At 71.6% G+C, this 55,529-nt stretch carries 53 protein-coding genes and 1 other RNA gene (1 of these 54 running past the window's edge); 24 read left to right on the forward strand and 30 right to left on the reverse strand.

Going from position 1 to position 55,529, the window contains the following annotated elements; translation table 11 throughout:
- From DEJ25_RS07120 to DEJ25_RS07135, 4 genes are all read right to left on the reverse strand, one after another.
- On the reverse strand, positions 1-660 hold the 5' portion of the coding sequence (locus tag DEJ25_RS07120; protein ID WP_111044240.1) for a MurT ligase domain-containing protein. The gene continues 603 nt to the left of window position 1, outside the view; the window shows 660 of its 1,263 coding nt (coding positions 1-660); the start codon lies at positions 658-660; its stop codon lies beyond the left edge, outside the window.
- 8 nt (positions 661-668) lie between these two features.
- Positions 669-1,982 carry an RNA polymerase sigma factor gene (locus DEJ25_RS07125; protein WP_110902444.1) on the reverse strand — a complete coding sequence of 438 codons (1,314 nt, stop codon included), beginning with the start codon at positions 1,980-1,982 and terminating at the stop codon, positions 669-671.
- A gap of 171 nt (positions 1,983-2,153) precedes the next feature.
- Complete coding sequence (locus DEJ25_RS07130; RefSeq protein ID WP_111044241.1) at positions 2,154-3,473, reverse strand: nitrate/nitrite transporter; 1,320 nt, start codon at positions 3,471-3,473, stop codon at positions 2,154-2,156.
- 54 nt (positions 3,474-3,527) lie between these two features.
- Positions 3,528-4,445, reverse strand: a complete 918-nt coding sequence (locus DEJ25_RS07135; protein WP_110902446.1) for a proteasome assembly chaperone family protein — start codon at positions 4,443-4,445, stop codon at positions 3,528-3,530.
- A 151-nt stretch (positions 4,446-4,596) separates the two neighbouring features.
- On the opposite strand from DEJ25_RS07135, the gene DEJ25_RS07140 reads away from it, so the two are divergent.
- The 3 genes from DEJ25_RS07140 (at position 4,597) to sucB (ending at position 9,199) form a co-directional block, all read left to right on the forward strand.
- Positions 4,597-6,102 (forward strand): leucyl aminopeptidase, encoded by a 1,506-nt coding sequence (locus tag DEJ25_RS07140; RefSeq protein WP_111044242.1) that lies wholly within the window; start codon positions 4,597-4,599, stop codon positions 6,100-6,102.
- Between the two features lie 171 nt (positions 6,103-6,273).
- A complete protein-coding gene (lpdA, locus tag DEJ25_RS07145; RefSeq protein WP_110902448.1) occupies positions 6,274-7,647 on the forward strand; it encodes a dihydrolipoyl dehydrogenase in 1,374 nt (457 codons plus the stop codon).
- A gap of 67 nt (positions 7,648-7,714) precedes the next feature.
- On the forward strand, positions 7,715-9,199 hold the full coding sequence (gene sucB / locus DEJ25_RS07150; RefSeq protein WP_111044243.1) for a 2-oxoglutarate dehydrogenase, E2 component, dihydrolipoamide succinyltransferase: 1,485 nt from the start codon (positions 7,715-7,717) through the stop codon (positions 9,197-9,199).
- Between the two features lie 130 nt (positions 9,200-9,329).
- Here the strand turns inward: sucB and DEJ25_RS07155 are convergent, their stop codons facing one another.
- Positions 9,330-10,118, reverse strand: a complete 789-nt coding sequence (locus DEJ25_RS07155; protein ID WP_111044244.1) for a hypothetical protein — start codon at positions 10,116-10,118, stop codon at positions 9,330-9,332.
- 127 nt (positions 10,119-10,245) lie between these two features.
- Here DEJ25_RS07155 and DEJ25_RS07160 point away from each other — a divergent pair, with 127 nt between their 5' ends.
- Positions 10,246-10,959, forward strand: a complete 714-nt coding sequence (locus DEJ25_RS07160) for a DUF4191 domain-containing protein (protein WP_110902451.1) — start codon at positions 10,246-10,248, stop codon at positions 10,957-10,959.
- 292 nt (positions 10,960-11,251) lie between these two features.
- On the opposite strand, the gene DEJ25_RS07170 is transcribed toward DEJ25_RS07160, so the two are convergent.
- Entirely contained in the window at positions 11,252-11,689 is a 438-nt protein-coding gene (locus DEJ25_RS07170) for an RDD family protein (RefSeq protein ID WP_110902452.1), read from the reverse strand.
- Positions 11,690-11,831: 142 nt separating this feature from the next.
- Between DEJ25_RS07170 and glnA (DEJ25_RS07175) the strand changes: the two genes are divergently transcribed.
- On the forward strand, positions 11,832-13,256 hold the full coding sequence (gene glnA / locus DEJ25_RS07175; RefSeq protein ID WP_110902453.1) for a type I glutamate--ammonia ligase: 1,425 nt from the start codon (positions 11,832-11,834) through the stop codon (positions 13,254-13,256).
- A gap of 317 nt (positions 13,257-13,573) precedes the next feature.
- On the opposite strand, the gene DEJ25_RS07180 is transcribed toward glnA (DEJ25_RS07175), so the two are convergent.
- The 5 genes from DEJ25_RS07180 to glnA (DEJ25_RS07200) form a co-directional block, all read right to left on the reverse strand.
- Entirely contained in the window at positions 13,574-14,992 is a 1,419-nt protein-coding gene (locus DEJ25_RS07180; protein ID WP_111044245.1) for a UDP-glucose/GDP-mannose dehydrogenase family protein, read from the reverse strand.
- Entirely contained in the window at positions 14,989-16,545 is a 1,557-nt protein-coding gene (locus DEJ25_RS07185; protein ID WP_111044246.1) for a glycoside hydrolase family 26 protein, read from the reverse strand. Before DEJ25_RS07185 ends, DEJ25_RS07180 begins: the two co-directional genes overlap by 4 nt.
- Positions 16,538-18,121, reverse strand: a complete 1,584-nt coding sequence (locus DEJ25_RS07190; RefSeq protein WP_111044247.1) for a glycosyltransferase family 2 protein — start codon at positions 18,119-18,121, stop codon at positions 16,538-16,540. The genes DEJ25_RS07185 and DEJ25_RS07190 overlap by 8 nt, the downstream gene beginning before the upstream one ends.
- Before the next feature lie 525 nt (positions 18,122-18,646).
- Positions 18,647-21,631, reverse strand: coding sequence for a bifunctional [glutamine synthetase] adenylyltransferase/[glutamine synthetase]-adenylyl-L-tyrosine phosphorylase (locus tag DEJ25_RS07195; protein ID WP_111044248.1), 2,985 nt, complete (start codon positions 21,629-21,631; stop codon positions 18,647-18,649).
- 36 nt (positions 21,632-21,667) lie between these two features.
- Positions 21,668-23,005, reverse strand: a complete 1,338-nt coding sequence (glnA, locus tag DEJ25_RS07200; RefSeq protein WP_110904548.1) for a type I glutamate--ammonia ligase — start codon at positions 23,003-23,005, stop codon at positions 21,668-21,670.
- A 274-nt stretch (positions 23,006-23,279) separates the two neighbouring features.
- Here glnA (DEJ25_RS07200) and DEJ25_RS07205 point away from each other — a divergent pair, with 274 nt between their 5' ends.
- Together DEJ25_RS07205 and DEJ25_RS07210 are read left to right on the forward strand one after the other, a co-directional pair.
- Positions 23,280-24,377 carry an iron-containing redox enzyme family protein gene (locus DEJ25_RS07205; protein WP_111044288.1) on the forward strand — a complete coding sequence of 366 codons (1,098 nt, stop codon included), beginning with the start codon at positions 23,280-23,282 and terminating at the stop codon, positions 24,375-24,377.
- Entirely contained in the window at positions 24,367-24,600 is a 234-nt protein-coding gene (locus DEJ25_RS07210; RefSeq protein WP_258366038.1) for a CDGSH iron-sulfur domain-containing protein, read from the forward strand. The genes DEJ25_RS07205 and DEJ25_RS07210 overlap by 11 nt, the downstream gene beginning before the upstream one ends.
- Positions 24,601-24,606: 6 nt before the next feature.
- On the opposite strand, the gene DEJ25_RS07215 is transcribed toward DEJ25_RS07210, so the two are convergent.
- The gene (locus tag DEJ25_RS07215; protein ID WP_110904550.1) at positions 24,607-24,792 is read right to left on the reverse strand and encodes an SPOR domain-containing protein; all 186 of its coding nucleotides are present in this window, start codon (positions 24,790-24,792) and stop codon (positions 24,607-24,609) included.
- A 201-nt stretch (positions 24,793-24,993) separates the two neighbouring features.
- Here DEJ25_RS07215 and map point away from each other — a divergent pair, with 201 nt between their 5' ends.
- The 3 genes from map to rnpB all read left to right on the forward strand — a co-directional run bounded on the left by map (position 24,994) and on the right by rnpB (position 27,114).
- Positions 24,994-25,857 carry a type I methionyl aminopeptidase gene (map, locus tag DEJ25_RS07220; protein ID WP_111044289.1) on the forward strand — a complete coding sequence of 288 codons (864 nt, stop codon included), beginning with the start codon at positions 24,994-24,996 and terminating at the stop codon, positions 25,855-25,857.
- Between the two features lie 70 nt (positions 25,858-25,927).
- Positions 25,928-26,680, forward strand: coding sequence for a polyphosphate--glucose phosphotransferase (ppgK, locus tag DEJ25_RS07225; RefSeq protein ID WP_110904552.1), 753 nt, complete (start codon positions 25,928-25,930; stop codon positions 26,678-26,680).
- 77 nt (positions 26,681-26,757) lie between these two features.
- An RNA gene (gene rnpB / locus DEJ25_RS07230) (RNase P RNA component class A) lies at positions 26,758-27,114 on the forward strand.
- A gap of 167 nt (positions 27,115-27,281) precedes the next feature.
- On the opposite strand, the gene DEJ25_RS07235 is transcribed toward rnpB, so the two are convergent.
- From DEJ25_RS07235 to DEJ25_RS07270, 8 genes are all read right to left on the reverse strand, one after another.
- Positions 27,282-28,016: a zinc ribbon domain-containing protein gene (locus DEJ25_RS07235; RefSeq protein ID WP_110904553.1), complete on the reverse strand. Its 735-nt coding sequence runs from the start codon at positions 28,014-28,016 to the stop codon at positions 27,282-27,284.
- Positions 28,017-28,018: 2 nt separating this feature from the next.
- Positions 28,019-28,852: a Nif3-like dinuclear metal center hexameric protein gene (locus DEJ25_RS07240; RefSeq protein ID WP_111044250.1), complete on the reverse strand. Its 834-nt coding sequence runs from the start codon at positions 28,850-28,852 to the stop codon at positions 28,019-28,021.
- A gap of 38 nt (positions 28,853-28,890) precedes the next feature.
- Complete coding sequence (locus DEJ25_RS07245) at positions 28,891-30,006, reverse strand: hypothetical protein (RefSeq protein WP_111044251.1); 1,116 nt, start codon at positions 30,004-30,006, stop codon at positions 28,891-28,893.
- A 131-nt stretch (positions 30,007-30,137) separates the two neighbouring features.
- Positions 30,138-31,097 carry a helix-turn-helix domain-containing protein gene (locus DEJ25_RS07250; protein ID WP_181427368.1) on the reverse strand — a complete coding sequence of 320 codons (960 nt, stop codon included), beginning with the start codon at positions 31,095-31,097 and terminating at the stop codon, positions 30,138-30,140.
- 66 nt (positions 31,098-31,163) lie between these two features.
- Entirely contained in the window at positions 31,164-31,592 is a 429-nt protein-coding gene (locus DEJ25_RS07255; RefSeq protein ID WP_110904557.1) for an ATP-binding protein, read from the reverse strand.
- Entirely contained in the window at positions 31,583-31,921 is a 339-nt protein-coding gene (locus tag DEJ25_RS07260; protein WP_110904558.1) for an STAS domain-containing protein, read from the reverse strand. Before DEJ25_RS07260 ends, DEJ25_RS07255 begins: the two co-directional genes overlap by 10 nt.
- A 108-nt stretch (positions 31,922-32,029) precedes the next feature.
- The gene (locus DEJ25_RS07265) at positions 32,030-34,687 is read right to left on the reverse strand and encodes a phosphoenolpyruvate carboxylase (RefSeq protein ID WP_110904559.1); all 2,658 of its coding nucleotides are present in this window, start codon (positions 34,685-34,687) and stop codon (positions 32,030-32,032) included.
- A gap of 110 nt (positions 34,688-34,797) precedes the next feature.
- Positions 34,798-35,466, reverse strand: coding sequence for a heme oxygenase (biliverdin-producing) (locus tag DEJ25_RS07270; RefSeq protein ID WP_110904560.1), 669 nt, complete (start codon positions 35,464-35,466; stop codon positions 34,798-34,800).
- Positions 35,467-35,542: 76 nt separating this feature from the next.
- On the opposite strand from DEJ25_RS07270, the gene DEJ25_RS07275 reads away from it, so the two are divergent.
- Positions 35,543-36,388, forward strand: a complete 846-nt coding sequence (locus DEJ25_RS07275) for a siderophore-interacting protein (RefSeq protein WP_111044253.1) — start codon at positions 35,543-35,545, stop codon at positions 36,386-36,388.
- A 37-nt stretch (positions 36,389-36,425) separates the two neighbouring features.
- Complete coding sequence (locus tag DEJ25_RS07280; protein WP_111044254.1) at positions 36,426-37,001, forward strand: GIY-YIG nuclease family protein; 576 nt, start codon at positions 36,426-36,428, stop codon at positions 36,999-37,001.
- A 33-nt stretch (positions 37,002-37,034) separates the two neighbouring features.
- On the opposite strand, the gene DEJ25_RS07285 is transcribed toward DEJ25_RS07280, so the two are convergent.
- The 3 genes from DEJ25_RS07285 to DEJ25_RS16980 all read right to left on the reverse strand — a co-directional run bounded on the left by DEJ25_RS07285 (position 37,035) and on the right by DEJ25_RS16980 (position 39,310).
- Positions 37,035-38,015, reverse strand: coding sequence for a hypothetical protein (locus DEJ25_RS07285; RefSeq protein WP_110904563.1), 981 nt, complete (start codon positions 38,013-38,015; stop codon positions 37,035-37,037).
- Positions 38,016-38,085: 70 nt separating this feature from the next.
- Entirely contained in the window at positions 38,086-38,766 is a 681-nt protein-coding gene (locus tag DEJ25_RS07290; RefSeq protein WP_111044255.1) for an RES family NAD+ phosphorylase, read from the reverse strand.
- The gene (locus DEJ25_RS16980) at positions 38,753-39,310 is read right to left on the reverse strand and encodes a hypothetical protein (RefSeq protein ID WP_111044256.1); all 558 of its coding nucleotides are present in this window, start codon (positions 39,308-39,310) and stop codon (positions 38,753-38,755) included. Before DEJ25_RS16980 ends, DEJ25_RS07290 begins: the two co-directional genes overlap by 14 nt.
- A gap of 129 nt (positions 39,311-39,439) precedes the next feature.
- Between DEJ25_RS16980 and DEJ25_RS16985 the strand changes: the two genes are divergently transcribed.
- Complete coding sequence (locus DEJ25_RS16985; protein ID WP_111044257.1) at positions 39,440-40,408, forward strand: acetylxylan esterase; 969 nt, start codon at positions 39,440-39,442, stop codon at positions 40,406-40,408.
- A 17-nt stretch (positions 40,409-40,425) separates the two neighbouring features.
- Here DEJ25_RS16985 and DEJ25_RS07305 read toward each other — a convergent pair whose 3' ends face one another.
- Positions 40,426-40,677 carry a DUF4287 domain-containing protein gene (locus DEJ25_RS07305; RefSeq protein WP_111044258.1) on the reverse strand — a complete coding sequence of 84 codons (252 nt, stop codon included), beginning with the start codon at positions 40,675-40,677 and terminating at the stop codon, positions 40,426-40,428.
- Positions 40,678-40,726: 49 nt separating this feature from the next.
- On the reverse strand, positions 40,727-42,211 hold the full coding sequence (locus DEJ25_RS07310; RefSeq protein ID WP_146240629.1) for a reverse transcriptase family protein: 1,485 nt from the start codon (positions 42,209-42,211) through the stop codon (positions 40,727-40,729).
- A gap of 64 nt (positions 42,212-42,275) precedes the next feature.
- On the opposite strand from DEJ25_RS07310, the gene DEJ25_RS07315 reads away from it, so the two are divergent.
- The 3 genes from DEJ25_RS07315 to DEJ25_RS07325 are packed head-to-tail and all read left to right on the forward strand — an operon-like array spanning position 42,276 to position 43,644.
- The gene (locus DEJ25_RS07315; RefSeq protein WP_220033184.1) at positions 42,276-42,788 is read left to right on the forward strand and encodes a heme-degrading domain-containing protein; all 513 of its coding nucleotides are present in this window, start codon (positions 42,276-42,278) and stop codon (positions 42,786-42,788) included.
- Entirely contained in the window at positions 42,785-43,222 is a 438-nt protein-coding gene (locus DEJ25_RS07320; RefSeq protein ID WP_111044260.1) for an HIT family protein, read from the forward strand. The genes DEJ25_RS07315 and DEJ25_RS07320 overlap by 4 nt, the downstream gene beginning before the upstream one ends.
- Positions 43,219-43,644 (forward strand): RidA family protein, encoded by a 426-nt coding sequence (locus DEJ25_RS07325; RefSeq protein WP_111044261.1) that lies wholly within the window; start codon positions 43,219-43,221, stop codon positions 43,642-43,644. The genes DEJ25_RS07320 and DEJ25_RS07325 overlap by 4 nt, the downstream gene beginning before the upstream one ends.
- A gap of 155 nt (positions 43,645-43,799) precedes the next feature.
- Here the strand turns inward: DEJ25_RS07325 and DEJ25_RS07330 are convergent, their stop codons facing one another.
- Together DEJ25_RS07330 and DEJ25_RS07335 are read right to left on the reverse strand one after the other, a co-directional pair.
- Positions 43,800-44,759, reverse strand: coding sequence for an SDR family NAD(P)-dependent oxidoreductase (locus DEJ25_RS07330; RefSeq protein ID WP_111044262.1), 960 nt, complete (start codon positions 44,757-44,759; stop codon positions 43,800-43,802).
- A gap of 59 nt (positions 44,760-44,818) precedes the next feature.
- A complete protein-coding gene (locus DEJ25_RS07335) occupies positions 44,819-46,885 on the reverse strand; it encodes an acyltransferase family protein (RefSeq protein ID WP_111044263.1) in 2,067 nt (688 codons plus the stop codon).
- Between the two features lie 117 nt (positions 46,886-47,002).
- Between DEJ25_RS07335 and DEJ25_RS07340 the strand changes: the two genes are divergently transcribed.
- Positions 47,003-47,464 carry a BLUF domain-containing protein gene (locus tag DEJ25_RS07340; protein WP_111044264.1) on the forward strand — a complete coding sequence of 154 codons (462 nt, stop codon included), beginning with the start codon at positions 47,003-47,005 and terminating at the stop codon, positions 47,462-47,464.
- A 72-nt stretch (positions 47,465-47,536) separates the two neighbouring features.
- Positions 47,537-48,796, forward strand: coding sequence for an APC family permease (locus tag DEJ25_RS07345; protein ID WP_111044265.1), 1,260 nt, complete (start codon positions 47,537-47,539; stop codon positions 48,794-48,796).
- Between the two features lie 7 nt (positions 48,797-48,803).
- Here DEJ25_RS07345 and DEJ25_RS16380 read toward each other — a convergent pair whose 3' ends face one another.
- Both DEJ25_RS16380 and DEJ25_RS07355 read right to left on the reverse strand, forming a co-directional pair.
- Positions 48,804-48,989, reverse strand: coding sequence for a hypothetical protein (locus tag DEJ25_RS16380; protein WP_146236801.1), 186 nt, complete (start codon positions 48,987-48,989; stop codon positions 48,804-48,806).
- 227 nt (positions 48,990-49,216) lie between these two features.
- Positions 49,217-49,978 carry an SDR family NAD(P)-dependent oxidoreductase gene (locus tag DEJ25_RS07355; RefSeq protein WP_111044266.1) on the reverse strand — a complete coding sequence of 254 codons (762 nt, stop codon included), beginning with the start codon at positions 49,976-49,978 and terminating at the stop codon, positions 49,217-49,219.
- Positions 49,979-50,216: 238 nt separating this feature from the next.
- Here DEJ25_RS07355 and DEJ25_RS07360 point away from each other — a divergent pair, with 238 nt between their 5' ends.
- Complete coding sequence (locus tag DEJ25_RS07360) at positions 50,217-50,600, forward strand: DUF2267 domain-containing protein (RefSeq protein ID WP_111044267.1); 384 nt, start codon at positions 50,217-50,219, stop codon at positions 50,598-50,600.
- Positions 50,601-50,717: 117 nt separating this feature from the next.
- Here the strand turns inward: DEJ25_RS07360 and DEJ25_RS07365 are convergent, their stop codons facing one another.
- Entirely contained in the window at positions 50,718-51,824 is a 1,107-nt protein-coding gene (locus DEJ25_RS07365) for a fatty acid desaturase family protein (RefSeq protein ID WP_375334543.1), read from the reverse strand.
- Positions 51,825-51,987: 163 nt separating this feature from the next.
- Here DEJ25_RS07365 and DEJ25_RS07370 point away from each other — a divergent pair, with 163 nt between their 5' ends.
- From DEJ25_RS07370 to DEJ25_RS07390, 5 genes are all read left to right on the forward strand, one after another.
- Positions 51,988-52,704 carry an alpha/beta fold hydrolase gene (locus DEJ25_RS07370; protein ID WP_111044268.1) on the forward strand — a complete coding sequence of 239 codons (717 nt, stop codon included), beginning with the start codon at positions 51,988-51,990 and terminating at the stop codon, positions 52,702-52,704.
- 49 nt (positions 52,705-52,753) lie between these two features.
- On the forward strand, positions 52,754-53,779 hold the full coding sequence (locus tag DEJ25_RS07375; protein ID WP_111044269.1) for an LLM class flavin-dependent oxidoreductase: 1,026 nt from the start codon (positions 52,754-52,756) through the stop codon (positions 53,777-53,779).
- A 131-nt stretch (positions 53,780-53,910) separates the two neighbouring features.
- On the forward strand, positions 53,911-54,588 hold the full coding sequence (locus DEJ25_RS07380) for a DUF402 domain-containing protein (protein ID WP_146240630.1): 678 nt from the start codon (positions 53,911-53,913) through the stop codon (positions 54,586-54,588).
- 41 nt (positions 54,589-54,629) lie between these two features.
- Complete coding sequence (locus DEJ25_RS07385) at positions 54,630-55,181, forward strand: GNAT family N-acetyltransferase (protein ID WP_181427369.1); 552 nt, start codon at positions 54,630-54,632, stop codon at positions 55,179-55,181.
- Positions 55,182-55,231: 50 nt separating this feature from the next.
- On the forward strand, positions 55,232-55,513 hold the full coding sequence (locus DEJ25_RS07390; RefSeq protein ID WP_111044272.1) for a hypothetical protein: 282 nt from the start codon (positions 55,232-55,234) through the stop codon (positions 55,511-55,513).
- Positions 55,514-55,529: the final 16 nt, after the last annotated feature.

Genomic DNA, 55,529 nt, shown 5'->3' on the forward strand with positions numbered 1-55,529 from the left:
GGCGTCGGCGGTCGTCCGTGCCCGGTCAGCAGCGGCGACGAAGTCGTCGGCGTTCTGCAGGCCGTTCGGGGCGGCAGCGACCACCTCGGTGCTCGCGCCGAACCGCAGGACCCGTTGCCCGTCGACGGCCAGGTAGGCGTCGAGGAACTGGTCGTCGTGGTTCGTGATGACGTTCGCGGTCGACAGCGCGGCCGTGTCGAGCATCATCGTCGCGACCCGCTCGGTCTCGAAGAACCGGTAGAGCTGGTCGACCTGGACGTTGAGCATCGTCACCGTGGACGGCGACAGGATGCCGGCGAGTTCGACGGCGAAGGCCTCGTCGACCTCGAGGATCCCGATGTCCGCCTTGAGCTTGCCGCCAAGCGAGACCTGGGAAAGCAGGGCCGACGCGATGCCCTGCGGCAGGTTGGCACCGGACGGGTTCGTGAAGACCCGCAGACCGTGCGCCCGCACGATCTCCGAGATCATGTGGGTCGTCGTCGACTTGCCGTTCGACCCCAGCACGAAGACGACACCGTTGGGGAACTGCCGCGTCACGTGCTGCAGGAAGTCCGGCACCAGCTTGAGGACGATGTAGCCCGGGTAGGCGGACCCGCCGCCCCGCGCTCGCGCGAGGGCACGGAGGATCCGCCCGACCAGGATCGGGACCACGAAACGCACCGGTCGGCCTACTCGAGGTAGTCGCGGAGCGACTGCGACCGGGACGGGTGGCGGAGCTTCGCCATCGTCTTCGACTCGATCTGGCGGATGCGCTCACGCGTGACGCCGAACGTGTCGCCGATCTGGTCGAGGGTCTTCGGCTGGCCGTCGCCCAGGCCGAAACGCATCCGGATCACGCCGGCCTCGCGCTCGGAGAGGGAGTCGAGCAGGCTCTCGAGCTGCTTCTGCAGCATCGTGAAGCCCACCGCGTCGGCCGGGACGACCGCTTCGGTGTCCTCGATGAGGTCACCGAACTCGGAGTCGCCGTCTTCACCGAGCGGGGTGTGCAGGGAGATCGGTTCGCGACCGTACTTCTGGACCTCGACGACCTTCTCGGGCGTCATGTCGAGTTCTCGGGCGAGCTCTTCGGGCGTGGGCTCGCGACCGAGGTCCTGCAGCATCTGCCGCTGGACACGGGCCAGCTTGTTGATGACCTCGACCATGTGCACCGGGATGCGGATGGTGCGGGCCTGGTCGGCCATCGCGCGGGTGATGGCCTGACGGATCCACCAGGTCGCGTAGGTCGAGAACTTGAAGCCCTTGGTGTAGTCGAACTTCTCGACGGCACGGATCAGGCCCAGGTTGCCCTCCTGGATGAGGTCGAGGAACTGCATCCCACGGCCCGTGTAGCGCTTCGCGAGCGAGACGACCAGTCGGAGGTTCGCACCGAGCAGGTGCGACTTCGCGCGCTGACCGTCGCGGGCGACCCAGCGCAGCTCGCGCTCGGCCGGCTTCGACAGCCCCGTCGAGTGCTGCAGCTTGTCCTCGGCGAACAGGCCGGCCTCGATGCGCATCGCGAGCTCGACCTCTTGCTCGGCGTTGAGCAGCGCGACCTTGCCGATCTGCTTGAGGTAGTCCTTCACCGGGTCGGCGGTGGCACCCGTGATGGTCGTCGAGTAGACCGGCGCTTCGTCGTCGTCGGTCTGTGAGATGACGAGCGCGCCGGCGGCGACCGCGGCGGTGTCCGTCGCGGGCTTCGCAGCCGAGTCGTCGTCCGAGTCCTCGGTCGCGTCGTCGGTCGTCTCGGTGGCGTCCTCGGCCACCTCGACCGGCGTCTCGTCCTCGGCGCCCTCTTCGTCGTCCTCCGAGGCGGCGGCCTTCTTGCCACTCGCCTTCTTCGGAGCCGCCTTCTTCGGGGCGGCCTTCTTGGCGGCGGCGGTGGTCCTGGTGGCGCGCTTCTTCGGCGCGGCCGTGCCCTCCGTCGTGTCCGTGGCGTCTTCCGCCACGACGCCGTCGGGCGTGGTGTCCTTCGTGGGATCGACCGTCGTGCTCCGGGCAGCCATGCGATCACCTTCCTCGTCGTGCCACGTTCCTGGGGTCGTGGCCTTCCCTCGCCGCCCAGGGCCACCGCCGCGGTACCCCGCGTCGTCTGGTCCTACCGTTCCGGGCAGCACTAGGACCCATGTCAAGTCCCCCGACGCTGAACGCGGGGAACCCGAAAGGGTCCGTGATCATTATTGCACGCGTCCTTTCCGGAACCGTGCAACGAGTGCAACCCACAGTGGAGCCACCCGTATTCCGTCCTCCGCGTGCAGCCGTGCCCGCGTCCGACGGCGTGCCAGGAGCAGCATCACCACACCGAACCCGACGACCACGTACTGGACGGTCATCGCGACGCGGAAGTTCTGCCAGGCGAACGTGTCGGTGCCGGACGCCGCCGCCAGCACGTCGAGCAGCGACCCGATCGCGAACATCATCACGAAGGCCGCGAGGAACCCGCCGACGTTCACCACGCCGTTCGCGGACCCGAGCGAGCCGACCGGGTTGAAGGACCGGGCGAAGTCGAACCCGATGAGTGAGCCCGGCCCGCCGACCCCCATCGCCACGACCAGCAGGACGAGGAGCCACGTCGGCGGCTGGCCCGGCCAGAGCAACACCGCCGTCCACACCACACCGAGCGCGGCGACGATCCCGAGCACCAGGTTGGAACGCCGCATCGGGAACCGCGCGCAGAGCAGGCCGAGGACCGGGCCGGCGACGAACCCGACGACGACGATCACGGTGAGGAAGGTGGCTGCCTCGGTCGCCGAGTAGCCCAGACCGCGGAGCATCGGGACGCCCCAGAGCAGGCTGAACACCGTCCCGGAGGACTGCGTCACGTAGTGCGACCAGAAGCCGAGCTGTGTACCTGGCCGGCGGAGGGCGTGGCCGAAGGTGTGGAACGCGGCACCCCACGAGTGCGGGAGCGGGATCGTGTCGGTGCGGACCGCGACCGGACCCGCGCGCACGAACACCACCGCCAGGACGAGCCCCACGGCACTGGCGATCGCCGCGACCCCGAACGCCGCGTCCCACCCGACGGTGTGCAGGAGCAGGGCGAACGGGAACGCCGAGACGATCTGTCCGACCTGCCCGAGGTTGCCCGTCCACTGCGAGATCTGCGGCAGGAGGGACCCGCTGAACCACATCGGCAGCAGACGCATCACCGAGATGAACGTCATGGCGTCGCCGGCACCGACGAGCACCCGCCCGACGATCGCTGGCCCGATCGTCGGCGACAGCGCGACGACGGCTTGGCCGATCGTCAGCAGCAGGGCACCGAGGAGCACCAGGCGACGTGGTCCCACCCGGTCGAGGGCGATGCCCACCGGGATCTGCAGCCCCGCGTACACCGCGATCTGCACGACCGCGAGTGTGGACAGGACGGCAGCGGACACGGCGAAGCGGTCCTGCGCGTCCACCCCGGAGACCCCCAGGGACGACCGCTGCATGACCGCCAGGACGTAGGCCAGGACGGCGACGCCCCAGACGACGAAGGCTCGGCGGGAGTTCACCCGACCAGGCTAGCGAGCGGCCGACGGGTACCCGCGCGGGTGGAGGCTCTGCGGTCAGTCGTCCTCAGCTGCGCTGCGGCGGTCCGCCAGGAACCGCTCGAGCTCCGCGGCGATCGAGTCCGCGGTCGGCACCTGCCCGTCCGCCCCGGTGAGCGGCGATGCGACCGGGTTGCCCTCCATGTACGTGTCGTGCCGCTGCTCGAGCGTGCTGACCAGGCGCTGCAGCTCGGCGTTGCCCGCGACCTGTTCGGCCACGCGCGCCAGGAACTCGCGCCCCTCTTCACGCAGCGCGTCCGTCGGGAAGATCAGACCCGTGGCGGCCGAGATGCCCGAGAGCGCCGCGACCGCGGCGTCCGGGAACTCCGTGTCGGAGAGGTAGTGCGGGACGAGCAGCACCAGGCCGGTGACCTGCTGTCCGAGCCCCGCCAGACGGTGCTCGACCAGGTGCAGGACGTTCGCCGGCGCCTGGGTCTCGGGCTTCCAGACGCTCATCGACTCGACGAGGTCAGCACGGGTGCCGGACACCGTGACGCCGATCGACCGCGTGTGCGGCACCGGCATCGGGATCGCCTGGACCCACGTCGTGTCGGCGACCTGCAGGTCCTCGGCCAGGTCGACGACCGCCTGGACGAACCGGTTCCACTGGAAGTCCGGCTCGTAGCCGGACAGGAAGAGGAAGGGCTGCCCGAGCTCGTCACGGACGAGGTGCAACGTCAGCCGCGGCGGCTCGACGGCCGTGATGTGGTCGTGCTCGAACGTGATCACCGGACGACGGGCGCGCCAGTCGAGCAGGATGTCCGGGTCGAACTCGGCCACGAGTTGGGTCTCGAGCGAGCCGGTGATCGACGCCGTGATCTGCGCCACCGCCGAGCCCGCGTCCGCGAAGCCCGTCAGGGCAGCGACGAGGTGCAGCCCGGCAGGCACCGTCGGGGCGGAGACGTCGAGCGTGTAGAGGTCCTCGGGGTGGTTCATCGGGTCAATGCTAGGCGGGGCCGCCGACGCCACATGGTCGGGCGGCGACGCCGACAGCGAACAGGTGCAGAGCCTCCCGTCATCCGGCCGACGGGAGGCCCGTCCACCGCCCGTCGGTGGGCCGTCAGTTGGCCGTCAGTAGGCTGATTGCATGGTCCGACCGACGCTCTCCACCTCTTCTTCGTCCCCCTCCTCCGTCGACGCCGACGTCCTCGTGCTGGGCGTACGCCCGGGCACCGACGGCGCCCCGGCCACCCTCGTGCCGTCCGCCACGGGCCCCGTCGACGGACTCGCCGATCTCGACCTCGCCGCGGTCGGAGCGACCGGTGCGAAGGACCAGCTCGTCCGGATCCCAGGCGGGGCGTCCGTCGGCGTCGCCGCCGCGGGCATCGCCCTCATCGGTCTCGGCAGTGCGACCGGACCGGCTGCCGTCCGCACCGCCGCCGGCAGCGCCGTGCGCCAGCTGCCGCACGTCGCCGCCATCGCCCTGGCCCTGCCCACGGAGGACGACTCCGCCGTCGCCGCGGCACTCGAGGGCGCCGCACTCGGCGCCTACTCGTTCACGCGACACAAGGGCGCCGGCACCACGGGCCCGACCCGTGGTGACCAGCGCATCACGGTCGTCGCTCCGGCCTCTGTCAGCGCCGACGCCACCGTGCGCCCGGCGATCGTCGCCGACGCCGCGGCCCTGGTCCGCGACATGGTGAACACCGCCGCCGGGGACCTCGGTCCGTCCGACGTCGCCGACGTCGCGGGATCGATCGCCGAGGGACTGCCCCTCACCGTCGAGGTCCTCGACGAGACCGCTCTCGCCGAACAGGGCTTCGGCGGGATCGCGGGCGTCGGCCAGGGGTCGGTCCGTCCGCCGCGACTCGTCGTCGTCCGGTACGAGCCGGTCGGCGCGACCAAGCACCTCGCGCTCGTCGGCAAGGGCATCACGTTCGACTCCGGCGGGCTGTCCCTCAAGCCGGCAGCGTCGATGCTCGGTATGAAGACCGACATGACCGGTGCGGCGACGGTCCTCGCAGCGACGGTCGCGGCTGCTCGCCTGGGCCTCGACACGAAGGTCACCGCCTGGCTCTGCCTCGCCGAGAACATGCCGTCCGGGTCGGCCATCCGCCCGGGTGACGTCCTGACGTTGAAGAACGGCAAGACCGTCGAGGTCACCAACACCGACGCCGAGGGCCGACTCGTCCTCGGTGACGGCATGGCCGCCGCGTCGCTCGAGCAGCCCGACGCGATCGTCGACATCGCCACCCTCACCGGAGCGCAGATGGTCGCCCTCGGAGACCGCACGACCGGCCTGATGGGCAGCGACGACCTGGTCACACAGGTCCGTGCGCTCGCCGACGCGGTCGCGGAGCCGATCTGGCCGATGCCGTTGCCGGAGGAGCTCGACGGCCGTCTCAGCAGCGACGTCGCCGACATGGTGAACGCCACCGTCGGACAGACCGCGGGCGGCATGCTGCTCGCCGCGAAGTTCCTGGAGCGCTTCGTCGGGCAGACCGCCGAGGGCACCACGATCCCGTGGGCGCACCTCGACATCGCCGGACCGTCGGAGAACCGCGGCGCGGGGTACGGCTGGCTCGGCAAGGGCGCGACCGGTGTGATGGTCCGCACCCTGGTCGCACTCGCAGAAGACCTGCAGTCCAAGTAGTAGGTTGGGTTCCGGCGGGGCCGCCGCGTCCGCGCGCGCTCCCCCGCCGGAACTGACGGGACGGGACCGGTACAGACGGTCCGACCGCCGGACGCCGCCGCGCGGTGTCCACCGGGACGGCGTCCAAGAGACACGAAGCCGCCCCCGACACGCACGAGGGAGTTGCACCAGGTGACGGAACAGACTTACGACGTCGTGGTCCTCGGTGGCGGCAGCGGCGGTTACGCCGCAGCGCTCCGAGCCGCTGAACTCGGGATGAGCGTCGCGCTCATCGAGGGCGACAAGCTCGGAGGGACGTGCCTGCACCGCGGCTGCATCCCGACGAAGGCCCTGCTGCACTCGGCCGAGGTCGCCGACGCCACCCGTGACGCCGAGAAGTACGGCGTCGTCGCCGAGTTCGCCGGCGTGGACGTGCCGAAGGTCATCGAGTACCAGCAGGGCGTCATCAACTCGAAGTACAAGGGCCTCCAGGGTCTCATCAAGGCGCGAGGGATCACCGTCGTCGAGGGCTGGGGCCGTCTGACCTCGCAGAACACCGTGCAGGTCGGTGACCAGACCGTCACCGGTCGCAACGTCGTGCTCGCCACCGGTTCGTACTCGAAGTCGCTGCCCGGTCTCGAGATCGGCGGCCGGGTCATCACCTCGGAGACCGCCCTCCGCATGGACTACGTCCCGAACAAGGTCGTCATCCTCGGTGGTGGCGTCATCGGCGTCGAGTTCGCCAGCGTGTGGAAGTCGTTCGGGGCCGAGGTCACGATCGTCGAGGGCCTGCCGCACCTGATCCCGGCCGAGGACGAGTCGATGTCCAAGCAGCTCGAGCGCGCGTTCCGCAAGCGCGGCATCGACTTCTCTCTGGGTGTCCGGTTCGACCACGTCGACCAGCACGAGAACGGCGTCGTCGTGACGCTCGAGAACGGCAAGACCTACGACGGCGACGTCCTCCTGGTCGCCGTCGGCCGTGGCCCGCTCACGCAGAACGTCGGCTACGACGAGGTCGGTGTGGCCATGGACCGCGGGTTCGTCACGACGAACGAGCGGCTCGCCACCAACCTGCCGAACGTCTACGCCGTCGGTGACATCGTCCCCGGTCTGCAGCTCGCCCACCGCGGCTTCCAGCAGGGCATCTTCGTCGCCGAGGAGATCGCCGGTCTCAACCCGGTCGTCATCTCGGACAACAACATCCCGAAGGTCACCTACTCCGACCCCGAGGTCGCCTCGGTCGGTCTCTCGCAGTCGAAGGCCGAAGAGCAGTACGGCGCCGACAAGGTCGACACGTACGAGTACAACCTCGCCGGCAACGGCAGGAGCCACATCATCGGGACGTCCGGCGCGGTCAAGGTCGTGCGGGTCATCGACGGCCCCGTCGTCGGCGTCAGCATGATCGGCGCCCGCGTCGGCGAGCTCATCGGAGAAGCACAGCTCGCCGTCAACTGGGAAGCACACCCGGAGGACGTCGCGCCGCTCGTGCACGCGCACCCGACGCAGAACGAAGCCCTCGGCGAAGCCTTCCTGCACCTCGCGGGCAAGCCGCTCCACGCGCTGTGAGCAGCACCGTCGTGCGCACCACGAACACCACAACCCAGAACCACGCCTGCGAGAAGGAGTCCACCCGATGAGCGAATCCGTCAACCTCCCGGCGCTCGGGGAGAGCGTCACCGAGGGTACGGTCACCCGATGGCTGAAGAACGTCGGTGACCGGATCGAGGTCGACGAGCCGCTGCTCGAGGTCTCCACCGACAAGGTCGACACCGAGATCCCGTCGCCGATCGCCGGCGTCATCGAGGAGATCCTCGTCCAGGAGGACGAGACCGTCGAGGTCGGCACCGCCCTCGTCAAGATCGGCGACGGAGCCGGCGGCGGCGACTCCTCCGACCAGGGTGGGTCCGAGTCGACCGACAGCCAGACCGAGGCGGTCGCCGAGGACACCGAGCCCGAGACCGCGCCGAGCACGGAGCAGGACACCGAGGCGAAGGCCCCGGAGCCCGCCGAGCCCGAGCCGACCCCGTCCGGCCAGACCCAGCCCGCGGCTCCGCAGGCACCGTCGGCGCCGCCGGCCGCCTCGCCGGTCCCGCAGGCTGCCCCGGTCCCGCCGCCCGCAGCTGCCCCGCCCGCAGCCGCTGCGCCGTCGTCGACCCCGTCCGCGGAGGTCCCGAACCCGACCGCCAACGGTGCGGCCTCGGGGTACGTCACCCCGCTGGTGCGCAAGCTCGCGAACGAGCAGGGTGTCGATCTGTCCACCGTGACCGGCACCGGCGTCGGTGGACGCATCCGCAAGGAGGACGTGCTCGCCTCGGCCTCCGCTGCTGCGGCCGCCCCGGCACCGTCCGCCTCGGGCTCGGCGGCTCCGGCACAGTCCGGGCCGTTCGTCGCAGAGGTCTCGCCGCTCCGCGGGACGCGCGAGAAGATGACCCGCCTGCGCAAGGTCGTCGCCGAGCGTGCCGTGCAGTCGATGACCTCGACCGCACAGCTCACCAGCGTCGTCGAGGTCGACGTGACCAAGGTCGCGCAGTTCCGTGACGCCCACAAGGCTGAGTTCCTCGAGAAGACGGGTGCGAAGCTCTCCTTCATGCCCTTCTTCGCCCTGGCGGCGTCCGAGGCGCTCAAGGCCCACCCGAAGATCAACTCGACGGTGGACGGCGACGAGATCGTCTACCCGGAGACCGAGAACGTCTCGATCGCGGTGGACACCGAGCGAGGTCTGCTCACCCCGGTGATCAAGGACGCGGCGTCGCTCGACCTCGCCCAGTTCTCGCAGTCGATCGCGGACCTGGCGGAGCGCACGCGCAACAACCAGCTCAAGCCCGACGAGCTCGCCGGTGGCACCTTCACGCTGACGAACACCGGTTCCCGCGGCGCGTTGTTCGACACCCCGGTGGTCTTCCTGCCGCAGTCGGCGATCCTCGGCACGGGCATCGTGACGAAGCGCCCGGCGGTCGTGCAGGTCGACGGGCAGGAAGCCATCGCCATCCGCTCGTTCGTCTACCTGGCGCTCTCCTACGACCACCGGATCATCGACGGCGCCGACGCCTCCCGGTACCTGGTGGCCGTGAAGAACCGTCTGGAAGAGGGCAACTTCGGCCCCAACCTGGGCTACTGAGTCCTGGGCTACTGAGTCCTGAGCTACTGAGTCCTCGGCTACTGGTCGCTCGGTAGCCGGCGAGTTCGACGGCGGCCCCGTCTCCCCCGGTGGGAGGCGGGGCCGCCGTCGTTCCCGCGCCAGGCGACGTTCATCTCGCACCCCACGCCCCGGCCACGACGACACCGACCACGACCACCAGTCCGGTGGCCAGCCGGCGCACGCCGAACCGGTGCGATCCGACGGGCAGCCCGGACGGCAGGAGTCCGCGCCCCGACTGCAGGAGTCGTCCGACGGCCGAGTGCGGTGCCGCAGGCCCTGGCACTCTCGGATCCACATCGAACGCGAAGGTCATCGGCGGTGGATCCCAGCGCACCGGCCTCGGCGGGGCAGCGGCACGGATCACGCGGTCGAGCGCGAGGAGCGCCGCTCCGCCGTCCCGGCGGGCAGCCGAGCACGCCTGGTCGACCTCGTCGTGGCAGACCTCACGCGGATCGACGCGTTCCCAGACGGCACGCACGGCGAGGACCAGCGCCTCGACACCCGAGACGACACCGGGCCCGGAGCGATCGGTGGTTCCGGGCGGTCGGTCGACCAGCACGACGGCACCGGCGTCGTCGACCAGGACGTCGTCGATGCCGGCACGACCGAGCAGGACCGCGCCGGCGTCGGCCAGGAGGGCGAGCTCGAGCAGTGGGAGCGTCAGCGTCACGGCGACACCAGCCGTCGGTGGCCCGATCCGGTCCAGTGCCGCGGGCAGTGCGAGCCCCACCGGCGCAGATGCCCGCGCGACCAGGGCGCCGGTCTCGTCGCGCCCGATCTCAGCGACTCCCACCAGGTGGTCGTGCGTCACGGTGCTGCGGTCGGCGAGCCACTCGGCGAAGTCGTCGGCGGGCTCCGGGGCTCGCCAACAGAGGTCGATCTGTTCCCACGGTTCCATGGCGACCATCGTGGCGGGGGCGGGGCAGGCCTCCCGGCCGGATCAGCGACCTGTGGACAACGCTGTTCGCCCACAGCCTGGCGTCGGACGGTCCACGATCGACGTGCCAGGCCGTATCCTTGTCGGCATGGCACGCAGCAGTTCCTCAAGCTCCCCGGCGAAGGAGCCCGGTCGTCTCAAGCAGATGTACCAGGTCTTCACCATGACCCGTCGGGCCGACCCCAGCTCCGTCTGGTGGTTCGCCCTCGCGTTCCTCGGACCGGTCGTGGTCGGCGTCCTGGCGGCGCTGCTCATCCCGGGTCAGAACTGGCTCGCGATGACGCTCTGGATCATCGCCGGCGTCCTGCTCGGCGTGCTGCTGTTCCTGATCGTGCTCGGCCGTCTCGCCGAACGGGCCGCTTACTCGCAGATCGAGGGCCAGCCCGGTGCCGTCGGCGCCGTCCTGTCGAACTCCCTGCGACGGCAGTGGCGCTCGAGCGAGATGCCCGTCGCCGTCCACGGTCGGTCGCAGGCGGCGGTCTACCGCGCCGTCGGGACGCCGGGTGTCGTCCTCATCACCGAGGGTCCGGTCACGAACCTGAATCGTCAGGTCGAGGAAGAGCGTCGCAAGGTGGCCCGTATCGTGCCGAACGTCCCGATCCACGTCGTCAACGTCGGTGACGCGGACGGCCAGGTCACGCTCCACAAGCTGCCGCGTGCGATGAACAGGTACAAGAAGGCGCTGAACCGCAACGAGGTCCTGGCGGTGTCGAACCGTCTCGACTCCCTCACGCACGGTCCGGCCGCGGCGATCCCGAAGGGCATCGACCCGACCCGGGTCCGTGCCGGGCGGCCGCGCTGACACGTCGCTCCCCCCGCGTGCCACGACGCCCTCGACCCTTCGGGGTCGGGGGCGTCGTGTCATTGCGGCGTGCTGGTCGGGTCGAGGTCGCACGAGGTGCTGATCTGCGGGCAATGAGGCGGCAGGTCGTGCGACCTCGGCGGACGAGCAGCGGCAGGTCGTAGGACCTCGGCGGACGAGCAGCAGGCTGCCCGGCAGCGGACCGCCATGCTCCGAGACGACCGGGCCCGACCGGGTCTGCCAGGCCGACCAGGCCGACCGGGCCGACCAGGCCGACCGGGCCGACCAGGCCTCAGCGGCGGACAAGCACCGTCCCGGCGACCGCGTCGTGCAACGCCCGGCCGTCCTTCGCGTGGATGAGCACCGGGACGACGATGCAGAGCAGGACCGTCCGGACGATCGGCCGCCACACGCCGACGTAGCCGCCGCGGACCGGGACGACCCGCAGCCCGACGCAGACGTGCCCGAAGGACCCGGACAGCAGCGCGATGAAGACGACCTGCAGTGCCGCGAAGATGCCGAGCGTCACGAAGTTGCCCGCCGCACCGTAGGTCCCGATCACCAGCGAGATCAGCGACGCGAGTGCCCAGTCGATGACGAGGCCCAGGAACCGACGTCCGAACGACCCCATGCTGCGTGGCCCCGACTCCGGCAGTCCGAGGATCTTGCCCGGCCATTCGGTGCGCCCGGGACCGGGAGCGGGCGAGGAGGGCAGAGTGGAGCGGGCCATGTGCTCAGCGTAGGCGTTCCCCCGGCACGTAACACGCTGGAAACAACCCAGTCACGTCCGGGAAACTCCAGGTCAATAGCCTCGTCGGAGGGTGCCTCCTGGTTCCCTCGACACCACCCAACCCCACAGGAGACCGACTCGTATGTTCAGCGATTCCTCCGAGGTGCTTGCCTTCATCAAGGACACGGACGTCAAGTTCCTCGACATCCGGTTCACGGACCTCCCCGGGGTCCAGCAGCACTTCAACATCCCCGCATCAACGGTCGACGAGGACTTCTTCGCCGTCGGTCAGCTCTTCGACGGCTCCTCGATCCGCGGCTTCGCGTCGATCCACGAGTCGGACATGCAGCTCATCCCCGACGTGACGACGGCGTACGTGGACCCGTTCCGTGCGGAGCGCACGCTGATCATGGTGTTCGACATCTACAACCCGCGCAACGGCGAGATCTACGGCCGTGACCCGCGCCAGGTCGCGAAGAAGGCCGAGAAGTACCTCGCCTCGACGGGCATCGCGGACACCGCGTTCTTCGCCCCCGAGGCCGAGTTCTACATCTTCGACGACGTCCGCTACTCCGTGACGCAGAACGAGGCGTTCTTCTCGGTCGACTCCGAAGAGGGCGCCTGGAACACCGGTCGCGAAGAAGAGGGCGGCAACCTCGCCAACAAGACCCCGTACAAGGGCGGCTACTTCCCGGTGTCGCCGGTCGACAAGACCGCCGACCTCCGCGACGACATCTCCCTCAAGCTGATCGACGCGGGCCTCGAGCTCGAGCGTGCGCACCACGAGGTGGGCACCGGTGGCCAGCAGGAGATCAACTACAAGTTCGACACGCTGGTCCACGCCGCGGACGACATCCTGAAGTTCAAGTACATCGTGAAGAACACGGCCGAGCAGTGGGGCAAGGTCGCGACCTTCATGCCGAAGCCGCTCTTCGGCGACAACGGCTCGGGCATGCACACACACCAGTCGCTGTGGTCCGACGGCACCCCGCTGTTCTACGACGAGAACGGCTACGGCGGCCTGTCCGACCTGGCCCGGTGGTACATTGGTGGCCTGCTCAAGCACGCCCCGGCCGTGCTGGCGTTCACGAACCCGACGATCAACTCGTACCACCGACTGATCCCGGGCTTCGAGGCCCCGGTGAACCTCGTCTACTCGGCGGGCAACCGATCGGCGTCCATCCGAATCCCGATCACCGGCACGAACCCGAAGGCCAAGCGCATCGAGTTCCGCGCGCCCGACGCCTCCGGCAACCCGTACCTGGCCTTCGCGGTGCAGCTGATGGCGGGCCTCGACGGCATCCAGAACCGCATCGAGCCGCACGAGCCGGTCGACAAGGACCTGTACGAGCTCCCCCCGGAGGAGGCGAAGAACATCCCGCAGGTGCCGGCATCGCTCGGCGCCGCGCTGGACGCGCTCGAGGCGGACCACGAGTTCCTCCTCAAGGGCAACGTCTTCACCGAGGACCTGATCCAGACCTGGATCGACTACAAGCGCGAGAAGGAGATCCTCCCGATGGCGCAGCGTCCGCACCCGTTCGAGTACGAGCTGTACTTCGGCGTCTGACGCTCCACGCTCCACCACGAAGGGCCCCGCACCGGTCAGGTGCGGGGCCCTTCGTGCGCCGTCCCCTCCGCGGGAGCGACAGATGGTGGCCGTACTCCGGCGGCGGCCCGGCGGACCGGCACCGGGCCTCCAGGCCGGTCAGGTCAGGTCAGCGGATCCGGAGCAGGTTCCGCAGGTTGGGACGCGAAGGCGACAGATCACCACCGGATTCCGGTGCAGATCTGTCGCCTTCGCGCACTGCACCGCGGCCCCGGCGCGGCGGCCGACGCACGAGAGCGGGGCCCGTGCCGACGGCACGGGCCCCGCTCCGGGGACGATCAGCGGCTGGTGGCCAGCGCGTCGACCGTGCCCGCGGCGACGCTCGCGGGAGCACCCGTGACGGGGGTGGGCCGTCCCAGGGAGCGGACGGTCCACCCCGCCGCGACCCAGCGGCCCGTCGGGAGGCAGTTGCGCGCGTCGATCACGACGCGCTGGCCGACGACGGCCGCGAGGGCGACGGGGTCGGCGTCGACGACCTCGTCCCACTCCGTGAGGACGAGGACCAGGTCCGCGCCCTCGATCGCCTCGGTCATCGACGTGGCGTAGGTGAGCGTCGGGAACGACCGGCGGGCGGTCTCCATCGCCTCCGGGTCCCAGAGCGTCACCTGCGCGCCACGGAGGTGCAGCGCGGCGGCCACGTTGAGCGCCGGGGAGTCACGGACGTCGTCGGTCAGTGGCTTGAACGCTGCCCCGACCACGGCGATGCGACGGTTGAGGACCGATCCCCCGGTGGACTCGATCGCCATGTCGATGACCCGCTGGCGCTGGCCCATGTTGATCTCGTCGACCTGCTGCATGAGGCCGACGACCCGGCCGGCACCGATCTCGTTCGCCCGGTGCATGAGGGCTCGGATGTCCTTCGGTAGGCATCCGCCGCCGAAGCCGAGCCCGGCATTGAGGAACTTCCGGCCGATACGGGCGTCGTGGCCGAGTGCGTCGGCGAGGGTCGTCACGTCGGCCCCGGCGATCGCACACATCTCGGAGATCGCGTTGATGAACGAGATCTTCGTGGCGAGGAACGCGTTGGCGCTGACCTTGACGAGCTCGGCGGTGGCGAGGTCGGTGGTGATGACCGGGGTGCCCTCGCTGATCGGGGCGGCGTAGACCTCGCGGATCACGGCGTCGGCAGCGTCCGACGCGCCGCCCCACACCAGGCGGTCCGGGTGCAGCGTGTCCTCGACGGCCTTGCCCTCCCGGAGGAACTCGGGGTTCCAGATGAGCTCTGCGTCGATGCCGGCGGGCGTGAACTCACTGACGATCCCGCGGAGCCGTGCGGCGGTGCCGACCGGGACGGTCGACTTGCCGACGATGAGTCCCGGGTGGGTCAGGTTCTCGGCGACGCCGCGGGTGGCGTTCTCCACGAAGGACAGGTTCGCCGCGTGCGACCCGGCCTTCTGCGGGGTCCCGACGCAGACGAAGTGCACGTCCGCCGCAGCGACCGCTTCGGCGATCGAGGCCGTGAACCGGAGCTTCCCGCTGGCGACGTGCTTCGTGATGAGCTCGGGGAGTCCGGGCTCGTAGAACGGCACCTGGCCGGCGGAGAGCGCGGCGAGCTTCGCGGGGTCGACGTCCACGCCGATGGTCTCGAAGCCCATCTCGGCCATGGCGGCGGCATGCGTGGCACCGAGGTACCCGGTGCCGATGACGCTGATGACCGGTGCGGGTCGGGTGTCGGCGGACTTCTTCGATGCGGTCACTTCTTGACCTCCTGCAGGTCGTAGTCGGTGTCGGTGCGGGCGATGCCGGCGACGAACGCCGCCAGGCTGTCGGCACGGGAGTCGAGTCGCCAGTCGTTGGTGGTGCGGGCACCGTCGACGATCGTGGTGGCGGTCTCGCTGAAGTACGCGAATCCGATGACGTCCGAGTTGGCGGGGTCGGCGAGAGCGTCGAACAGCGAGTCGATCCACTGCGACTTCTGCCCGTTCGACACGGCGGAGCCGGTCTCGGTCGCGCCGATCTCGCTGAGCAGGATGCGCTTGTCGGGCGCGATCTGCCGGATCTGGTCGAGCGTCGCACCGAAGGTGGTAGCGAAGGTGGGCGACTCAGCGGCCTTGCGGTAGTACCCGCTCATGCCGACCCAGTCCACGTAGTCGTCGCCCGGGTAGTACGCCTGCATGTAGTCGACGGTCTGGTACTTCGGGTTGCCCAGGGCGTCGATGCGGGTCGGAGCCCAGTTCCAGATGACGTAGTCGTTCGCACCCGCACGCTCGAACACGTCGTGCACGTGCTTCCACATCGCGACGAACGAGCCCGGCGCGTTCTGCTGGGCGGTGCCGTCGGACCAGTTGTACCAACTGCCGTTCATCTCGTGGTCGAGACGGATCACCACGGGCTGTCCGTTCGCCTTGAGCGCGTCGGCGTACTTCGTCAGGTAGTCGTCGAACGCTCCGCCGGTGATGTCGGCGTTCGCGTACCCGGCGACGTACTTCTGGTCGTTGCCGGTCGTCGCCGGCCGGGTCTCCCAGGTGAGCAGCGGCACGCGGCCGTTGGTCCACGATCGCTGCACGGCACCGGCGTTGAAGTCCTGGTCGAAGCCCTGGAAGTAGCCGACCATGTTCGTCGACCTGCCGACCTGCTGGGACACCTCGTCGTACTCGGCCCAGTTGAAGGGCGACTGGGCCGTGTACAGGCCGTACCAGCGGGACTGCTGGGCGAGGACCTCGGTCTTCGTCGGCACGTCGACCGGGGTCGCCGGGTCCGGGTCGGTCGAAGGGCCGTCGGTGCCCGGGACGACGGTCGGACCGACGCCCTGGCCCGACCCGCCGTGGCCCGACCCGCCGGACGAGGAACCGCCCGAGCCGGCCCCCTTGCCCGCCGTGATCGACGTGCCGGAGGAGGACGAGCCTCCCGAACCGGCGCCGTGTCCGTGGCCGGAGGCCGTGCCGGAACGGGCGTGCCCGAGCTGCGACCGCAGGTCCGCGATCTGCGCCTTGAGCTGGGTGACCTGGTCGCTGCGGGAGCCGGACTGCGCCGAGGTGCTCTGCAGCTTCCCCTCGAGCTTCCAGATCTGCTGCTGTGCGGCGGCGAGCTTCGCCTGCAGGGCGTCGACGTCGGCTGCCGATTCCTGCTGGGTCGGGACGCCGAGCGCCCGGCTGACGGCGGTGGAGACCGGCCCGGAGGGCGAGATCCACACGGACCAGGTGATCAGTGTGAGGACGGCGACGATCGCCGCCATGCCGAGGGCGGTGCGCTTGGCGTGCTTGGTGGAGGGCGCCCACCAGGTGCCGTCGGTGTGGTCGAGATCAGACAATGAGAAACGCCTCCAGAGCGAAGACCGCGATCCCGATGCAGTACGGGATCGATGCGTACGGGTTGAGTCGGCGACGTGCGGGCTTCGCCGCGCGGTGCGGTGCACGGGCGGTCGCGGTCGTGGTCGCTGTGGCGACGTCGCGTCGGGTGGCGAGCACGGTCGCGGTGGAGGCCGTGGTCGCTTCGGGTCCGAAGAGCTCGTCGAACGCGCGGTCCACGGCGGCCTGCTCGCTCGGTCGCTCGGACGTGTCGGTCAGTCCGCGGTCCACCGGGCTCATCGGCACGGTCGTGCCCGAGAGCTGCGGCTGCGCCGGGTCCTCCTCCATCGGCCCACCGGCGTAGGCACCGGCCCGGGTCCCCCAGCCGCTGGCGTGCGCCAGGCGGAAGAACCCGATGAGCCGGATCGGCATGAGGAAGAACGTCGAGACGATGATGAACATCGGCAGGCGGAAGAAGTCCGACGGCTTCTCGGCCAGGTGCCGCATCTGCCGGATGGCCATGCTCAGCACGCTCGAGACCACCATGAGTCCGGCGACGTAGACGAAGCCGGTGGAGAACCCGTACTGGTGCAGGATGCCCTCGTAGAGGTTCTGCCCCTGCCCGGTGAGCGCCCGGTAGATCCAGCCGGCGATCACGCCGAAGAGCATGAACGGCAGGATGATGTCGGTCAGGAAGAACACGGCCAGGATCGGCGCGTGGCCGAGCATCCACGGCAGCATCCGCAGCGTGTTGTACTGCGACCCACGGGCCCAGCGGAGTTGCTGCTTGAACAGCTTCTTCACCTGCAGCGGAGCGTCCGTGTACACGAGCGACGTGTACTGGTAGACGGTCCGGTACCCCTCCTTGAGCGTCAGGTTCGTCAGGGTCCGGTCGTCGGAGACCTCGAGGAAGACCCCCATGAACTCCTCGTGCATGAACCTGTCCATGACGCGGACCAGGATGCTCCGGCGGAACGCGATCGTGCGGCCGGGCAGGCAGCCGATCTGTCCGAGGACGCTCTGCGCCGGCATCGAGTACAGCGCACGGGAGTTCTCGAGCCAGTCCGCCCAGCGGGTGATCCAGGATCGCGTCGGCTCGAGGATGCGCTGGCGGGTGGTCACGCCACCCACGGACTCGTCCGCGAACGGCTTGAGCAGCTCGACGAGCGCGCCGGGCGTCCACACCGTGTCCGAGTCGACGAGCACGGTGATGTCGCCGTTCGACATCTCGGTGCCGACCTTGACCGCGTTGCGCTTGCCGGGGATCGGCGTGTGGGTCCAGCGCACGAGGGGGGCGAACTCGTCGCACACCGCTTCGAGCGCCTCGTTCCGGGCGCCGTTGATGACGACGATGATCTCGCCGGGACGCTGTTCGACCATGCGGCCGATCACGTCACGGAACAGGTCGAGCGGCTCGTCCACCACGGGGACGACGACGCTCGTCGTCCCGGTGTACGTGCCGGTGAAGGGGCGGTACCGGGCGGAGAGGACGACTTTGAGCAACCAGAGCAACCAGATCACCAGTGAGTACACGGTGAACAGGTAGAACTCGGGGTGGCCGTCGACCATCTGCCGGATCTGGAGGATGAAGGTGAACATCGATCCCTGCTGCAACGTTCGAAGGGAGATTCCGCGTCATCGGGAAATCGGGGTCGGTTCGGGTGTCCTCATTCAGACAGATCGCAGACAACCCCTGCAACGTGCCCCTCGGGTGGGGGTGACCGCGGTGTCGATCGGGGGACAGAGTGGTCCACCGCACGCCGGACCGACTCTTGTCCCCACTGGTGCTGACAGCAGTTGCGCGGACCGGTCCGACGGCCGCCGTCGGAGGGCGGAGCGTCGGACACGGCCGGGAGGCTCACCCTCGGTCCGCAGAGAACCCCGGATCAGAAGGCGGTTCAGCCGGTCGTCGTCGACTGACGCCGTCGACGCTGCTCTTGTGTTCCGAAACCCTGGTCGTGCGCTGACAACGGTTCAGCATCGGTACCGATCGGGGTACGGTGCACAGTGCAACGGGGTACGGACGGTTCGAGTCGAAAATTGTCTTTGACAACTCGTCATCTTGCCCCGGTTCGCAACACCCCGGGCGTGTCGCGTTGCCGGGGGCTCCGTGCGGGACGACGATCAGGCGCCGTAGAACTCGCGCTCGAAGACCTGCCGGGAGCGCCGGGTCACGGCGAGGTAGTCCTCCTCGAGCTGCGACGCCGACCCCGGCGGGTACTCCAGCAGGCGCGCGATGCCCTCCAGCTGCGTCCGCTCGACCGGCAGCACGTCCGTCGTCCGTCCCGACCACAGCACGAGCGCGCTCCGGGTCCGGGACGCGAACCGCCATGCTGCGGCCAGGCGCTCGGCGTCCTCCGGCGCGACCCAGCCGGCGTCCGTGGCCGCCTGCAGCGCCTCGAGCGTCGACGTGGTGCGGAGTGACGGCTGCTCGTGGCCGTGCTGCAGCTGGAGGAGCTGCACGAACCACTCGACGTCGCTCAACGAACCGCGACCGAGCTTCAGGTGACGCGCAGGATCGGCGCCGCGGGGCAGTCGTTCGGACTCCACCCGGGCCTTGATGCGCCGGACCTCGCGGACCTCCCGGTCCTCGATCGCGGCGGGGTACCGGGTCCGATCGGCGAGGTGCTCGAAGTCGCGGAGCAGCTGGGCGTCGCCCACAGCGCCGCGGGCGCGCAGGAGCGCCTGGGCCTCCCACGTCAGGGACCAGCGGGCGTAGTAGGCCGCGTACGAGTCGATCGAGCGCACCACGGGGCCGTTCTTCCCCTCGGGCCGCAGGTCGATGTCGAGGTCGAAGGGGTGCAGGGCGTCCTCGGTCAGGCGGTTCAGTTCACGCACGATGACCTGCGACGCGCGCGCGGCAACCTCGTTCGGCACCGTCGACGAGCGGTAGACGAAGAGGACGTCGGCGTCCGAGCCGAACCCGAGTTCGCGGCCGCCGTAGCGTCCCATCGCGATCACCCCGAACTCCAGACCCTGCGGGGCGTCCCGTCGTGCCAGGTCGAGCGCGCCGCTCAGCGTCGCCTCGGTGACGTCGCTGAGCGCCGGACCCAGCCCGTCGACGTCCAGGTGCCCGAGCACGGCGGCCATGCCGAGCCGGAGCGTCTCGCGCCGCCGGACCCCGCGCAGGAGCGAGGCCGCCGTGTCCACGGCGTCCCCGTGTCGCGCGGTCGTCGCGCCCGTCTCGGCCAGCAGTGCCGGCAGCGGACGGGGCTTGAGGAGAGTGTCCGGCTCGTCCAACCAGGCCACGGCCTCGGGGAAGCGTTCGAGGAGGCCGGACAGGAACGCCGACTCGCTCAGCACCGTCGTCAGGCTGTGCGCGGCGCCCGAGGAGTCCCGGAGCATCCGGAGGAACCAGCTCGACTCCCCCAGGGTGTCGCTGAGTCGCCGGAAGGCCAGCAGCGCCCGGTCCGGCGCGGGCCCCTCCGCCATCCACCGCAGGAGGACCGGCAGGAGGTTCCGCTGGATCGCCGCCCGCCGGGTCGTCCCCTGCGTCAGTGCCCGGATGTGGGTGACCGCCCCGTCCGGATCGAGGAACCCGATCGCGGTGAGCCGGTCGCTGACCTGACTGCTCGTCAGGACGATCTCGCCGTCGGTGGACGCCACCGCCGCGAGCATCGGTCGGTAGAAGAGCCGCTCGTGCAGGCCGCGGACCTCGAGCTTCACCGATCGCCAACGGTCCTGCAGCGCCGACGCCGAGGACGCCAGGCGAGTGGAGCGAGCGAGGACCCGGAGTTCGTCCTCGTCGGACGGCATCAGGTGGGTGCGCTGCAGCCGCCGGAGCTGGATGTGGTGTTCGAGGACCCGGAGCAGGGCGTAGTCCGGTCCGAAGCGCGCCGCCTCCGGCCGTCCGACGTACCCGGCGGCCGCCAGGGCGTCCATCGCCTCGAGCGTCGAGCGGACGCGCACGGACTCGTCGTCACGTCCGTGGACGAGCTGCAGGAGCTGCACGGTGAACTCGACGTCACGCAGACCGCCCGGGCCGAGCTTCAGCTGCCGGTCGACCTGGGCGTCCGGGATGTGCGCCGTCACCCGCTCCCGCATCCGCTGCACCGACTCCACGAACCCCGGACGCTTCGACGACTGCCACACGAAGGGCTCCACCGCGGCGACGTAGCGCTCGCCGAGGTCCATCGACCCGGCGATCGCCCGGGCCTTGAGCAGCGCCTGGAACTCCCACCCCTTCGCCCAGCGCTCGTAGTACGCCACGTGCGACTCGAGCGTCCGGACGAGTGCGCCGTCCTTGCCCTCCGGCCGGAGGTTCGCATCGACCTCCCACAGTGCGGGCTCCGCGGCGAGGTCCGTGATGACGTGGGTCGCGGCGATCGCCAACCGCGTCGCGATGAGGACCGCGCGGTCGGTGCTGATCCGGGGCGCGTCGTCCCCCTCGGACGGCTCGGTCGGCTCGGTCGGCTCGGTCACGAAGATGACGTCGACGTCGCTGACGTAGTTGAGCTCGCGTGCCCCGGCCTTCCCCATCGCGATCACCGCGAGCGGCGTGGCGGCGACGTCCGCGACGGGGAACGGGACCTCGCGACGCGCGACCGTCACGGCGGCGTCGAGCGCAGCGCCGGCGAGATCGGCGAGGCCTGCGGCGACGTCCGGGAACGCCTCGGTCGGGGACGGGTGCAGGACGTCGAACAGGGCGATCTGCGCCAGGTGCCGGCGGTAGCGGACACGGAGTCGCCGGCGAGCGGTCTCGCCCGAGCTCCCGTCCACCGCCTGGTCGAGGGAGGCCGTGTACCGCTCCTGGGACCACGGCGGTGCGACGGGATCGAGCACCAGCGCGAGCTCGTCCGGCCGGCGCTGCAGGAACTCGGCGAGCCCGGTGGACGCACCGAGCAGCCGAACCAGGCGCTCGGTCGCCCCGGGGTCGGCCAGGACCGGGCGCAACTGCTCCGGAGCCGACTCGATGAGCCGCTCGAGCGCGAGCAGCGCTCCGTCCGGGTCCGCCGTGGCGGCCCAGACCGACTCGGCATCCGCGATCGGGACGCGCAGATCCGAACCGGGACGGGCCTCCAGGGCGGCGATCCGCTCCAGCGAGCCGGACAGGTCGGCGAACCCGAGCCGGGCCAGCTGGGAACGCGAGGTCTCGGTCCGGCTGGTCATCTGGCGTGCGCTCCCGTCGTGTGTCCTGACGTGGAGTCAGAGCATGCCGAGGTTGGTGTCCAACTCGAACGGGGTGACCTGGTCGCGGTACCGCTTCCACTCCTGGCGCTTGTTGAGGAGCACGAAGTTGAAAACCTGTTCCCCCAGGGTCTCGGCGACGAGCTCCGAGTCCTCCATCAGCGACAGGGCGTGGTCGAGGCTCGCCGGCAACTGGCTGTAGCCGAGCGCCTTGCGCTCCGAGTCGGACAGGCTCCAGACGTTGTCCTCGGCCTCGGCCGGGAGCTCGTAGCCCTCCTCGATGCCCTTCAGGCCCGCGGCGAGCAGCAGCGAGTACGCCAGGTACGGGTTGGCTGCGGAGTCGATCCCGCGGTACTCGATGCGCGCCGACTGGCCCTTGTTCGGCTTGTACAGCGGCACGCGGACGAGCGCCGAACGGTTGTTGTGGCCCCACGTCACGAAGGACGGGGCCTCATCGCCGCCCCAGAGACGCTTGTAGGAGTTGACGAACTGGTTCGTGACCGCGGTGATCTCCGGCGCGTGCCGCAGCACACCCGCGATGAAGTGCTTGGCCGTGCGCGAGAGCTGGTACTCGCCACCGGGCTCGTAGAACGCGTTCTGGTCCCCCTCGAAGAGCGACACGTGCGTGTGCATGCCTGATCCCGGCTGCCCGGAGAGCGGCTTCGGCATGAACGTCGCGTAGACGCCCTGCTCGATCGCGACCTCTTTCACGACGGTGCGGAACGTCATGATGTTGTCCGCCATGGTCAGGGCGTCGGCGTAGCGGAGGTCGATCTCGTTCTGGCCCGGGCCGGCCTCGTGGTGGCTGAACTCCACCGAGATGCCGAGGTCCTCGAGCATCCGGACCGAGCGGCGACGGAAGTCGTGCGCGCTGCCGCCGGGGACGTTGTCGAAGTAGCCGGCCTGGTCGACGGGCTTCGGGCCGCCGTCCTTCCAGTCGCGGTCCTTGAGCAGGTAGAACTCGATCTCGGGGTGCGTGTAGAACGTGAACCCGCGGTCGCTCGCCCGGGCCAGGGTCCGCTTCAGGACGTTGCGGGGGTCGGCCACGGCCGGCTGCCCGTCCGGTGTCGTGATGTCGCAGAACATCCGCGCGGTCGGGTCGATCTCGCCCCGCCAGGGCAGGATCTGGAACGTCGAAGGGTCCGGGTGCGCGAGCACGTCGGCCTCGTACGAGCGGGTCAGGCCCTCGATCGCGGAGCCGTCGAACCCGATGCCCTCGGCGAACGCGCCCTCGACCTCGGCCGGCGCGATGGCGACCGACTTCAACGTGCCGATCACGTCGGTGAACCAGAGCCGGATGAACTTGATCCCGCGCTCCTCGATGGTGCGGAGCACGAAGTCCGTCTGCTTGTCCATGCACGACCTTTCCGTGTTCACCGAGCCGCGATGCGACCCGCCGGGCCGCATCGCGGCCGTGCACACAGGCTAGTGCCCGTGCGGCTCCTCGTGGGCGGGGCGCGCGCGGGCTGTGGACGGCGCGAGGGCGACGACGACGCGTGTACCGGGTGCGGTCCGCGGCCTCTCGCGCCGGGCCTGTCAGCCGCCTGGGCCAGGCTCGGACCGTACCGACCCTGCGAAGGAGCACCACATGGCCGTCCTCGACGCCGCCGAAGTCCTCACCCAGACCCCGATGCCCGTGCCGGCACCACGGGGACCTCTCAGCACCGCAGTCCTCGCCGCACTCACCACCGGCGCACCGGACGAGACCCTCCGTGACGTCGCCGCCGCCGCCGTCGCCCGTTCCCAGGACGTCCTGAACGACGACGACCTGCAGCTCGCACTGTTCGTCCTCTACGAACTCCACTACGGCGGCATCGCCGGCGTCGACGACTCCCTGGAGTGGGACGTCCACCTGCTCGGCACGCGTGCGGTCGTCGAGACCGCGCTCGAAGCCGCCGTCCGCGCCGCCGTCCCGGTTCCCGAGCGCCCCGAGCCGACCGCCGAGGCGGTGTCCGCGGCGCTGTTCGCCCTGACCGCCGCCGACAGCGGACCGAGCGTGTCCCGGTGGGTGGCCCGGAAGGCCGATCGCGCGCAGATCCGCGAGTTCCTGGTGCAGCGCACCGTGTACACGCTGAAGGAGGCCGACCCGCACAGCTGGGCGATCCCGCGGCTGTCGGGTCGGGCCAAGGCCGCGTTGGTCGAGATCCAGTCGGACGAGTACGGCGGCGGACGCCCGAAGCGCATGCACTCGGCGATCTTCGCCAGGACGCTGCGCGCCGCCAGCCTGGACGACTCCTACGGGGCCTACGTCGACCACCTGCCGGCGATCACGCTCGGTGCGCTCAACATGATGAGCATGTTCGGTCTCCACCGGCGCCTCCGCGGAGCCATCGTCGGGCACCTGGCGGCGTTCGAGATGACCTCGTCGATCCCGAGCAAGCTCTACGGCGACGGGTTCCGGCGGAACGGGTTCGACGAGGACGCGACGTGGTACTTCGACGAACACGTGGAGGCCGACGCGGTGCACGAGCAGATCGCCGGCCGTGACCTGGCCGGCGGGATGGTCGAGGCCGACCCGACGCTGCTCGACGACGTGATGTTCGGCGCCGCCGCGTGCCTCGTCGTCGAGGGCATGGCAGGGACGCAGCTGCTCTCCAGCTGGGAGCAGGGACGCAGTTCCCTGCGGCTCCCCCTCGACGGCGAGTCCCGGAGCGCTGGCGACGCGGATGCCCGCGGCACCGACGTCACGGCGATGCGGTCGACGGACGGTGCCTCCCGTGTCGCGTGAGCGCGAGGACGAGCCGTCGGTGGTCGCGTACCCGGACGGCCCGTTCCTGCTGCGCGGTGACGTCGCGGTGCTCGGTCCGGACGGACAGGAACTGCCCCGGCGACGCCGGACGGTCGCCCTCTGCCGGTGCGGCAAGTCGATGCTGAAGCCCTACTGCGACGGCACGCACAAGATCATCGGGTTCCGGACCGAACCGGAGCCGCCCGCCGAGCCGACGGCCTGAGGCCGGTCAGCTCTCCTGGTCCGCGGCGTCGGCTCGCTCGTTGTTCTGCCGGACCCGGTCCAGCGCGTGTGCGGCCTCGTCGCGGGTCGGGAAGGGGCCGATGTGGTGCCGGTTCGTCGACTTCGGGCCCTGCTCGACCTCTCCGGTCTTGTCGTTGTACCACCACTGGGATTCGATGCGCTCGTCGGTCATGGGCCCGACCGTACCCGGGCGGACCCGGGGCGTCCGCGCAGAGGGTCGGGTCGTGAGCCGGGCGGTGAGCCGGCGGCCGGGCGCGTGCGGCGTGCCGCGTGCCGTGTGCCGTGTGCCGTGTGCCGTGTGCCGTGTGCCTGCAGACGAGCCCCACAGCCGGGAGGCGACGGCCGGGCCCGACACGCCGCTAGAGTGGAACGCATGCCCCGGGACGAACACGGACACCTGACTGCCGGCCGCATCTCACCGCAGCGGCCCGTCCCGAAGGACATCGAGCGACCCGAGTACGTCGGCAAGGTCGAACCCCATGAGCACGGGCTCGGCGACACGTACACGCCGGACGAGGTCGAGCGGATCCGCACAGCCGGTCGCATCGCCTCCCAGGCCATCGACGCCGTCGGTGCGGCGATCCGCCCGGGCATCACGACCGACGAACTCGACCGGATCGGCCACGAGTTCGTCGTCGGCCACGGCGCCTACCCCTCGACCCTCGGTTACCGCGGGTACCCGAAGTCGCTCTGCTCGTCGCTCAACGAGGTGATCTGCCACGGCATCCCCGACGACACCGTGCTGCAGGACGGCGACATCGTGAACATCGACATCACCGCGTACAAGGACGGCATGCACGGTGACACCAACCGGACCTTCGTGGTCGGGCAGGCCGCGCCCGAGGTGCAGGACCTCGTCACCCGCACCGAAGAGGCGATGCACCGCGGCATCCGCGCCGTCGCCCCCGGCCGCCAGGTCAACGTCATCGGCCGCGCGATCGAGTCGTACGCCAAGCGCTTCGGCTACGGGGTGGTCCGCGACTACACCGGGCACGGCGTCGGACGGGCCTTCCACTCCGGCCTCGTCATCCCGCACGTGGACGACGTCCGCTACGACACCGTGATCGAGCCCGGCATGGTCTTCACGGTCGAGCCGATGCTGACCCTCGGTGGCATCGACGCGGACATCTGGGCCGACGACTGGACCGTCACCACCCGTGACCACTCCTGGACCGCGCAGTTCGAGCACACGCTCCTCGTGACCGAACGCGGCACCGAACTCCTCACCGTCTCCTGACCACCCGCGGCGCGCCCGGCCTCGGGACCGTGCCGGACACACTCGTCACCTACGGAAGGCACCGCTCCCCATGACCTCACTCGCAGTCGGCGTCGACATCGGCGGAACAGGCATCAAGGGCGCGATCGTCGACACGGCGACCGGCGAACTCACCACCGACCGGATCAAGAAGGCCACGCCCGAGGGCGGCCGGCCCAACGACATCGTCGAGGTCGCCAAGTCGATCCTCGACGACCTCTCCCCCGCCTCGGACGTCCCGGTCGGGGTCTGCTTCCCGGCCATCGTCCGCGATGGCAAGACCATGTCCGCGGCGAACGTCTCGAAGAAGTGGATCGGCTTCGAGGCCGAGGCGCTGTTCGAGAAGGAGCTCGGCCGCTCGATCCACTTCGTCAACGACGCCGACGCCGCCGGGTTCGCCGAGCAGCAGTTCGGCGCCGCGAAGGGCCGCGACGGACTCGTCATCATGACGACGTTGGGCACCGGCATCGGCACTGCCCTCATCAACGACGGCGTGCTCATCGTGAACGCGGAGCTCGGCCACCTGGAGATCGAGGGCGTCGACTACGAGACGAAGGCGTCCTTCGCCGCCAAGGAGCGGGACGACCTGTCCTGGAAGCACTGGGCGAAGCGCCTGCAGAAGTACTACTCGCGGCTCGAGGCACTGCTCTCCCCCGAGCTCTTCGTCGTCGGTGGTGGCGTGTCGAAGCAGTACGAGGAGTTCCTGCCGCTGCTCGACCTGCAGGCGGAGATCATCCCCGCGACGCTCCGCAACAACGCGGGCATCATCGGCGCGGCGACCCTGGCAGCACGCAGCACCCGCTGACCCGGCTGCGGGTGTGGGACCGGGTCGGGGTGCTGATCCGGGCTGACCAGCTGGGCCGCTAGACTCGTCGGAGCGAACGGGTCGGTGAGACGGTCGCGTCACTCCCCCGGGAGTGCCGAGGAACGTCCGGGCTCCACAGAGCAGGGCGGTGGGTAACACCCACCCGGAGCAATCCGCGAGACAGTGCCACAGAGAACAGACCGCCGGCGGCGACGTCGGTAAGGGTGAAACGGTGGTGTAAGAGACCACCAGGGATCCGGGTGACCGGATCTGCTCGGTAAACCTCGCCCGGAGCAAGGTCAGACAGAGGACGCTGAGGCTGCTCGCCGAGTCCTCGGGTAGACCGCTGGAGGCCGACGGCAACGTCGGTCCGAGAGAGATGGCCGTCACCGCCGCGAGGCGGGACAGAACCCGGCGTACGGCCGGCCCGTTCGCCCAGACCGTACGAACACGACAGCCCGGCACCGCGAGGTGCCGGGCTGTCGTGTTCCACGTCGGCGTCGCCGCGAGACGCCGCGCAACGCGCGAGACGCCGCCGAATCCGGCGGCGTCTCGCGCACACGGCGGCGTCTCGGCGACACCGAGCGTGCGAACCCGCCGCCTACAGGCCGGACTCAGCCGTCCGCACCAGGATCGCGTCGCTGTCCGGGCAGAGCACGACGTCGTCCGGCGCCGCGGCCCGGATCGACGCCAGGTCGGAGTTGTTCAGCGCCACGCCGGACGCCGTCGACACGCCGCCCTGCAGCAACGACGCCCCGAAGCCGTACCGGGCCCGCTGGCGCTCGTACAGCGCGAGGAGGTCCGCCGGCACCTTGGCTGCGACGTCGGCGCGGGACTGCACCGCGGCGACGCGGTCCTTCTCGAACCGGGCGATGCCGTCGTCGCGCACCCCCATCAGGCGTCCACGCTCGGCGTCGATGTCGGCGAGCTGCTTCTCGATGTCACCGACCCGGGCGCGCAGCTGGTCGAGCTTCTCCATGACCTCGAGCTCCTGCGTCTCGAGGTCGTTCGTCCGGCGGTTCAGCGAGTCGAGCTCGTTCTGCAGCCCGGCGGCGTCCTTCGCGCTGCCGACGTTCTGCAGCAGCGTGGTGTCGCGCTCGATGCGTGCCTGCGCGGTGGCGGTGTCCGACTCGAGGCGGGCGAGGTCACGCTCGGCGTCCTCCACGTCGCCCGTGGCCGCGGCGAGCTGGCTCCGCAGCCCGGCGGCCCGGGTACCGAGCTCGGTGAGGTGCTCACCCTTCTGCAGGGAGCTGATCCGGTGTGCCAACCGGGTGATGTCGTTGTCGAGTCGTTGGACGTCGAGCAAGATGGCCTGGTCCTCGGGTGCTGCCTTCATGGTCAGGCTCCTTCGTTGGGGGCGGATGGCAGGACGGCGAAGTCCCACGGGTCGGTGCGGAGGTCGCTCACGGTGACGCGGACCCCGGTGGCGGCACGCAGCTGTTCGGCGGCGACGTCGAGCCAGAGCCACTCGGTCGCCCAGTGCGAGGTGTCGATGAGCGCGGGCCCGTCGGCCACCATCGCCTGCTCGCGGAACTCGGAGGCGGGGTGGTGCCGGAGGTCGCTCGTCACGTAGACGTCGGCCGCCCGCACCTCGGGGTTGCCGAGGTACGCGTCGCCCGCACCGGCGCACAGGGCGACGCTGCGGACCGGACGGTCGTACTCCCCCGACACCCGGACCCCGGTCGCGGTGGCGGGCAGGACGTCGACGATCCGCCGGGCGAGGACGCCGAGCGCCACGGGTTCGGCGAGGACGCCGACCCGGCCGATGCCGGTCACGCCGTCGGCGGCGGGTTCGAGCGGACGCTGCTGCTGCAGGCCGATCCGGTCCGCGAGCACGGCGGAGGTGCCGGTGGTGACGACGTCGGCGTTCGTGTGTGCCGCGAGGAGCGCGCAGCCGCCGCGCACGAGCGTGGCGAGGACCGAGCCCTTGTAGGTGGACTCGTCGATCGTGGTCACACCGCGCAGCAGCAGGGGGTGGTGCGTCAGCAGCAGGTCGACCCCGGCAGCGACGGCTTCGCGTGCGGTGTCCGGCACGGCGTCGACGGCCAGGTGGATGTGTTCGACCACAGCGTCCGGGTCGCCCGAGACGAGGCCGACGGAGTCCCAGGACTCCGCCCCGGCCGCCGGCCACAGGGACTCGACGACGGACTGCAGTTCTCGGAGCGTCGGCATCCCGTCAGTGTACCGAGACGGCGGCCTCCACCCGGGTGTCAGCGACGGCCGACGAGGTGCAGCAGACGGGCGACGAGACGCGACCACCAGCCGGACGGCACGGTGGACGACGCGTCGCCACGGGCCTCCCCGTCGGCTGGGCCGTCGGCGGCGTCCGTCGCGACGGTGTCGTCGGTGGTCTCCGGTGCCGCGACCGGTGCGGCCACCGGGACCTCGACGGACACGACCGGCTGCTCGCCGGTGTGCGCGCGGAGCACGGCGGCGAACGCCTCGCGGTCGATGACGGTCGGCCCGGTGGCCGGCTGCACCAGTGGCGTCGGTCGACCGGACGCCGGGACCGGCGGGGAGGACGGCGAGACGGTCTGGAGGCTCGACACCGGTCGGACCGCGGTCCGCAGTCCGGCGGTGGCCAGGATGCCGTGGTCCGGCCGGTCGTCGGCCGGGACGTCGACCGTCACCGGATCCGCAACCGCGCGGTGCGGTGCCGGCAGGAGCGGGCGGACGGCTCCGAGCCGCACGGGCGACGTGGCGGCCCGGCCGAGGGCGGCTCGCTCACGGCGGTCGGCCTCGAGTGCGGCGTCGGCCAGCAGGTCGGCGAAGACCTCGCGAGCGAAGGCCCGTGCACCCTCGACCTCCGCATCGGTGCTGTCGGCGACGACGGCCTCCCAGGCGGCGAGGCGAGCGAGGTCCTCGTCGCGGACGCGGACCTCGTCCTCGAGCAGGTCGATCCGTTCGATGGTGGTCCGGCCACTCGCGGCGTCGAGCGCGACGGCGAGGTCGTCGAAGCGGAGGGCGAAGCGCTCGGGCGGCTCCGGGAAGGACGGGGCGCAGACGGCCACGTGACGGGCACGGTCGCGGCGGAAGGCGCGGTCGTCACCCGAGGTGGTGGGGGCGGCGGGCTCGGCGGCGACCGCGGGCTCGGCGTCCACCTCGTATTCGGTACCGGTCTCGGCCTCGGCCTCGGGGAGGTCGACTGCCAGCTGTTCCCCGTGCACCGGGGGCAGCACGGGACGGCGCACCGGACCCGTCACCGGGGGGACGACGAGGTCTGCGAGGTACGGCGACCGCGTGGCCGGGGCGTCGCGCAACCACTCCTCGAGTTCGCGACCGAAGGGGTCCACGAGGGGCGTGCGTGCTCCGGACTGCGTCTCCATGTGAGGAGTATGAATATCGCACGCTCGATCGGCGCGGACATCGGCGGAGTGTCGCGGGATCCGGTGGCATGTCGCCCCGGTCGGAGCGGCGTGTCGCTGTGTCAGGGGACCGCGCGGGGCCGACCGCGCTGTCAGCCGTGCAGGGTGTCGCGGGGGTACTCCAGGAAACGCCGGGCGTAGGCAGCCGAGAACCGGCCCAGGTGCGCGAAACCCCACCGGACGGCGACGCTGGCCACGGTCGTGTCGGTCGGTGTGCCGGCACGGAGCTCGTCGCGGACCCGGTCCAGGCGGATCCCCCGCAGCAGGGCGTTCGGTGCGACGCCGATCTTCCGCTGGAACGCCTGCTGCAGGCCGCGGACGCTGAGTCCGACGTGCTCGGCGACATCGGTCGTGGTGATCGGCGTGTGCGCGGCGGCGTGCATGTACTCGATGGCCGATCGCACCCGCCCGGTGGCCCCGGTGGGCAGCGGGACGTGACGGGCGGTGATGCGGTGCGGGAAGGTGGTCAGGAGCGCCAGGGCGGTCCGGCGGGCCGTGTCGGCGAGGGCGAGCACCGACACCGGGGCCTTGCCGAGCACGATCTGGGACGCCTCCTGCACCTGGTGGTTCCAGGCACGGACGGCCTCGACCCCGGGCGCTGCCGTGTGGTCGAAGACCAGGGTGCCGGGTTCGGTGCCGTACGCCTCGGCCGCGATCCGTTCGAGGAAGGTCCGATCGAGCTGCACCACGCTCTGCCGCACGTCGGCCAGCTCGAAGCGGTAGGGGCGCCCGGTCGGGAACACCACCGGCCGTCCCGGCGCGAGGGCGACCTCGTCACGACCGACGTCCAGCACGCCGCCGCCGTCCGTCACCCAGGACACGCTGACCTGGTCGCCGGAATCGACCTCGCCGACCATGCGCGCGTCGAACCGGGTCGACCGGAACGACGTCGTCTGGTCGCCGACCGTCCGGAAGCGGTACCCGAAGGCGCGTTCGGTCCGCTCGGGCAGGAACCCGGAGGCCGCGTAGGCCTGCTCGAACACCGCACGGGCGGCATCGAGGTCGGCACCCGACGTCTCGAAGACGGTCCTGGGGTCCACGGTGGTGGTCATCCCGGGAATGGTGGCACGCACCGCGACAACTTCATGCATCTGGATGAACCTGCCGCGGGAAGCGGCTCACGCCGCGCGGGTGGACTTCCGGACCGTCCAGCGGTTCTCGTCGCCGTGTCGGTCGTAGCGCAGTTCGTCGACGACCATCTGCACGAGGGCGAGGCCACGACCGCTCTCTGCCATGTCGTCCGGCAGGGTGGCACCGGCCACGTCGACGGACGCGGGGCGGCCGTCGTCGGTGATCCGGGCCTCCAGTCCGTCGCTGGCGACCGCGAGCGTCAACGAGCACGTGAGCGGGATGCCGGCGGTGGCGTGCTCGATCACGTTCGACGCCAGCTCGATGATCGCGAGTTCGAGGGCCATCCGGTCCTCGACGCTGACGGCGGGCTCGGCCGTCCAGACGTCGCTGAGGAAGTCGTGCACCGAGGAGACGTCGTCGGGCGGCGACGCGAAGTCCAACCGGTGCTCGCCCACGACGGCTCCGGTCAGACCCATTCGCGGACGGCTTCGTCGCCGTCGGCGTAGCTGCGGAGGATCTTGTCGATGTTCGACAGCTTCAGCACCATCGCGACCTGCTCGGACGGTGCCGCGATCCGGAGGTCACCGCCGGCCTGTCGGGCGGTCTTCAGCGCACCGACGAGCGCTCCGAGGCCCGAGGAGTCGAGGAACTCCACGTGCGACAGCTCGACGGCGACACGAGGACGACCGCCCTCGATGACCGTCGCGACGGTCTCACGGAAGGCGGGTGCCGACACCATGTTGAGGCGTCCGGAGCACTCCAGCACCGCCGCTTCGGTGCCGGCTTCGTGTACGACGATGTCCATTGTGTGTGGGGCCCCCTCGAGAGTCTGCGCGTGCCTCATCGGAGGCTAACGGGTCATGGCGACCGGGGGAACAGGACGCGCTGGCGTCCGTGCCCCCGGTCCGGGGGATCACCCCGTGTTCTGCAGGCCGGCGGCGATGCCGTTCACCGTCAGCAGGAGCAGTCGGTGGTCGCCGTCCGTGGTGTCGGAACTGCCGGAGGAACGGATCGCCCGGAGTGCCCGCAGCTGCAGGTGCGACAGCGCGTCGACGTACGGGGAGCGCAGGCGGACGGCCCGCGCGAGCACCGGCCGGTCCTCGAGCACGTCCTCTGCGCCGCTGATCCGCAGCACCCAGGAGCGGGTCCGGTGCATCTCGTCCAGGACCTTCTGGCCGAGGTCGCCCCGGTCCGCGAGCGCGAGGTACCGCCGCGCGATCTGCACGTCGGTCTTCGCGAGCGACATCTCGACGTTCTTGACCAGCGCGGCGAACAGCGGCCACTCGGCGGCTGCCGTGCGGAGCAGGTCGAGGTCACCGACCGCCTCGAGCGCGGAGCCCAGGCCGTACCAGCCGGCGAGGTTGATGCGGGCCTGCGTCCACGAGAACACCCACGGGATCGCCCGGAGGTCCTCGAGCGACTCGACGCTGAGACCACGACGGGCCGGACGGGACCCGAGCGGCAGGAGCCCGAGTTCTTCCATCGGCGTGACACGGGCGAACCACGGTGCGAAGCCGTCGGCCTTCACGAGGTCGTAGAAGGCGGCACGGGAGACGTCGTCGAGCTGCTGCGCCAGGTCGGCGAAGCGCTCGGCGGCGGCTGCGGTACGGGACTCGTTGGACGGCGACGACGCGAACAGCGTGGCCGAGGCCATCTGCTCGAGGTGCCGGGCGGCGATGTCCTGGTCGCCGTACTGGGCGAAGATCACCTCACCCTGCTCGGTGAGCTTGAGGCGGCCGTCGATCGACCCGGGCGGCTGCGCGAGCACGGCCTCGTTCGCCGGACCACCGCCACGACCGAGCGACCCGCCGCGGCCGTGGAACAGCGTCAGCTCGACGTCGTGCTCCGTCGCCCAGGACGCGATCCGCGCCTGGGCGTCGTACAGGGCCAGGTTCGCCGACACCGGGCCGACGTCCTTCGATGAGTCCGAGTAGCCGAGCATGACCTCGAGCCGGTGCCCGGTCGCGGCCAGACGACGCTGGAACGGCTCGGTGCGGACGGCTTCGTCGAGGATGTCGACGCTGGCGTGCAGGTCGGCGAAGGTCTCGAAGAGCGGGATGACGTCGAGCACCGGAGCGGCCTCGACCGACCCGAGTGCGGCCACGGCGAGCTCGTGCACGTTCGCCAGGTCCTCGGCGGACTGGGTGAACGAGACGATGTACCGGCTGGCCGAGCGGACGCCGTAGCGGTGCTGCAGGTCCGCGATGGTGCGGAAGACGGCGAGGACCTCTTCGGTCATCGCACTCAGGTCTCCCCCGGCGCGGATCTCGGCGAGGGCCGTGCGGTGCACCTGGGAGTGCTGGCGGATCTCGAGCTCGGCCAGGTGGAACCCGAAGGTCTCGACCTGCCAGACCAGGTTCTGCAGCTCGCCGTTCGCGGCACGCAGGGCCCCGGCGGCGGTCAGCGAGGCCTGCACCACGTGCAGGTCGGCGAGCAACTCGTCCGGGCCGCCGTACGCCAGCGGTCGATCGTCGCGGCGGGTGGCGTCGATGCGGGCGGCGATGAACAGCAGCGCCCGACGGTGGGTCTCGGTGGGGGCGCGGATGCCGATGCGCTCGGCGACGTCCGGGTCGAGCGCCTCCTGCGCCGCGACCAGCGCGGTGAGCCCGGCGTCTCCCGGGGTGTGGTCGGAGTCGAGCGTCAGGGCGCTGCCGATGCGGGTGGCGGCCCGGGCCAGCCCGAGCAGGATGTGCTCTGCGGCGATCTCGGCGGCCTGGCGGGTGACGTCGGCGGTGACGTGCGGGTTGCCGTCGCGGTCCCCACCGATCCAGGTGCCGAAGCGCACGAACGCCGGGGCCTGCACCGGAGCGCGGCCGGCGTCGTCACCCTGCAGGCGATCGTCGAGCAGGCGGTACACCTGCGGCACGATCTCGAACAGGGTCTGGTCGAACACGCTCATCGCGGTGCGGACCTCGTCGAGCGGGGTCGGCCGGGTGGTGCGGAGCGGGGAGGTGCGGAGCAACGTCGCGATCTCCTCGAGGAGACGACGCTCGTTCTCGGCACGGGCGGTCGCGTTCTTCGTGCGGTCGCGCTCGTCGATGAGGTCGGTGATGCGCCGGACACCCGTGGTCACCGCACGACGGCGGGCCTCGGTCGGGTGCGCGGTGAGGACCGGGTGGAAGCGCAGGCCTTCGAGACGGGCAGCGGCTTCGTCGGCGCCGACCTGCTCGACGAGCTCGACGAAGGTCGCGGGGAACGAGTCACCCGGCTGGCCGCCGTCGTCACCGCGGGCACGGAGCACCCGGACCCGGTGGTGCTCCTCAGCGAGGTTGACCAGGTGGAAGTACGAGGTGAAGGCCCGGGCGACCTCTTCCGCACGCTCGGCGGAGAACGTGGAGACGACCGCTTCGGCGCGGGTGGCGCCGTCTTCATCGGTGCCCTCGTACGCGTCGATGACCGCCTGGCGGAGCGCCTCGACGTCCCGCAGCAGGTCGTCGCCACCGGTCTCGCGGAGCACCCGTCCGAGCAGGTTGCCGAGGTACCGCACGTCAGCGCGCAGGTCACTGTCGACCGCTCCGCTGACGTCGTCACGCGCGCGTCCGAAGCGCGTCGAACCGTCGATCGCCGTCATCTCGTCCTTCCCGGGTCGGTCCGGGCTGTCCCGGCGTGGCAGCAGCGTACCGGGCGCCGACGCCACGTGACGACGACCGTCCGGACGGCCCGGTCGGACGCGCCCGTCGCTCAGGCCGGGTCGGCCAGGGCGGACGGGAGGCGCATCCGGTCCACGGCCGCGAGGAGCCCGGCGTCGAGACGGTACGCCAGCTCGACCTCGGCGATCACCCGCTCCCGCTCGTCGTCGCTCCACGGGGCCGCGTCGAGCTCCGCCCGGTAGGTGTCGGTGAACGCGGCCGGGTCGGCGACCTGGTCGAAGATCCAGAGCAGCACGCCGTTGGTCTCGAAGCCGAACTGGTCGGCGAGCAGGCGTCCGAGGGCGTGGCCGCCCGTCAGGTCCCCGAGGTAGCGCGTGTAGTGGTGAGCGACGAAGCCGCCGGGCCAGGTCGCCGCGACCTCGTTGAGCCGTCGGACGTACGCCGTCGTCGCCGGCAGCGGGGTGAGCAGCTCGTCCCAGTCCGGTCCGACCAGGTACTCCAGGTCGGCGCGGATGCCCGGCATGCGGGTCAGTCGGCTGGTCACGAACGGGGCGGCGACCGGGTGGTCCGCCATCCGGTCGGCCGCGCACTCGAGCGCGTCGTACACGAAAGCGTACTGCCCGAGGAGGGTCGCGTAGTCGGCGACGTCGCACCGCCCCTCGACCAGGTCGTGCATGAAGCCGCGGCCGGCCGAGACCCCGTGCGAGCGCCGGGTCCGGACCCGCAGGGCCTCGGAGAACGGGACGACGTTCGTGCTCATGAGGTGAGGCTAACCTCACGAGGTGTCCGTCGTCACCCCCCGGCAGGAAGACCCAGGAAAGGAGGCTCGTCCCCCGATGAGCCCCAAGCCGAACCGCCCGCAGCACGTCCTGGTCGTCGACCGCGCCGAGCGCCTCAGCCCGCACATGGTCCGCGTCCACCTCGGGGGCCCCGGGTACGACGCCTTCCTCGAGCACGCCGACCCGGACCGCCTGGCGACCACCGACAAGTACGTCAAGCTCATGCTCCCGAAGCCCGGCTCCGGCCTGCAACCGCCGTTCGACCTCGAGGTGCTCCGCGCGACGATGGCGAAGTCCGACCTGCCGGCCCGCCGTACCTACACCGTGCGCGCCGTCGACACCGTCGCCCGGACCATCGCGGTCGACTTCGTCGTGCACGGCACCGACGGGCTCGCCGGACCCTGGGCCGCCGCGGCCCAGCCGGGTGACCGCATCGCCCTGTCGGGCCCCGGCGGCGGCTGGGCCCCCTCGGAGGACCCGCAGGTCACCCACGTGCTGCTGGGTGACGACAGCGCCCTGCCCGCGATCGGTGCCTCCCTGGAGGCCATGGTCCCCACCGCGACGGGCGTCGCCCTGGTCGAGGTGGCCGGCCCCGCCGACGAGCTGCCGCTCGTGCACCCGGCCGCCGTCGAGCTGCGCTGGCTGCACCGCGACGCGGCGGCTGCGGAGCCGGGCACGCTGCTGCTGGCGGCGACCCGCGAGCTGCCCCGTGCCTCCCGGCCGGTGAGCGTCTTCGCGCACGGTGAGCGGGCCGCGATCAAGGGGATCCGGCGGGTGCTGCAGGACGACTGGGGTCTCGAGAAGGCCGACCTGTCGCTGTCCGCGTACTGGGCGCTCGGCCGCGCCGAGGACCGGTTCCAGGAGGAGAAGCGCGAACCGATCGGCGTGGTCTTCGCGGACTGACCCGGGGTCGTCGGTGGCCGTCGGTAGCGTTCCGCCCATGGTCCGGTCCGAGAGCCTCGCACGCTGCTGCGTCCCCGGCTGCGGGGCGGACAGCTCCCCCGGCGCACCGGTGCCGCTCTGCACCGGACACGTCATGCTGATCGGCGAGTTCGCGGCCGAGCACGTCGGGGTGGACGACGTCCTCCCCGGCCCGTGCCTGGTCTGCGGCGGACGGATCGGGATCAGGTTCCCCTCCGGCTCGGTGTGCGCCGTCTGCGAGTGGCGCTTCGGCGACGTGCCGGACGGCGAGCTCGGCGCCCCACGGGTCGACGTCGTGTACTACCTGCGGATGCGCGACGACACCGGCGACCGGATCAAGATCGGGACGACGGCGAACCCGCGGCAACGGCTCGGCCGGATCGCCCACCAGGACCTGCTCGGGTTCGAACGCGGCGACCGCACCCTCGAACGGCAGCGGCACGCGGAGTTCGCCGCCTCTCGCTACCCGGGCACGGAGTGGTTCCGCGTGACGCCGGAGCTCCTGGCGCACGTCGACGTCGTCGCCGCCGGCGTGCCCGACCCGTGGGCGCTGCACACGCGGTGGATGAGCGAGGCGCTGGCGCTCCGGTCCTGAGCGTCGGCGGCCCGTGTCGGCCGCGGCCGGCCGTCAGCGGGCGTAGGCGTCGACGAACAGCGGGCCGCGGACCTCGCGCAGGACGTCGACGAGCCGGTCGATCGTCCGTCCGGACACCCCGGACTCCTGCAGGTCCCACGGCCCCAGGACGGGCAGGCGCCCGGTGCGGATCCGGACGACCTCCCACCCGACGGCCCGGGTGGCGCGGTCCTTCCGGCGGTCCGACTCCTCGCGGGAGCCGACGTGTTCGAGCCCGTGTCGACCGGTGGAGTCGTACTCGATCGCGACGCGGAGTTCCGGCAGGATGATGTCCGGCCAGACCTCGACGTGCTCGTGGAAGGGCCGGTCGAGGCGGATCGCGGTGTGCTCGAACGTCAGGTCGAGGCGCTCGCGCAGCCCGGCCCGGAGCTCCGCCTCGACCGCTGAGGCCGGCGCCGGTGCGCACTGGCTGACGAACGACTCCCCCGACGGCAGCCGCGGGGTCTTCGGACAGATCGTCCGGGGCGCGGTCGTCCGGGTGCCGCGGCCGGGGACGCCGGTGCCGCCGGTGCGCGTGCGGGACTTGGTGCGCCGGGACGACGCGACCGCTCCGCCGGGCAGGCCGCGTGCGGGCGCGGCCGGGAGGGTCTGGCGCCCGGTGGAACGGACGGCTCGCTGCGGCACCGGGACGGCGCTCGGCCAGTCCTCGGGCAGCACCGGCCAGCGCTGCGGCTGGGCGAGCACGGCGCACTCCGGGCACCACACCGACCGGCGACGCTCGCGGCCGGGTCGAGACCGCTGCTCGCCCGGGGTGGCGACGAAGACGTGTCCGACGTCGCACTCCCACGTCAGCAGGACGTCGGCGGCCGGCGGGATCTGGGTGAGGACGACGCCGGCGTTCCAGTCGGGGTGGTACTGCCGCACCAGGACGGGCCATGACGCCCACTCCGCACGGAACTCGCCCACGGCGTACGGCACCGGGACACCGCGCGACCACTGCCGCCGGCGCCACCACGCATCCACTGGTTCGGCCACGACCGCACGGTAGGACGAGCCACCGACAGCAGCGGGACCGAGTCGGCCAGGGCGTCGGCGCAAGGTCCCGTCAGCGCGGCGGCGGGACGATCGTGAACCGCTCGGGCCCGGCCTGCGAGCCGTCCTCGAGCACCCGGATGCCGGACTCCCGACAGGCCGCGATGCCGTCACGGTGCACCCGCTCGGGTCGCGGCTTCCGGGGGACGCCCGCGTCGCCGAAGACCGCCCACGCGTTCGCCGCGGCGGCGCTGGTGAACCGGGTGCTGGAGCGGACTCCCGCGAACCCGGCTGCGTCGAACGCCCGCGCCCAGGCCTGCGGCACGCGGTAGTCGCCCATCGTCTGCAGCTCGGCACCGACGCCGAAGCGGACCGCCGTCGGGTCGGTCACATCGGCGAACCGTCGGCCCCGGGAGGCACGCGCCGCAACGACGACCATCTCGCGCGCCCGGGCGGCGAACACGGTGTTCGTGTGCAGCGTGTGGTGCGCCAGTCGTTCCCGCACGGCCACCTCGACCGTGTCCGCCCAGTAGCAGGTGCCGCGCGGGTCGGCGAGGTCGAACCGACCGCCGTCCACCCCGTCGGCGTCGGCCGGCGTCGATGCGAACCACCAGGCGCCGCGGTCGTGCCGCTTGGCCCGGTAGAAGGTGGTGCCGCGGGACTCGGTGGCCGGGAAGTCCGTGAGGTCGAGGTCGTCCGCCGGTCCCTGCTGGGCGACGTCGGTCCGCGCCGGTTCCCGCTTAGGCGTCGGCATGCCAGGCGTGCGCGGCTCGGCGGGCGGCGATCAGGACCGGTTCGACCCGACCGTCACGGAGCGCCTCGGCGGCCGTCGTCCCGCCGAACTCGTCCGCGACGGTGTTGAGCCAGAGCGCACTGCCCCAGGGGTCGATGCCGTCCCGGTCGATCAGGTCGAGCACCTGCCGCAGGTGCGGCAGCGGCTGGCCCGAGCGGCCGAACTGGAACGCGGGGAAGACCCGGGTGCCGTCGCCGATCTTCAGCCCGATCAGGTCGCGCTTCTGGGTGGCCTTGTGGATCGCCTGCCGGGTGACACCCCGCCAGTTCGCCAACGAGGCGGTGTCGTAGAACGGACCGATCAGCGCGTCTGCCTCGTGCTTGACGGTCGGCAGGGCGGCCAACATCCGCTCCGCCAGGGCGTCGACGTCCGCCGTGTCGGTGAGGGCGGCGTCCGCCTCACCGAGCCGGATCCGGTCGGTCAGCGCCCGCAGGAGCGCGGACTCGGCCGGGCTGAGCTCCTCCGCAGTGGCGGCGGCCCGTGTGCGGTGCAGTGTCGATTCCATCAGGACTCCTCTCGACAACCGTGTCAACCCGACGGTACTCGGAGACCGACAACCGCGTCAACCGCTCGTCACGGCGACGTCCCCCGCGGCCGTCTTCCGTCCGGCGCGCCCTCGTGCCAGGGTCGGAACGTGTACACCGACATCACCGGACCCGACCTCACCTCGTACCGCGGCAGCGTCGCCGAACCGGACGACTTCGACGACTTCTGGCGACGCACCCTCAGCGCAGCACGCGAGCACCCGATCGCCGTGCAGGCGGACCGGGTCGACACGGGTCTGGCCACCGTCGACACCTACGACGTCTCGTTCGCCGGGTGGAACGGGCAGCGCATCGCCGCGTGGCTCACCGTCCCCGCCGGCAGCAGTGCCGACGCACCGCTCCCCGCCGTCGTCGAGTACATCGGCTACGGCGGCGGCCGCGGTCTCCCGACCGAGCGACTGCTCTGGGCCTCCGCCGGCGTCGCACACCTGCTGATGGACACGCGCGGGCAGGGCTCGGGCTGGGCCACCGGCGACACGCCCGACCCGGACGGCACCGGCCCTGAGATCCCCGGCGTGATGACGCGCGGCATCGGGTCGCCCGACACCTACTACTACCGGCGCCTCACCACCGACGCCGTCCGCGCCGTCGACGCCGCACGTGACCTCGATCTGATCGACGGCGACCGGATCGCGGTCCTCGGGGGCAGCCAGGGCGGCGGCCTCGCGATCGCCGTCGCCGGCCTGGTCGAGGGTCTCGCCGGGGTGTTCCCTCGGGTGCCGTTCCTCTGTGACCACCGCCACGCGACGCAGATCACCGACGCGTACCCGTACCACGAGCTCGTCGACTACCTGGCGACGCACCGCACCGCGACCGACCGGGTCTTCGGGACGCTCGCCTACTTCGACGGGGTGCTGCACGCGGCCCGCGCGAGCGCACCGGCGTGGTTCTCGGTCGCTCTGATGGACCCGATCTGCCCGCCGTCGACCGTGTACGCCGCCTACAACGCGTGGGCGGGGCCGAAGGAGATCACCGTCTGGGAGTACAACGGCCACGAGGGCGGCGGTCCGCACGAGGACGCCGACACGCTCCCCCGGTTGCGCGCGCTGTTCGGCTGACGAGCGGTGGGGCGGCGTCAGCGGGCGAGGGCCTGCTCGACGTAGGCGACGACCGCGTTCGCGTGGCCGTGCCCCATGCCGTGCTCGGTCTTCAGCCAGTCGACGACCTCCATGTGGCGGTGGTCGTCCAGGCGGTCGGCCGCCAGGTCGAGCCACTCCTGCACGGGTCGACCGTAGGTGGTCGCGATGCTCGGGAAGTACGACGCCGGGCCCTTCGGCTTGCTGCCGTCGGCCGGAGGTGCCGGTTCGCTGACGCGGTGCTCGCTCATGGCGTCACGGTAGCGAGCCGAGGCGCCCGGTGGAAGGTCCCGGTCCCGTTCACCACTCGATGCGGGCGAACTCCTCGTGCAACCGCACCGCGCGACCCGGGTGCACCTGGGCGAACCAGCCGATCCGGCCGAGCAGGTGCGCCCGGAAGTCCGCGTGCCCACCACGGTCCTGGGACGCCGGGCCGTGCACCACGCAGTTGTGCAGGATCGCGTGCAACCGGTCGACCTCGCGGCGGCCGGGCGCGGTCCGCTCGTTGACGACGACGCCGGTCACCGACTGGCGGACACCGGCCCGCCGGACCCGTGTCTTCCGGGCGTTGAGCCGGTACCCCTGGTCGGTGACGATCCGCTCCACCCCGCGGAGGAACGCCTCCGGTCGCCGCGCCAGTTCGGCCCCGCCGCTGAACGTCAGGTCGTCGGCGTACCGGGTGTACGCGGCACCGACCGATGCAGCCCATCCGGCAAGCCGGGCATCGAGGTGTCGCAGCACGGTGTTCGCCAGCGCCGTCGAGGTCGGGGCGCCCTGTGGCAGGTGTGCCTCGGCGAGCACCCGACGGAGCGCTGTCCGCTCCTCCGGGTCGCCCCCGGGCGGCATCGCGGTGAGGACGTGCGGCGGCACCCGGTGCGTGCAGAGGCCGGTGAGGACGTGCGCGAGCGGTTCGGCGAACCCGGCGCTCCGGAACACGCCGTACACCGACCGCGCCCGCACACTCGCGAAGAACGTGGTGAGGTCCGCGGACACCACGATCTGCTGCCCGACGTGCACGGCGGCGCCCGTGACGACGCTGCGCCCGGACACGAACCCGTGTGCCGCGTCGTGCACCGGCAGGACCGCGAGCAACTCGTCGAGCACGGTGCGCTGCGTCCGGCGGAGCAGGTCCATCGGCTTCTCCAGCAGCCGCGGCGTCCGTCCGGGGCGACGGACCCACTCGTGACGGTGGTGGTGCAGCGGGCTGGAGGGGCCCGGCCGACGGTTCCAGCCGCGGGTGTCGGCGAGCCAGAGCAGCCGACCGACGGTCACGTCGAGTTCCCGCGCGAGCTCGGGCAGCGTGTCGACCAGCAGGCGGCTCGACACGGCGGGTACCGCCTGGACGGCGACTGCGCGACGGAGCAGCACCCGCACCGGTCGGCGGTCGCGCCGCGAGTCGTGCAGGCGCACCAGCGGCGGCGATCCGGCCAGGACCGCGGCCAGTCGGCGCGGCGCATCGACGGGAGGCCGTGGGGACGCCTCGAGTGCCGCCCGGACCGCGAGTCCCACGTAGGCACGCTCCAGGCCGACGACGTCGTACCCGGCAGCGGTCAGGTGGTCGGCGTCCCACGCGTCCGCGGCGAGGAACGCGTCGGCCAGCGCGGTGGCGACGACGTCGAGGGGCGTGGGGTTCCCGGAGGACCTGTCGGTGCCTCCGTGAGGACGCGCGCGCGGAGCGCGCCGAGCCTCTCGGGGCGTGTGGTCCTGCTGGTACTGCGTGCCCCGGGGTGACCCCGGAGAGGTCGACGCGTCACGCGCGCCGTCCGCCTCCCCCGGGAACTCCACGTGCCCACCATAGGAGGAAGCCGCTACCGTGACGAGCGACACCGCCGTCCCTGTGAGGAGCACCATGCCCGACACCACCGGAGCCCGCTACCGCGACCTGCCGACCGACGAGAAGCTCGCCGTGCTGCTCGACGAGGAGCGTGAACTCGACCACGACGCGTTCGACCTCGACGATGCCTGGGCGGTGGGGTCGTGGCTGCGGGCGACCGCGCTCGAGCGGGGGCTCGGCATCGGCTTCGCGGTGTCCTTCGGCGAGCAGCGGGTGTTCCACGCCGCGACACCCGGGTCCGCCGCGGTCAACGACGCCTGGCTCGACCGGAAGTTCCGCGTGGTCCGGCACTTCGCGCACGCCACCCTGGCGGTGCGGACGCAGTACGAGCTCGGCGGGTCGTCCTTCGACGAGGCCGCGGCACTCGACCCCCGGCAGTACCAGGCCGCCGGCGGCGGGTTCCCGCTGTTCGTCCGCGGCAACCTCCTCGGGGCCGTCGGCGTCAGCGGGCTGGAGATGCACGACGACCACGCCCTCGTGGTCGAGGCCCTGCGCGCGCACCGCGCACGACAGGACGAGCGCCTGTGACCGGGACGGGCCTCCCGGACGACTGCGTCTTCTGCCACCTTATCGAGCACGACGACCAGGGCACGATCTGGGTCGAGCGCGAGCCGGACGCCGTGGCGTTCCGGCCGCTGCCGGAATCGGAACTCGCTCCCGGACACACGCTGGTCGTCCCGCGGGAGCACGCCACGGGCCTGCTGGACGTGTCCCCGGACGCGCTCCGAGCGACGACGTTGCTCGCCCAGCAGGTCGGCAGGGCGATGCGCGCCGCGCTCGGCGCGACCGGGGTCGTCGTGCTCAGCGCGACCGGTGCCGACGCCGGGCAGAGCGTGCCGCACCTGCACTTCCACGTCGTCCCGTCCTGGCCCGACGACGGGGTGCTGCGCTGGCCGGAGGCGCGGTCCGCCCACGTGGTGGACGGGGACGCGTCGACGATGCTCGCGGAGATGTTCGAGTGACGGACGCCGAGCGGCCGTCGGCGGTCCGGCTCCTCCGGTCCGCCGCGCTGAGCCCGACGGAGTACGCGTGCGCCGCGACCGCTCCGGCAGACGCCCGACTCGTGTTCCTCGCCGGGTCCTGCCCACTCGACGCGGACGGCGCCACCGTGGCGCCGGGTGACCACGCCGCCCAGGCCGAGCAGTGCATCGCGAACCTGCGGCAGGCACTGGCCGACGCCGGGGCACGGATGACCGACGTCCTCAGCACTCGTGTGCTCGTGGCATCGTCCCGCCAGGCTGACCTGGTCGCCGCCTGGCGGGTCGTCCGCGACGCGTTCGGCGAGCATGACGTGCCCAGCACGCTGCTCGGCGTCACCGTCCTCGGGTACGACGACCAGCTGGTCGAGGTGGAGGCGGTGGCCGCGGTCGTCGATGCGCCCTGAGGCAACCGATGGCCAGGCTCAGTCGTCGGCGGGGACCGAGCGACGGCGGCTCGCCAGGACGGCGACGACGCCGAGGACCACGACGATCGCGACGACCACACCGGACGGGAGGTTCGGGACCAGCTGGTCCCGAACCTCCCGTCCGTCCGATCGGGTCAGCGGCGGCCGCGCCGCACCACGAGCGTGACGAGCCCGGCGAGACCGAGCCACACGAGCGGCCGGGTGACGCGACGGCGCTTCGCGACCCAGCCGCCGTCGGTGGCGTTGCCGGCGTCGTTCGGGGCGTAGAGGTTTCCGTCCGTCGGTGCCTGGTGGCCGCGGAGCGCGAAGACCTCGACCGCGGGTGTCGTGATGCGGTGGAACAGCCACGGCACGATGAACTCGGCGGCGACGAACGACGCCTGGAGGCGGCCGACGTAGCGGTTGCGCTTCGGGTGCACGGCCTGCGCGACGACGGCCTTGGCGGCCCGCTGCACGGAGACGGTGGGCGGCAGCGGGTGCGAGGCCTTGTCGGTGTAGTTCGCGCCGTTCTGGTAGATCGGGGTGTCGATCGTCGACGGCAGCACCGCGCCGAAGCGGATGCCGGTGCCCTGGTGCTCGTCCGCCAGGACGTCCATCAGCCCGAGGGCGGCGTGCTTGCTCGTCACGTAGGCCGACTGGTACGGCGCGGAGAGCAGCGACTGGATCGAGCCGACGAGGACGTAGGTGCCTTCACCGCGCTGCTTCCAGTGCGGCAGCAGGGCCTTGACCGCGTGGACGTGCCCGTGCAGGTTGGTGTCGACGACGCGCTTGAACGCCTCGGTCGGGGTCTGCTCGAACAGGCCGTACACGAAGAGCGCCGCGTTGCCGACGAACACGTCGATGCGACCGAAGCGGGCGGTGACGGTGGCGACGAGGTCGTTGACCTGCCGCTCCTCGGCGACGTCGGTGGGGATCGCGACGGCCTCGACACCGAGCGCGCGGCACTCGGCGGCCGCGGCCTCCAGGCTCTCCTTCCCGCGTGCGGCGAGGACGAGCGTGGCGCCCTGCTTGGCGAACTCGTGCGCAGCAGCCCGGCCGATGCCGCTCGATGCTCCGGTGATGACGACGACCTTGCCGCGGAAACGATGACCCATGCGTCCTGACTACCCGCCCGCACTGGTGGCGAGCACAACGCTGTCCCCCGACCGCAGTGCTACCGCTCCGCGGGACCTGCGGGACCTGCGGCGCCGAGGGCCGCGTCCGTCCGCTGCCCGAGCGCTCCGACGAGCGTGGTGACGTACGTGCGGGTGAGGTGCTGCGAGTCGCGGTAGACGAGGACGTTGCCGATCACCGCGGGGCAGGCCCCCTGCACGCAGAACGACGGCGTCATGTCCGTCACGACCGCCCCGGGTGTCGTCCGCGCCACGGCGACGAGCCGGTCCGCCGCAGCGAACGCGCGCCCGGTGCTGATCCGACAGGACCCGGGGTCGACGCGGTGTTCGTCGACGCAGTGCTGCACACCGCTGCCGACCGCCGGGGTGTCCGGGATCGCGACGATCCTCACTCCGCGGTCGATGAGGGGCTGCCAGGAGGCTCGGTACCCGTCACCCGCGCTCCTCGCGGGGTCCGTCCCCTCCGGTGCCCCCCGGAGGTCGGCCCGAGCGGACGTGAACACGAGCGTGTACGGCGCTGCGGCCGCGAGGGACCGGTCGACGGCACGGTTCCACACGCCGCAGCGTCGTTCGTCCGCGGCGGAGACGTCACTCCAGCGGACGTGGGAGAACTCGCACCCGCCCTTCACCATGAGGTGCAGCTCCCATCCGCGCTGCTCGGCGAGGGCGATGAGGGCTGAGGACCACTGGTGTGCGTGGGAGTCGCCGATGAGCGCCACCCGGGTGCCGCCGTGGACGCCGACGACGCAGCTGCGGGCGTCGGTCGCCTCGGCCTGACAGTCGTCCCACGTGGGGTCCACGTCGTAGGCGGCGGTCATGGTCGACGGGGTGGTCCCGCGTCCGGGCTCCCCGGCGACCGCGCACCCACTCCCCGGCGCGATGGCAGCGGCACCCCAGCACCGGTCGCTGTCGGTGCGGAGTTCGGTGGCGAGGGCACGGTCCTCCCGGAGCTGCCCGGTGAGGGTGCCCCACCCGACGGCCGGGACGACGAGCACGAGGGCGGTGGCAGCGGCCACGACGGCCAGGGTGACGCGCGGTCGGTGGTGGGCGAGCCTCCCGGCCGTGACGGGTCGTTCGACGAGCACGGTGGTGAGGTGTGCCAGACCCGCGGCGAGGACGACCGTGACGGCGACACGCGCCGGCGCGGGCAGGTCGAGGGCCCGTGGGAGCAGGAGGGCGACCGGCCAGTGCCAGAGGTACAGGGCGTACGAGACCCGGCCGAGCCAGCGGACGGGTGCCAGGCGCGTGGCCCGGCCGAGGACGCCGGTCTCGGTCCGTCCCGCGATGACGAGGGCGGTGGCGGCGACGGGCAAGACGGCAGCCGTCCCCGGGTACACGACGGCGGGGGTGAGGAGGAGGCCGCAGACGACGAGCCCGAGCCACCCGGTCACGGCGAGGGCCGCCCGCACACGCGGGCCACGCACGGCACCGGGGGCGGCGTCGGGAGCGAGGGCGAGGATCGCGCCGACGCCGAACTCCCACGCCCGGGTGTGCGGCCAGAAGTACGCGGGTGCCGGGTCCGTGGTGGTGAGGACGGACGAGCAGGCGAGGGACGCGGCGACGACGACCACGACGGTGACGAGGACGGCGCGCTCGCCGGACCCTGGTCGTCGAACCACCCGCCACACCGCCAGGAGCAGCAGCGGCCACAGGAGGGTGAACTGCTCCTCGACGCCCAGGGACCAGAAGTGCTCGAACGGCGTGGACGGGTCCCCTGCGGCGAGGTAGTCGGTGCTGGAAGCGGCGAGCGCCCAGTTCTCGACGGCGAGCGCGCTGGCGGCGAGCTGGGCACCGAGGGTGGGCCAGTCCTGGCGTGGGGTGAGTATCACGGCGGCGGTCGCGGTGACGGCGAGGACGAGGAGTGCGGCGGGTGCGAGTCGGCGTGCCCGTCGGGCCCAGAACGCGGGGAGGTCGATGTGTCCGGTGTCGCGGAGCTGGCGGAGGAGCTGTCCGGTGATGAGGAAGCCGGAGACGACGAAGAAGGCGTCGACGCCGACGAACCCGCCGCGGAGCCAGCCGAGGTCGAGGTGGTAGACGAGCACGAGCACGACGGCCACGGCGCGGAGGGCGTGGACGTCGGTGCGGAAGGGGGCCTGCTGCGTCGGCATCAGGGGCGACGGTAGGGACGCCGGGTGAACGGAAGGGGACGTGGGGCGGGTGCGGTATCCGGACTCGTGGAGTGGCCGCGGTTGACCGGTGCCGCGGATGCGGGGGATCGTGGATCGATGCTCTCCCTCGTCTACATGTCCATCGCCGCCGACGACCTCACCGACGCTCAGCTCGTCGCCCTGCTGCGTGAGGCGCGTCTGAAGAACGACGCCCTCGGTGTCTCGGGTCTGCTCGTGGCCAAGGACGGCCACTTCATGCAGGTCCTGGAGGGGCCGGCTTGGAGTGTCGAGGACCGGTTCGGCGCGATCCAGCGTGACCCGCGGCACCGGGACGTCCGTTCGTTGAGCCGCGAGGACATCGACGCCCGCCGCTTCGACGGCTGGTCGATGGCCTTCGGTAACCCGTCTGATGCGGAGCTCCGGGACGAGCCGGGGTTCAGTGACTTCCTGCAGCGCCGCGGTGGTCTGCCGGCCGGGCTGTCGGGTTCGCCGGCGGATTGGCTGCTGCGCTGGTTCCGTGGGCGGGAGCTGCGCGACAGCCCGCTCGAGTCGGTGTCGGTCGGCCGTCACGCCGCCTGACCGCCTGGCCGCCTGGCCGCTGCACCGCACACGGAGCACGCACTGTTCACCTGACCTGGTCAGGATGGCCGGATGACCGCTCCCACGACCGGCTCCCTCGCGCGGCGTCTCCGGCTGCGGGACGCCGTCGTGATCGGGCTCGGCTCCATGATCGGCGCGGGCGTGTTCGCGGCGTTCGCCCCCGCGGCGTCCGTCGCCGGCAGCGGCGTGCTCGTCGCGCTGCTGGTCGCGGGCGTCATCGCGTTCTGCAACGCCACGTCGTCGGCGCAGCTCGCGGCGCAGTACCCAACCTCGGGCGGTGCGTACGTCTCCGGCCGGGAGCGCCTCGGACCCTGGGTCGGCTTCACTGCCGGGTGGGGCTTCGTGATCGGCAAGACCGCCAGTTCGGCGGCGATGGCGATGACGGTCGCCGTGTACCTGGTGCCTGAGGCCTGGCAGCGGCCCGTCGCGGTCGCCGTGGTCCTGTCCCTCACCGTGGTCAACACGCTGGGCATCACGCGGACGGCGTTCCTCACCCGGGTCCTCGTCGTGGTCGCCCTCGTCGCCCTGACCGTCGTGGTCGCCCTGGGGCTGGCGCACTCCGGGCCGACCGCGGACGACCCGGGCGTCGCCGCGACGCCGCTGGGGGTCCTGCAGGCTGCCGGCTTCCTGTTCTTCGCCTTCGCCGGGTACGCCCGCATCGCGACCCTGGGTGAAGAGGTGGTCGATCCGGCGCGCACGATCCCCCGGGCGATCACCACCGCCCTCGGGATCGCGCTCGTCGTCTACGCGTTGGTCGCGCTCGCCACGCTGCACGCCCTCGGGCCGGGAGGCACGGCCGCCTCGGCCGCGCCCCTCCGGTCCGTCGTCGCCACGGCCGGGCAGCCGTGGGCCGGCGTCGTCGTGCAGGTCGGTGCCGCCGCTGCTGCCCTCGGGGCGCTCCTGGCGATGATCGCGGGCATCGGGCGGACGAGCCTCGCGATGGCGCGGAACCGGGACCTGCCGGGGTGGTTCGCCGCCGTGCACCCGCGGACGGCGGTGCCGGCGCGTGCCGAGGTCGTGCTCGGTCTGGTCGTGTGCGTCCTCGTCGCCGTGACCGACCTGCGGGGGGCGATCGGGTTCTCGTCCTTCGGGGTGCTGCTGTACTACTTCGTCGCGAACGCGGCCGCCTTGACACAGGAGCGGCGGGACCGGCGGTACCCGCGCCTCCTGGCCGTCATCGGTGCCGCTGGGTGCGTCGTCCTGGTGGCGGCGTTGCCGTGGCCCTCGATCGTCGGCGGGGTCGTCGTGACCGCGCTCGGGCTCGTCTACCGAGCCGGGCGTCTCATCGCGCAGCGTCGCCGGCCCCGCTGAGGCTGCGTCAGGGTTCTTGCGATCCCTGGGCGTCCTCCTCGCTGGGGTCCGCGTCGGCGACGAGGGCGTCCTCGTCGGTGCCCGGGTCGTCCTCGGGCATCGCGTCCGAGTCGAAGGACAGGTCGTGCTGCAGACGCTCGGCCGTGACGGGTTCGCCGTCGACCATGGGTGCTCCCTCGTGGCTGTCGCTCATGCGGACAGCCGACTCCCGCGCGCCTGGGAGGCGTCGGAGCCGTGCCCGTGGGGCGTCGCGGACGGCCACCTCGATCCCCGCCGGCAGCGCCGCGGCCGCCGCGAAGGCGATGGGATGGCCGTACCCGAACAGGAGCGCGTGTGCAGGGAGCGGCCACTGACCGAGCACCGGTGTCAGGAGTCGGTGGGGACGACGCGCCCGCTCGGACGTCTCCGCACCCGCTCTCGTCAGCGAGCCGTCCACCCTCCGTCGATCGGCAGCGCGGTCCCGGTGACGAGCGAGGCCCCCTCGCCGGCCAGGAACGTCACCGCCGCGGCGACCTCCTCCGGCTGCCCGATCCGGTGGAGTGCCGCGATGCGCTCGACCGTGTCGGTCCGGAACGCCGCGTCGGACAGCGCGGGAGCGGTGCCGTCCGTCTCGATGAAGGTCGGCGCCACCGCGTTCACCCGGATCCCGTACTGGCCCCACTCGACCGCCAGGCACTTGGTCAGGTGGATCACGGCGGCCTTGCTCAGGCAGTAGACCGACTCCCCCGGCAGGGCGACGAGCCCGGCCTGCGAGGCGACGTTCACGATCGACCCACCGCCGGCGGTCCGCATGTGCCGGGCGACGTGCTGCGAGACGAAGAACGTCGACTTCGTCGTGAGCGCCCACACCGAGTCGAAGTGTTCCTCGGTGACGTCGAGCGCGTCCTCGACGATGCCGCCGCCGGCGTTGTTCACGAGCACGTCGATGGTCCCGAGGTCGGCGATCACGTCGTCGACGGCCCGGCGACACGATGGCAGATCGGTGACGTCCATCGCCACGACTGTCACCCGGCGGCCCATCGCGCTGATCTCCGCCGCGAGCTCAGTGGCGGACTCGGTGTCGCGGACCCCGAGCGCGACGTCCGCACCGTTCGTGGCCAGGTCGAGCGCGATCGCCCGTCCGATCCCACGGGAGGCTGCGGTCACCAGGGCGACGGAACCGTTCAGGGCGGTGGGCTGCATGGGGTGTCCTTCACAGGTCGGGCCGCCGGAGGCGGTGCTGACGGGAGGCGCGGCTGGCGTCGTCGCCGCAGCCATCCTCGCGCAGACTGCCCAATTCCGGCCTGTGCGACCTCCGGGGACCGCGCGCGGTGGTCCGGGCCTCCTGGGAGTCCCGCCTCCCGCGTCGACGCGACAACCTGGGGGAGGCTCAGGGCAGGTGCGACGAACGTGGTGGGTCAACCGATCTCAGGAGGCCCGGATGGACACCGGACAGTTCGTCGACCTGGTCGCGCAGCGCGCGGACATCACCCACGTGCGGACGCGGGCGCGTCCGCTCACCGATGCGACCCTCAGCACCCTCGCCGAGCGACTGAGCGGTGGCGAGGCCGCCGCCGTCGCCGCTGAGCTGCCGGATGAGTTGCAGCACTGCCTGACCGGCGTGGACGAGGCGCCGGAACGTTTCGACGCGGACGAGTTCGTCCGGCGCGTGGCCGGGCGGGCTGACATCGACGAGTCGACCGCCCGCGAGGGCGCCCGTGCGGTGTTCGACGTCCTGCACGAAGCGGTGCCCAAGGGTACGTGGGAGAACCTGACGACACAGCTGCCGAACGACCACCTGACGGCGTTCGGGCTGTCGACCTGACCTGCGCCGTGCGAGACGCGCGGACCTGGAGCGGCTCCGGGAACGCGCCGAGCACCCGCCCCGACCACGGACGGGATCAGCCCGGTCGCGGGCCGCCTCCTCGCGGCCGGCCCCTGGTCAGCTGATCCGGAGTTGCGACACCATCGGGCAGGTGAACGGGTCTCGCGCAGCGAGTCCGACGCGGTTCAGGTAGGCGACGACGATGCCGTAGGAGCGCAGCAGCGTGGTCTCGGTGTAGGGCACGTCGAGGCTGTCGCAGTGGTCGCGGACCAGGAGCCGTGCCTGCTTGAGGGCGGGGCGGGGCATCGAGGGGAACAGGTGGTGCTCGACCTGGTAGTTCAGGCCCCCCATCAGGAACGACACCCACCAGCCGCCGCGGATGTTGCGGGACGTGCGGACCTGGCGGGAGAAGAAGTCGACCTTCGCGTCGTGTGCGATGGTCGGCATGCCCTTGTGGTTCGGGGCGAACGAGGCACCCATCATCACGCCGAACACGGCCAGCTGCACCCCGAGGAACGCACACGCCATCCCGAACGGCAGGAACCAGAACACGGCGGTCAGGTAGATGCCGAACCGGGCGACGAGCAGGGAGCCCTCGATGACGCGGTGCCGGCGGTCCGCCGTGGTGCCGGTGCCGCTCACGACAGCGCGCACGGCGGACCAGTGCAGGTTGATGCCCTCCAGCGTGAGCAGCGGGAAGAAGAGCCATCCCTGGAACCGGGTGAACAAGCCCTTCAACCCGGTGACGGGAGCGTCTTCGGGGATGAAGGCGATGACGCCCGGCGCGATGTCCGGGTCCTTGCCGATCGTGTTCGGGTTGCCGTGGTGACGGGTGTGCTTGTTCATCCACCACGAGTAGCTCAGGCCGACGAGGAACGTGCCGACGTACCGGCCGGCCCGGTCGTTCCACCGCTGCGAAGCGAACACCTGACGGTGCGCGGCCTCGTGGGACAAGAAGGCGAACTGCGTGAACAGGACCCCGAGGACGCCGGCGACGATGAGCTGGAACCACGACTCGCCGAGGAACGAGAACGCCACCCATGCGAGGGCGAGCGTCCCGATCAAGGACCCGAACAGCGACCAGTAGAACCCGGTGCGGCGACGGAGCAGGTCGTGCTCCTTCACCTGTGCCAGGACCGCCGAGTACGTCGATGTGCTCGAGCCCCGTCCGCTCGTCGCGGGACGGGTGCGGGTGTAGCCCGACTGGACTGGGGTGGTGGTCAACGAGGGACCGACCTTCCGTCATCGTGGCCCTTCGACCAGCGCACAGGAGTTCACGCAATCGCGCTTGCGATGACGATATGGGTCGAAGATGCGAATCCACCGCCACCATGCGGAACTCATGGTGAATCGCCGCTGAACGCACCGGCCGTGCTTCGATGTGGGGATGCTGCTGCACGCCGAGACCACCGGAGCGGGACCCGAGGCGGTGGTGCTCCTCCACGGGATGACGGGCTCAGCGGAGAGCTGGTGGCGCATCACGGGCCTCCTGGCCGACCGCGGCGTCCGGGTGGCCGCACTCGACCTACCGGGACACGGACGCTCACCACGCTGTCCGACGATGACCGTGCTCGATGCCGCAGCATCGGTGGCGCAGACACTCGACACGCTGGGCGTCCGGCCGACGGTCACGCTCGGGCACTCGTTCGGCGGCCTCCTGCTCGCCGCGGCCGTCGCGACCGGACGGTTCGATCCCGGCTTCGCGGTGTACGTCGACGCGCCGTTCGCCACCCGCGGTGGGCACGACCGGACCGAGGCGCAGGCCGAGTACGTAGCGGAGCGGGACAGCCGGACGATGGACCGGCTCCGCGCGGACAAGCCGCACTACGGCGAGCGCGACTGTCAGGTAGAGGCGCTGGCCGCCTCCCGGTTCGACCCGGCGACGGCGGCGGCGATCGCGGCAGGTCCGGGCGGTTCGTGGCCCCCGCGCCCGGGCTCGGTCGTCGTCCGGGCCGACCCGAGCCACTACGTCGACGACGAGACGGCGGCGGCCCTGGCGTCGTCGGGCGTGAAGGTGCGGAGCATCCCGGGGGCGGCGCACTCCGTCTGGTACAGCCACTTCGACGCGTTCGTGGCGGCGCTGCCGGAAGTGTTCGATCGCTGACGACCGCCGCGACGTGGTCGGGCACCTCGATGTCTGACACGATCGGCGCATGCCCCTCGACGGAACTCCCCCGGACCGTGTCGGCTTCCTGACCATCGGCTCGTTCGACCCCGCTCGCCCGTCCCTGGGCATCGAGGACACCCTCCGTGTGATCGAGCGCGGCGAGGCACTCGGGCTGGACGGCGCCTGGTTCCGGCATCGACACCTGCAGCACGGCATCTCCTCCCCCGTCGCGGTGATGGCTGCCGCGTCGCAGCGGACGTCGCGGATCGAGCTGGGCACGGCAGTCACCCCGATCGGTGCGGAGAACCCCTTCCGGCTCGCTGAGGACCTCGGCACGGTGGACGTGCTCCTCGGCGGTCGCCTGAACCCCGGCTTCTCCGCCGGACCACCGATGAACTACGACCTCTACCGCGATGCGATCTACCCCGACACTGCGGACCAGGAGGACCTCGGGCACGACCGTCTCCTCCGCTTCCGCGACCTCGTCCGCGGAGACCCCGTCACCGACACCGTCGAGCGGCGCGGCATCGAGGAGCTCTCGCGCACGGTGCAACCTCTCAGCCCCGGACTGGTCGATCGGCTCTGGTACGGGACGGGCAGCACACGGTCGGCCGTCTGGGCCGCTGAGAACGGGTTCCACCTACTGACGTCGAGCGTCACCCGCAGCGAGGTCGGCACCGACTTCGCCGCGAACCAGCGGGCCCAGATCGACGCGTACCTCGACGCGCACCCCGCTCCACACACGGCCCGCATCTCCCAGGGGCTCGTGGTGATCCCCACGGACAGCGCGACACGCGAGCAGGAGGAGCGCTACCGCCGGTACGTCGACTCGCGTTCCGGGCGGGTCGGGGTCCCGATCGGGCCCGCAGGGCTGCTCTTCGCCGCGGACCTCGTGGGCAGCTCGGAGGAGATCGCGGACCGCTTGCGTGCCGATGCCGGGTACCAGGCGGTCACCGAAGTCGCGTTCGCGCTGCCGTTCGACCTCGAGCCGGACGACTCCGCCCAGATCATCACCGACATCGCGCAGCGGCTCGGCCCGGAACTCGGCTGGAGCCCGACGGACGCCCGGTGACCTGACACGGAGGCCCGTCGCGCGGGACCGACGAGCGCGACGGTCCGCGGCTCACCGGGCGCCGCCGACCCGCCCGCCTCGCGCCGGTGCGATCCGTCTTCCTCGGTGCGACGGCCAGTACGGTCGGGGACATGGACACCAGCGCCCGTCCCGACAGTCGCAGCGAGCCGTTCGCCTCGGGCGACCCGGTCCTCCTCCGGAGCGTGCACGACTTCGGCGCCCGCGGTGACGCCGTCGCCTTCGCGGTTGCCGGCCGGGTCCTGGTCGACGACGACGACCTCGCCGTGGTCGCGAGTCCCACGGGCTCGGCGGTCCGACGTCGCGCCGGTGTCGGCAGCGGTCCGAACGGTCGCCTGGTCCTGCCGTCGGACTGGGACGGCTCGTACGTCGAGGACGGGTGGACGGGCGCGGCCGTCGTCCGCGTGCACCCGAAGGGCTCCCCCTGGTCCGTCTGGCGCTGGCACGACGGTTCCGGCTGGTTGCCGGACTGGTACGTCAACCTCGAGCTGCCCTGGGTCCGGACGCCGCTCGGGTTCGACAGCCAGGACTGGACACTCGACGTCGTCGCCACCACCGATCCGGACGGTACCTGGTCCGTCCGGTACAAGGACGAGGACGAGCTCGCGTTCTACGCCTCGACCGGCCATTGGCCCGAGACCATGCGCGCCGTGGTCGAGCAGGCGGGCGAGGACGCGACCGCGGTCGCACGCGCGCGCCGCTTCCCGTTCGACGCCGACTGGACGGGCTGGGTCCCTGATCCCGCCTGGCCGGGTCCCGGACTGCCGACGGACTGGAGCGTGGTCCGGTGAGCAGGCTGGAGGGCCGTCCAACGCAACCGACGCGGCCTGCGGTGCCGTGCCTCCCGGACGCCGTCCTCCCGGTGGACGCGACGACGGCGTTGACCGCGTTCAGCCTGGCGGACGGGCCGGCGCTCGCGGCAGCGGTCGCGGACCTCGAGATCCGTCGGTGGTTGCCGCTCCCGCGCCCGTACACGGTGCAGCTCGCCGGTCGGTGGGCGACCGAAAGCACCGAATCGATCCGTGCCAGCGGAGCCGGGCTGGTCCGCTGCATCCGGGTCGGGGGTTCCCTCGCCGGGTGCATCGACGTGAAGCGTGTCGACTGGCGCGCCTGCACGGCCGAGATCGGCTACTGGCTCGCGCCGGAATTCCGCGGTCAGGGTCACGCATCCGCTGCGGTGCGCGCGCTCTCGTCGTGGTTGCTCGACGTCCACTCCTTCGAGCGTGTCGAGCTCCGCATCGCGACAGGGAACTCGGCATCGGCGAGGGTCGCCTCCCACGCCGGGTTCGTTCGCGAGGGCGTCGCGCGGAACGCCGGGTCCACGGATGACGGCCGGGTGGACCTGGCGGTGTGGTCGCGCATCGCGGGAGAGGGGCGAGTCTGAGTCCGAGTGCTGCTCGCATCTCCGGTCCGAGGGCCAGTACGGTCGGAGCCATGGACAACGGCTGGCGCGGAGCTCTCGCAGCGATGACGATCATCATGTTCGCCGGGGCGATCGGGACGGGAGCGAGCGCGCTCGTCATCTTCTCCAGAGCGGGCGGAGACCTCGAGACGATCGCCGTGAACGCGCAGACCATCGTGTGGATGTCGAGCATCTGCGGGACGCTGCTCGTCGCGGCGTTCAGCACCCTGGTCTCGTGGCTCGCGGTCAGTGCCGTCGTCCGCGAGCACCAGAAGGACCGCGAGCAGGCCGCACGCCTGGCGAGCCACATCTGAAACTCGATCCGCGGTT

The organism is Curtobacterium sp. MCPF17_011 (genome assembly GCF_003234145.1).
Classification (GTDB): Bacteria; Actinomycetota; Actinomycetes; order Actinomycetales; family Microbacteriaceae; genus Curtobacterium.

Coding starts and splice junctions, on each gene's coding strand:
- DEJ25_RS07125 (WP_110902444.1), bottom strand. CDS start 1,982: ATGGCTGCCCGGAGCACGACGGTCGATCCCACGAAGGACACCACGCCC.
- DEJ25_RS07135 (WP_110902446.1), bottom strand. CDS start 4,445: ATGAACCACCCCGAGGACCTCTACACGCTCGACGTCTCCGCCCCGACG.
- DEJ25_RS07140 (WP_111044242.1), top strand. CDS start 4,597: ATGGTCCGACCGACGCTCTCCACCTCTTCTTCGTCCCCCTCCTCCGTC.
- sucB (WP_111044243.1), top strand. CDS start 7,715: ATGAGCGAATCCGTCAACCTCCCGGCGCTCGGGGAGAGCGTCACCGAG.
- DEJ25_RS07155 (WP_111044244.1), bottom strand. CDS start 10,118: ATGGAACCGTGGGAACAGATCGACCTCTGTTGGCGAGCCCCGGAGCCC.
- DEJ25_RS07160 (WP_110902451.1), top strand. CDS start 10,246: ATGGCACGCAGCAGTTCCTCAAGCTCCCCGGCGAAGGAGCCCGGTCGT.
- DEJ25_RS07170 (WP_110902452.1), bottom strand. CDS start 11,689: ATGGCCCGCTCCACTCTGCCCTCCTCGCCCGCTCCCGGTCCCGGGCGC.
- glnA (WP_110902453.1), top strand. CDS start 11,832: ATGTTCAGCGATTCCTCCGAGGTGCTTGCCTTCATCAAGGACACGGAC.
- DEJ25_RS07190 (WP_111044247.1), bottom strand. CDS start 18,121: ATGTTCACCTTCATCCTCCAGATCCGGCAGATGGTCGACGGCCACCCC.
- DEJ25_RS07195 (WP_111044248.1), bottom strand. CDS start 21,631: ATGACCAGCCGGACCGAGACCTCGCGTTCCCAGCTGGCCCGGCTCGGG.
- glnA (WP_110904548.1), bottom strand. CDS start 23,005: ATGGACAAGCAGACGGACTTCGTGCTCCGCACCATCGAGGAGCGCGGG.
- DEJ25_RS07205 (WP_111044288.1), top strand. CDS start 23,280: ATGCCCGTGCCGGCACCACGGGGACCTCTCAGCACCGCAGTCCTCGCC.
- DEJ25_RS07215 (WP_110904550.1), bottom strand. CDS start 24,792: ATGACCGACGAGCGCATCGAATCCCAGTGGTGGTACAACGACAAGACC.
- map (WP_111044289.1), top strand. CDS start 24,994: ATGCCCCGGGACGAACACGGACACCTGACTGCCGGCCGCATCTCACCG.
- ppgK (WP_110904552.1), top strand. CDS start 25,928: ATGACCTCACTCGCAGTCGGCGTCGACATCGGCGGAACAGGCATCAAG.
- DEJ25_RS07235 (WP_110904553.1), bottom strand. CDS start 28,016: ATGAAGGCAGCACCCGAGGACCAGGCCATCTTGCTCGACGTCCAACGA.
- DEJ25_RS07240 (WP_111044250.1), bottom strand. CDS start 28,852: ATGCCGACGCTCCGAGAACTGCAGTCCGTCGTCGAGTCCCTGTGGCCG.
- DEJ25_RS07245 (WP_111044251.1), bottom strand. CDS start 30,006: ATGGAGACGCAGTCCGGAGCACGCACGCCCCTCGTGGACCCCTTCGGT.
- DEJ25_RS07250 (WP_181427368.1), bottom strand. CDS start 31,097: ATGACCACCACCGTGGACCCCAGGACCGTCTTCGAGACGTCGGGTGCC.
- DEJ25_RS07255 (WP_110904557.1), bottom strand. CDS start 31,592: ATGGGTCTGACCGGAGCCGTCGTGGGCGAGCACCGGTTGGACTTCGCG.
- DEJ25_RS07260 (WP_110904558.1), bottom strand. CDS start 31,921: ATGGACATCGTCGTACACGAAGCCGGCACCGAAGCGGCGGTGCTGGAG.
- DEJ25_RS07265 (WP_110904559.1), bottom strand. CDS start 34,687: ATGACGGCGATCGACGGTTCGACGCGCTTCGGACGCGCGCGTGACGAC.
- DEJ25_RS07270 (WP_110904560.1), bottom strand. CDS start 35,466: ATGAGCACGAACGTCGTCCCGTTCTCCGAGGCCCTGCGGGTCCGGACC.
- DEJ25_RS07275 (WP_111044253.1), top strand. CDS start 35,543: ATGAGCCCCAAGCCGAACCGCCCGCAGCACGTCCTGGTCGTCGACCGC.
- DEJ25_RS07280 (WP_111044254.1), top strand. CDS start 36,426: ATGGTCCGGTCCGAGAGCCTCGCACGCTGCTGCGTCCCCGGCTGCGGG.
- DEJ25_RS07290 (WP_111044255.1), bottom strand. CDS start 38,766: ATGCCGACGCCTAAGCGGGAACCGGCGCGGACCGACGTCGCCCAGCAG.
- DEJ25_RS16980 (WP_111044256.1), bottom strand. CDS start 39,310: ATGGAATCGACACTGCACCGCACACGGGCCGCCGCCACTGCGGAGGAG.
- DEJ25_RS07305 (WP_111044258.1), bottom strand. CDS start 40,677: ATGAGCGAGCACCGCGTCAGCGAACCGGCACCTCCGGCCGACGGCAGC.
- DEJ25_RS07315 (WP_220033184.1), top strand. CDS start 42,276: ATGCCCGACACCACCGGAGCCCGCTACCGCGACCTGCCGACCGACGAG.
- DEJ25_RS07330 (WP_111044262.1), bottom strand. CDS start 44,759: ATGGGTCATCGTTTCCGCGGCAAGGTCGTCGTCATCACCGGAGCATCG.
- DEJ25_RS07335 (WP_111044263.1), bottom strand. CDS start 46,885: ATGCCGACGCAGCAGGCCCCCTTCCGCACCGACGTCCACGCCCTCCGC.
- DEJ25_RS07340 (WP_111044264.1), top strand. CDS start 47,003: ATGCTCTCCCTCGTCTACATGTCCATCGCCGCCGACGACCTCACCGAC.
- DEJ25_RS07345 (WP_111044265.1), top strand. CDS start 47,537: ATGACCGCTCCCACGACCGGCTCCCTCGCGCGGCGTCTCCGGCTGCGG.
- DEJ25_RS16380 (WP_146236801.1), bottom strand. CDS start 48,989: ATGAGCGACAGCCACGAGGGAGCACCCATGGTCGACGGCGAACCCGTC.
- DEJ25_RS07355 (WP_111044266.1), bottom strand. CDS start 49,978: ATGCAGCCCACCGCCCTGAACGGTTCCGTCGCCCTGGTGACCGCAGCC.
- DEJ25_RS07360 (WP_111044267.1), top strand. CDS start 50,217: ATGGACACCGGACAGTTCGTCGACCTGGTCGCGCAGCGCGCGGACATC.
- DEJ25_RS07370 (WP_111044268.1), top strand. CDS start 51,988: ATGCTGCTGCACGCCGAGACCACCGGAGCGGGACCCGAGGCGGTGGTG.
- DEJ25_RS07375 (WP_111044269.1), top strand. CDS start 52,754: ATGCCCCTCGACGGAACTCCCCCGGACCGTGTCGGCTTCCTGACCATC.
- DEJ25_RS07380 (WP_146240630.1), top strand. CDS start 53,911: ATGGACACCAGCGCCCGTCCCGACAGTCGCAGCGAGCCGTTCGCCTCG.
- DEJ25_RS07390 (WP_111044272.1), top strand. CDS start 55,232: ATGGACAACGGCTGGCGCGGAGCTCTCGCAGCGATGACGATCATCATG.